Origin of the sequence: Methylobacterium fujisawaense (genome assembly GCF_014138435.1) — a bacterium.
Classification (GTDB): domain Bacteria; phylum Pseudomonadota; class Alphaproteobacteria; order Rhizobiales; family Beijerinckiaceae; genus Methylobacterium; species Methylobacterium fujisawaense.
The window spans coordinates 446,553-502,804 of the sequence record NZ_JACJIM010000001.1; the positions used below are offsets into that span (position 1 = coordinate 446,553).

The window sequence follows — 56,252 nt, forward strand, 5'->3', positions numbered from 1 at the left end:
GCTGGCTTGCGTATAGCTACCGGCGAAGGCCGAATATCCGGCATAGATCTGCGCGCCATTGCTGTAGGCACTTTGCAGGTAGAGGGCGTCACCCAGCGCGATGAACGGGGTGTTGATCTTCAGGCCGCCCTGGACCGCCCAGCCATACGCGGTGCTGGTGTGCGGGATGCTGAGGTTGGAGCCGGTGCCGATACCCGCGCCGTTCTGCACGTTGCCGACGTTCAGCTCGTGGACGGCGGCCGAGACCTGAGCCGAGCCCCAGGCCTGGTCGAGGCGCAGGGCGCCGACGATGTCGGGCACGCGCGAGCGCTCAATCGCGTCGACGAAGCTGTACCGCGAGGGTAGACCGTCGGTGTAGCCGATGAACACCGGCGCGGGTGCGCTGGTTTGCGCGAAGTTCGCGAGCGTCGCATTGTTCTGGAGACCCGCCGGATTGTTGGTCGGCGAGAAGATCGGGCTGCGACGGTAGACCGGATCTTCCGCCGAGACCGTGGTGGACAGGCCGTTGCCGAACGTTGCCGTGTAGGCGAGCAGGTTCGTCGAGGCGACGTCGGAGCCAGCGGTGGCACCGTAGATCTCGAAATCGTGGGCGTAGAAGTCGAAGAACGAGGATGCACGCCCGGCGGTCAGCCCTGCGAACTGGATGAACGCCTTGTCGGCATTCACGTGCTGCTGGTCGCGGCCGAACTGGTCGATGCCCAAGCCCGGAAAAGCGTTGCCGATGCGCTGCTGGGTCCCGGACGTGATGTAGCCCGTCCGCGCGATGGCATCGAGGCGCGCGAAGGCGCGGAGCGTGCCGTAGGCGGTCTGGGTGCGGGCATCGAGGTTGATGCGCATCCGGCCCTGGTAGCCCGACGTATCGCCGCCGTTGGCATTCTGCCGTGAGTAGCTGGTCATGTAGCCGCCCTCGAACCGGGCGCGGCCCGAGATACGCAGGCAGGTGTCGGTGCCGGGAATGTAGAAGAAGCCGGCGCCGTACGCGCCGCAGACGCGGACGTACTCGATCGGAACCGCCTTCTTGACCGGGAGGTCGGCGGCATGAGCTGCGCCTACCGCCGCGAACGCAGCAGCAGACCCGAGCAATGAGCTCTTCAAGAGCTTCATAGACATCTCCAAAGCTTCGAGACCCAATGATGCGGACGTGCCCGGTTGTCCGGGTCTAGCCGCACGTTCTGTAGGTTTGGCCCGCGTCTTAGGTGGCAGGCTCCTGCGGGCTCTCGCTTGGCGATGCCCCCGTGCACGATCACCATGTGCGAACGGGTTTCGGCGAGCAACGAGGATTCGTGAGCGCCTTGGCAGTTCCAGAGTGATGTTGCGGCCCCGCAACATTCCCCGGGTGATTTAGTCGGCAACGGGTCGCGCAATGTGCACGAATGCTGTCCTGACAGGCCGATGTGCCGCATCGACAGGCAGGACGCCGCCCGGCTCGGATCCCGGGCCGGGCGGCGCGTCAGCGTCTCGCGATTCGCCGGCGACGGGGCGCCGGCGGATTTCCCTCACATGGGCGGCGTCAGGCCGTCCTTGCCGACGGCGACCCGCCGGGCGGTGACGCGGCCGTCATCCCCGCGCGCAACGATCACGAAGACCTTGGCGCCGGGTGCGACGGCCGACGCGTTGGCAGGCTCGAAGCTGACGACCGGCGCCTGCGGTGGCACGAGGATCTGCAGGGACTGGCCCTGGCCGTAATCGACCGTGAGGGTCCGCTCCGCGCTGCCGCTGCTCGCCTTGACCGTCCCGTTGGTCATCGCGCTCTTCACGCGGGGCGCGTCCGGCGCGGTCGCATGCACGTCCGCCTTCACGGTGCCGTTCGTCATGGCGCTCTTCACCGGCGCCCCGGCCGCCGTGCGGTCGGGAATCATGTCCCAGTCGTAATGCCCCTCGCCGGTGCCGCGCATCGCCTCGGGGAACAGGACGACCTCGAGGGCCACCGGGGGCTCGCCCTTGGTGGCCGTGCCGATGAAGACGCCGTCCTTGATCGCGTCCAGGCTCGACGGGACGACCCAGGAGACCTTCGCGTCGGGGGCGAGCACCACGGATTCCGACGCGCCGTCCAGGGTCTTCACGGTGAAGCCATCGCCGGAGACCGCTTCGACGGTGCCGCGCAGGCGCTCGATCTTCGGGGCCGCCTGCGCGCCGGTGACGACGGCCAGCAGGCTCGCCAGGACGAGCGTCGGTAACTTTGTCATGTCGGGTCCTTTTCCTGCCGCCGGGATCGATGCGACCGGCGGGACGTGGGGCGGCTTGGGGCGAGGTCAGCCCCGGGGGGCCTGTGACATCGCACCCCGGATATCGCGCCCGGGCCCGGGGCGGTTACGTGTCCCCGACCTGCCCGAGCCGCCCCAGGAACGGGGCGGCCGCCGCCTCCGCGGCCGCCTCCACGGCCCGGTACCGGCGGACCACATCGGTTCCGAAGTCCGAGAGACGGGCGCCGCCTCCGGCCCGCCCGCCGGTCTGCGCCTCGACCACGGGCCGGCCGAAACCGGTGTTCATCGCCTCCACCAGCATCCACGCCCGCCGGTACGACATCCCGAGCGCGCGGCCGGCCGCCGCGATGGAGCCGTGCTCGGCGATCATCTCCAGAAGCCGCACCTTGCCGGGACCGAGGCGGTGCCCCGGCCCGAGATCGATGCGAATGCTCAGGCGCGGCCCTTCGCCTGCGGCGGAGGCTCGCCCCGGGACCCTATCGGCCGCCGCACTCAGGCGGGCAGCACCAGAAGGGCGAGACCGGCCGCGGCGAGGCCGGCGCCGAGGGTCGGCGCTGCCCGCGTCGCCCCGATCCGGGCCGCCGCGACGCCGAGGCCGATCCCGGCCGCGTGCAGGAGCGCGGTGGCCGCCAGGAAGCCGAGTCCGAAGGTCAGGCCTGTGGCGGTCTCCGGCATCTCGGTCCCGTGGGCGTAGCCGTGGAACACCGCGAAGACGCCGACCAAGCCGGCCAGGAGGGCGACCGGCGCGCGCAGGCCGATGATGGCGGCAAGGCCGAACACGACGATGGAGAGCGCGATCCCGACCTCGACATGGGGCAGCGCGAAACCGGCCATGCCCAGGCCGGCCCCCACGCTCATCAGCGCCAGGAAGGACAGGGGCAGCGCCCAGAGTGCGCGTCCGCCGCGCAGGCTGGCGAGGAGTCCGACCGCCACCATCGCGAGCACATGGTCGGCGCCCATCAGCGGGTGGAGGAAGCCTGCCTCCGCGCCCGTCGCGGCTCCGTGGCCCGGATGGGCGAGCGCCGCCTGGGGCAGCAGGATGAGCGCGGCCGGCAGGAGCGCCAGGGACGCGGCGGGTCGGGAGGAGAGCAGACGCTTCATCGGAAATCCTTCGCTGGATCTGCGAAGATGTAGCGCCGTTCCACCGCGGCTGCGAGGGGCCGGCGGCCATCGCCGCGGGGCGCCTCCCCGGATCGGGCCGCCCCGGGTCGGCGCGTCAGAACGACATCGCCTCGTGGACCGCAGCCGGCTCGAACGGCTCCGTGAAGGCGACCCCGACGCCGTGCGCGAAGTGGCGCATCACCGTCGCGGCCTTGTGCCCCACCTGGATGGTCGCGCCGATCTCCAGTTCGTGGTCGACGAGCAGCGCCACCCCGGAGGCTGAAACGTTGAGCACATGCCCCAGGAAGGCCTGGCCGGAGGCCGTCGTGACCTGGACGATCTTCTGCTTCGGCACGATCCGCTTGTGGGCCCGGATCGGCTCCGGCTGCAGGTCCTGGGCGCGCGCCAGCGTCACGAACTGTCGGGCGAGGTCGGCGAGGATCGCGCGGCCACCCCGGACGCAGGCGACGAATTCCTGACCGGCCACTTGGGCGATGCGCGCTTCCAGCGTCCCGACATGGCGGATGCTGCAGGTCAGGTCCTCGCCGATCGCCAACAGCGAGGAGGAGCGGAAGCGGATCCCCTCCGTCGAGACGTCGGCGGTCACGGCGTAGAAGTCGCGACGGCGCTGGTTCCAGCACAACGCAGGCAACATGACGACGTGCCGCCGGACCATCACACCTGCATCATCAATAGGAATACACAGGCTGTCTTTTGCGGCCCAAAATTTTTCCGGGTTGTTCAGGCGATCTATAAAATTGGATCCATCTCGGGCCCTGTACAATCCCTCTCGAGCCGGACCTTCGCATCGCGGACGCGGTCGGCGCCGGGCCTGCGGGGGGCGCCGATCGGATGCGGCGCCGGCTCGATCCGGGAGGCCCGGGCCAGATTGCCACGGAAAACCGAATACAAGATGCAGATTGGCCGCATGGCATGGATGCTGCCTGGGATTGTGCATGCCAGGAGGCTGCGCGACAGTGTCGCCCGTCTCCCGGATCGGCTGCGGCCGATCCGTGCCGCCCTCTCCGCCTGCATCCGGACTGGTCTCATGTTGCGTCTCGCCGCCTGCCTCCTTGCCGGTTTTACCCTCGCCGGGCCCGCCGCCGCGCAGACCCTGCGCTACGGCATGATGGAGGATCCGGACGCTCTCGACCCGACGCTCGCCCGCACCTTTGCGAGCCGGATGGTCTTCGCCGCCCTGTGTGACAAGCTCGTGGATATCGGCCCGGACCTGAAGCCGGTGCCGCAGCTCGCCACTTCCTGGGAGCTGTCGCCGGACGAGAAGGCGCTGACCCTGCACCTGCGTCCGGGCGTGCTGTTCCACGACGGCGAGAAGCTCGACGCGGCCGCGGCCAAGTACTCCATCGAGCGGCATAGGACGATGCCGGGCTCGCAGCGCCGGTCGGAGATCGCGCCGATCGACTCGGTGGACGTGGTCGACGACCTCACCGTCCGCATCAACCTGAAGCAGCCCTTCGCGCCGCTGCTCGCGCAGTTCACCGACCGGGCCGGCATGATGGTCTCGCCGAAGGCCGCCGAGCGGCTGGGTGACAAGTTCGCCTCCGCGCCGGTTTGCGCCGGGCCGTACAAGTTCGTCGAGCGGGTGCCGCAGGACCGGATCGTGGTCGAACGCTTCCCCGACTACTGGAACAAGGACGCGATCCACATCCAGCGGATCGAGTTCCGGCCGATCCCAGACGCCACGGTCCGGCTCACCAACCTGCGGGCCGGGCAACTCGACCTGCTGGAGCGGCTCGCCCCCACCGACGTTGCGCAGGTGAAGCGCGACGCCAAGCTGAAGCTCGAGTCCACCACCGAACTCGGCTTCCAGGAGATCCTGTTCAATCCCAACAAGGCCGGCTCGCCGGTGGCCGACCCGAAGGTTCGCGCCGCCTTCGAGGCCGCCATCGACCGCAACGCCATCAATCAGGTCGTCTACAACGGCGAGTTCCTGGCCGGGAACCAGTGGGTCAACCCGAAGAACCCGAACTACGTCGCCGAATACCCGATCCCGAAGCGGGACGTGGCCAAGGCCAAGGCCCTGCTCGCCGAGGCCGGCAAGCCGAACCCGCAGATCACGCTCACCGTCTACGCCAACAGCGAGTCGCCCCAGGTGGGCCAAGTGATCCAGGCGATGACCAAGGAAGCCGGGTTCGACGTGAAGATCCAGGCCGTGGACTTCACCACGGCGCTCGATGCCGCCGACAAGGGCAATTACGAGGCGCAGCTCTATTCCTGGAGCGGCCGGTCCGACCCGGACGGGAACACCTACAGCTTCCTCGCCTGCAAGGCGGCGCTGAACTATCCCAAATACTGCAGCCCGGAGGCCGACGCGGCCCTCCAGGCCGAACGCGGCACCATCGATCCGGCCAAGCGCAAGGCCGCCTGGAAGGCCCTGGCCGATCAGGTGCTGAAGGACCGGCCCGGCATCTACATCCTGCACCGCAAGCTGCTCTGGGCCTACAGCCAGAAGCTCTCGGGCTTCGTGCCCTATCCGGACGGGCTCGTGCGCTTCACCGGACTGAAGTTCAACTGATGCTGCGGCTCTGATGCTTCGATTTCTGGCCCGACGCCTCGCCCTGGCGATCCCGACCCTGATCCTGGCCTCGATGATCATCTTCGCCCTGCAGCAATTGCTGCCGGGGGACGTCGCCACCGCGCTGACCGGCGAGGAGCGCGACCCGCAGGTGATCGCCTTCATCCGCGAGAAGTACCACCTCGATGAGCCCCTGCCGGTACGCTACGCCTACTGGGCCGGCGGCGTGCTGCGGGGCGATCTCGGCGAGTCGATCCGGCTGCAGAAGCCGGTCTCCGAGCTGATCGTCGAGAAGCTGCCGGTCACCCTCGAACTCGCCTGTCTCGCCATGCTGGTGGCGCTGGCCATCGGCGTACCGATGGGCGTGCTCTCGGCGGTGAAGCGCGGGCAGGCCGCCGACACGATCGCCAACGGGATCGCCCTGTGGGGCCTCTCAGTGCCGAACTTCTGGCTCGGGATCCTGCTGATCCTTCTGTTCTCGGTGGAACTCGGCTGGCTGCCGGCCTCGGGCTACGTTTCGCCGTTCGAGAGCATGTCGGACAACCTCGCCGCCATGGTGATGCCGGCCTTCGTGCTCGGCAACGCCATCGCGGCGGTGATGATGCGCCACACCCGCGCGGCGATGCTGGGCGTGCTCGGCTCCGACTACGTCCGCACGGCCCGGGCCAAGGGCGTCTCGCCGCTTCGCGTCACCCTGCGGCACGCCCTGCCGAACGCCGCGATCCCGATCATCACCCTCGGGGCGCTGGAATTCGGCCAGCTCCTGTCGGGGGCGGTGCTCACCGAGCAGGTCTTCTCCGTGCCGGGCTTCGGGAAGCTGATGGTCGATGCCGTGTTCAACCGGGATTTCGCCACCGTGCAGGGCGTCGTGATCTGCACGGCCGCCACCTACATCGCCCTGAACCTCGCCGCCGACCTGCTCTCGGCCGCCGTGAACCCGAAGCTCAGGCGGGCATGAGCGCAATGATTGCCCGCGCCTCGCTCTCGCAGTCTTCAGAGCTGCGACTTCGGGAGTTACAATTGAGTGCACAGAGTGAAGCGCGGGTCCCCTGTGCCGAGCGGGAGAGGGACAGGGTGAGGGAGGAGAACTCTCCGGAAAGACCTGATCCCTCACCCCAACCCTCTCCCGCACGGGAGAGGGAGCGCGTCGCATCTCGCACTGGCCGGCCTGAAACCATCATGGGCTGCGCTGAAAAGCAGTGTGCGCGGATCGTACGCATCGCTGCCAACCCCGCGAGCCCCCGATGAGCACCGGCACCCCCATCGCCGAAGCCACCGGCCTCGCGGCCCCCGCGGGCACGCCGGCCCTCATCCAGGAACCCGGCACCCTCGCGGCCTTCTGGCGGCGCCTGCGGGCGCGCCCGAGCGCCGTCGCGGGCCTCATCATCGTTGGCCTGCTGATCCTCATGGCGGTCTTCGCCCCCTGGATCGCCCCCTACGATCCCACCGCCACCGACTGGGGCAACGTCCGCGGCGCGCCGAGCCTCGCGCACCCGTTCGGCGGCGACGAGGTCGGCCGCGACGTCCTCTCGCGGATCATCTTCGGCGCCCGCGCCTCCCTCGGCGCCGGCCTCGTGTCGGTGGCGCTGGCGGTGTCCCTCGGCCTGCCGCTGGGACTGCTCGCCGGCTACGCGGGCGGCTGGATCGACGGGGCGATCTCGCGCCTTACCGACGCGCTCCTGGCAATTCCCTTCCTGATCCTGGCGATCGCGCTCGCGGCCTTCCTGGGCCCCAGCCTCGTCAACGCGATGATCGCCATCGGCCTCTCGGCGACCTCGACCTTCATCCGGTTGACCCGGGCGCAGGTGCGCGCCGTGGCGGCGGAGGAGTTCGTGGAGGCGGCCCGGGCCATGGGCAACCCGCCCTGGCGGATCGCCCGGGTCCACATCCTGCCCAACATCGTCCCGGCGATCCTCGTCCAGGCGACCCTCACCATCGCGGCCGCGATCATCGCGGAGGCGAGCCTGTCCTTCCTCGGTCTCGGCCAGCAGCCTCCGGAACCCTCCTGGGGGGCGATGCTCAACACCGCCAAGAACTTCATGGACGAGGCGCCCTGGATGGCGATCTGGCCCGGCCTTTCGATCTTCCTCGCCGTCCTCGCCTTCAACCTGTTCGGCGACGGCCTGCGGGACGCCCTCGACCCGAGGCAGCGCACATGACAGCGCCCATGACCAAGCCTCTCCTCGACGTCCGCGACCTCGCGGTCGCCTTCGACACCGACGGCGGCGCGGTCCACGCCGTCAACGGCGTCTCCTACACCCTGCACGAGGGCGAGACCCTGGGGATCGTCGGCGAGTCGGGTTCCGGCAAGAGCGTGCACGTGCTCGCCATGCTGGGCCTGATCCCGCGCCCGCCCGGCCGCATCACCGGCGGGCAGGTGCTGTTCGAGGGGCGCGATCTCCTCGCCCTGAAGGAGCGGGAACTCCGAAAGGTTCGGGGCGGCGCGATCGGGTTCGTGTTCCAGGACCCGATGAGTTCGCTCAACCCCGGCATGACCGTAGCGGCGCAGATCATCGAGCCCCTGCGCATCCATCTGGGCCTCGACGCCCGCGCCGCCCGCGTCCGGGCGAAGGAACTGCTCGACCTCGTCCGCATCCCGAACGCGGGAGCGCGCCTCGACCAGTACCCGCACGAGTTCTCCGGCGGCCAGCGCCAGCGGGTGATGATCGCCATCGGCCTGAGCTGTCGCCCGAAGCTGCTGATCGCCGACGAGGCGACCACCGCCCTCGACGTGACCGTCCAGGCCGAGATCGTGGGCCTGGTGCAGGAGCTGAAGCGCGAGCTCGGCATGGCGATCATCTGGATCACACACGACCTCGGCGTGGTGGCCGGCATCAGCGACACCGTTCAGGTGATGTATGCCGGCCGGATCCTGGAGCGCGGCCCGGTGGACGACATCTTTTCGGATCCCCGCAACGCCTACACGCTGGGGCTTCTGCGCTCCCTGCCGGACCTCTCCGGCGGCCGGGCTGGGCGCCGTCGCCTGCACCAGATCGAGGGGGCGCCCCCGGACATGCGCCACCTGCCGCCGGGCGATCCCTTCGCGCCGCGCAACGCCTACGCGACGCCCCGGTGCCGGACCGAGATGCCGCCCCTGGCGCAGGCGCCCGGCGCCGCCCCCGGCCACCTCGTCGCCGCCTGGTACGACCTGCCGCAGCTTCTGAGCCGGGAGGCCGCGCGATGAGCCCGCAGGACTATCCGGTCGTCTCGGTGCGGGACCTGTCCAAGCACTATCCCCTGCGCTCGTGGTGGGGCGGCAAGGCCTCGGTGTTCCGCGCCGTCGAGGGGGTGAGCTTCGACATCCGTCCCGGCGAGACCCTGGGGCTCGTCGGCGAATCCGGCTCCGGCAAGTCCACGATCGGCCGGGCCGTGACGATGCTCAACCCGCCGACATCCGGCACGATCGCCTTCGAGGGCACCGACCTCGCCAAGCTCTCGGCGGGGGCGATGCGCAGAATGCGCGCCCGGATGCAGACCGTGTTCCAGGACCCCTACGCGGCCCTCAACCCGCGCATGACCGCCGGAGACTATGTCGCCGAAGCCTTCAAGCTGCACCGGCGGGACATGCGGAGCCCGGAGCGGCGTGAGGCCGTCGCGGCGCTGTTCCAGCGGGTCGGGCTCGATCCGCGGTTCATGGGGCGCTACCCGCACCAGTTCTCGGGCGGCCAGCGCCAGCGCATCTGCATCGCCCGGGCGATCGCCCTGAAGCCCAGCTTCATCGTCGCCGACGAGCCGATCGCGGCGCTCGACGTCTCGATCCAGGCGCAGGTGGTGAACCTGCTCCAGGACCTGCAGGACGAGATGGGGCTGTCCTACCTGTTCATCTCCCACGACCTGCGGATGGTCCGCTACCTCTGCCACCGGGTCGCGGTGCTCTGGCGCGGGCGGATCGTCGAGATGGCCGAGGCCGACGCCCTCTACGAGGATCCGCGCCATCCCTACACACGCCGCCTGCTCGCGGCCGTGCCGGTGCCGCACCCGGCCGAGGAGCGCGCCCGGCTCGCCGCGCGGGACCTGGCCGGCCACGACCAGCCGCCGGACGGGCCGCTCATTGAAGTGGCGCCGGGGCATTGGGTGGCGATGCCCGAGGGTCAGGGCGCGTGACAAGCGCACTTTCTCTTTCCCACCCTCCTCCCTCATCCTGAGGTGCGAGCACAGCGAGCCTCGAAGGAGGGCTCCAGCGAGCCGCACGATCCCTGGAGCCCTCCTTCGAGGCCTCCGCTTCGCTCCGGCAACTCAGGCCGATTTTTGGATCAAGCAGCGTCGTCTCGTCGAGACGATCCATACAGCAGGACATCCCGTGAGAGACTTCTCCGCCCCCGGCCGCTCCCCGGTCTATGCCGCCAACGCCGCCGTCGCGACCTCGCACCCGCTCTCGACTCTCGCCGCCATCGAGGTGCTGCGCGCGGGCGGCAACGCCGTGGATGCCGGCATCGCGGCGGTCGCCGTGCAATGCGTGGTCGACCCGCTGATGACCGGCATCGGCGGCGACTGCTTCGCCCTCTACGCCCCCGCCGGCGCCACCAAGCCCCTCGCCCTGGACGGTTCGGGCCGCGCCCCGGCCGCCGCCACGCCCGACTGGTACGCCGAGCACGGCGTCGCCATCACGCCGACTTCGCCGCACGCCGTCACGGTGCCGGGTGCCGTCGCAGCCTGGGACCTGCTCGTCCGCGAGCACGGCACCCGCTCGCTGGGTGAGCTCCTCCAGCCGGCGATCCGTTACGCGGAGGACGGGTTCGTGATCCAGCAACGGGTCGGCTGGGACTGGCAGCGGGGCGCGGAGCGCGTCGCCGCCGATCCGCACGCCGCCGAGACCTACCTGCCCGGCGGGCAGGTGCCGGCCATCGGCAGCGTCCTGCGCCTGCCGAAGCTCGCGGCGACGCTCCGGCGCATCGCCCAGGAGGGCGCGCGCGGCTTCTACACGGGGCCGGTGGCCGAAGACATGGTGAGCCGGCTCAACGCGCTCGGCGGCCTGCACACCCTGGACGACTTCGCCGCTGCCCGGCCCGACATGGTGACACCCGTCTCAACCCGCTACCGGGGCTACGACGTCTACGAGTGCCCGCCCGCAGGCCAAGGCCTGGCGGCGCTGATGATGCTCAACGTGCTCACGCATTACGACGTCGGCGCCCTCTCGGACCTCGACCGGCTGCATCTCTTCGCCGAGACCTGCAAGCAGGGCTATCATCACCGCGACGTCCTGTTCGGCGACGCCGCCCTCGCCCAGGTGCCGATCGAGCACCTCCTCTCCGACGCCTGGAAGGCCGCCGCCCACGGGGCGATCGACATGGGCCGGGCCCGCGAGCCGGAGATCTATCCCGAGATCAGGCAGGAGATCGCCGAGGGCCGCGCCCACAAGGACACGGTCTATCTTTGCGTGGTCGATCGGGACGGCAACGCCCTGTCGCTGATCAACTCGATCTTCCAGGGCTTCGGCTCCGGCATCCTGGCACCCGAGAGCGGCGTCCTGCTGCACAATCGCGGCCTGTCGTTCCGCACGGAGGGCGGCCACCCGAACAGCGTCGGGCCCGGCAAGCGGCCGATGCACACGATCATCCCCGGCATGCTGATGAAGGACGGGCAGGCGGTCGCGCCGTTCGGCGTCATGGGCGGCCACTATCAGGCCATGGGCCATGTCGAGCTGCTCTCCGGCCTCATCGACCGCGGCCTCGACGTGCAGGAGGCGCTCGATGCCCCGCGCAGCTTCGCCTATGGCGGCAGCCTGGAGGTCGAGGGCGGGATCTCCGACGCGGTGATGGCGGGGCTGATCGAGCGCGGCCACCCGGCGATCCGGGCGCCGCTGCCGCTCGGCGGCGGCCAGATCATCTGGATCGACCGCAAGGCCGGCACGCTGGCGGCCGGCTCGGACCCGCGCAAGGACGGGGCGGCGCTGGGGTATTGAGGGGCTTGGCCGGTGGGATGCTCAAGGCCTTCCCACCCACCGCCCTTATCCTGAGGTGCCCGCGTCAGCGGGCCTCGAAGGAGAGCTCCCGCAATCGCAACGGTATCCGGAGACCTCCTTCGAGGCCTCCGCTACGCTCCGGCACCTCAGGATGAGGTGATCGGATTGGACGCCCCGGGGACCGGAACGACAATCGTTCGGATCCCCGGAGGTTCGGATCAGTCGATATCCTCGACCGCCTCACCACCGCCGTAGACCCGCTGGGCGAGCGAGGCCTCCATGAACGGATCGAGATCGCCGTCGAGCACCTCGTCCGGATCGGTGGACTGGGTGCCGGTGCGCAGGTCCTTCACCAGCTGGTACGGCTGCAGCACGTAGGACCGGATCTGGTGACCCCAGCCGATATCGGTCTTGGACGCGGCCTCGGCGTTGGCCTTTTCTTCGCGCTTCTTCAGCTCCGCCTCGTAGAGGCGGGCGCGCAGCATGTTCCAGGCGGTCGCCCGGTTCTTGTGCTGCGAGCGCTCCTGCTGGCACGCCACCACGATCCCGGTGGGGTTGTGGGTGATGCGCACCGCCGAGTCGGTGGTGTTCACGTGCTGGCCACCGGCGCCCGACGACCGATAGGTGTCGATCCGGCAGTCGGATTCCTTGATCTCGATCTCGATCCGGTCGTCGATCACCGGATAGACCCAGACGCTGGCGAAGCTGGTGTGCCGCCGGGCGCTGGAATCGTAGGGCGAGATCCGCACCAGACGGTGCACGCCGGACTCGGTCTTGAGCCAGCCATAGGCGTTGTGGCCCTTGATCAGGAGCGTGGCGCCCTTGATCCCGGCCTCTTCGCCGTCGGTCATCTCGACGACCTCGACCTTGTACTTCCGACGCTCGGCCCAGCGGGCATACATGCGCTGAAGCATGTTGGCCCAGTCCTGGCTCTCAGTGCCGCCGGCCCCGGCATGGACCTCGAGATAGGTGTCGAATCCGTCGGCCTCGCCGGACAGCAGGGTCTCGACCTGCCGGCTCGCGGCCTCCTTCTCGACGGCCAGGATCGCCGCCTCGCCCTCGCGGATCGAGGATTCGTCACCCTCCATCTCGCCGAGCTCGATCAGCGTGGCGCCGTCCTCGAGGTCGCGCTCCAGCTTCTTGATCGCCGTGACGGCCTCGTCGAGCTGCTGGCGCTCGCGCATGACCTTCTGGGCGGCCTCGGCATCGTTCCAGAGGTCGGGGTTCTCGGAAGCCGCGTTCAGCTCCGCGAGGCGTTTATCGACTGTATCCCAGTCAAAGATGCCTCCTCAGCAGCCCTATAGACTGCTTGGCGGCATCCGAGGCTTGCTCGATCTCGGCGCGCATCTGGTTTTTCGGGAATGGGGTTTGGAGAAAGAATGGAGGCTCGTCGGGTCGGGGTGATAGCCCCCGGGACCCGGCCTGTAAACGCTTCCGCGTCGCGTCGCATGCCGCCCGTGCGGCGCCCGACCGCAGGGAAGGAGGCGAGCCGGCAAGCCTCGGGCGCGTTGTCGGGCACGAACGACAGGGCCCAGGAGGCAAGCGGATGGCGGACGACGATCACGCGGCGACGTGGGCGGACTTCAACGAGGCCGTCAACATGACGCCCGCGGCGCTGAAGAAGCACCTCGACAGCGAGGCCAGCAAGGAGGTCGGCCAGAAGAAGGGCGGCGGCGAGTCCACCGGCCACGCGATGGGCCGGCGCATCCTGGCGATCAAGGATACGAAGAAGGCCGACCTGACGGACGACGATTACGCCGCCATGCGCAAGGTGGTGGGCTACGTCCACCGCCATCTCAAGCAGGGCGGAGAGGCCCGGAAGGACCCCGACTCACCGTGGCGGTTGTCGCTGATGAATTGGGGCCACGATCCGCACAAGGATTGAGGCTCCGGAACGCCCGGCGGCTCAGTAGCGCGGCGGCACGATGTAGGACGGAGCGATCACGTACTCCTTCGGCCGCTTGCGCGCGCCGAACCGGCCCTCGGTGATCTGGTCGTTGTAATAGTCGAAGCCCGTATAGCCGAAACCGCCGCCGTTCATCACCTCGGCGACCGGGACCGCGGGCTGCGCGAGATCGGGACGGCCCGGCGGCACCACCACCTGGCAGCACCCCTCGGTCTCGAGAACGGTGGGCCCGTTCGGCGCGGTGAACACGAAGGCGCGGGGCTGGTACGGCGCGGGCGGGTAGGCGGCGTCGGAGGCCGAGGCGCCCTGCCCCGCCAGGAGGGCGAGCAGTCCGGCGGCGATCAGGGTCTTGGTGCTCACGCGATGCTCCGTCAGGGGGCCGGCCGGGCCGGCATCTGGCCTACAGTCTAGCTGATCGCGGGCGGCTTGTCCGGCCCATCCGAATCGACCGGTTACCGAAATGCCGGCGCAGATCAGCCGCGGGCGCGCAGGACCACCTGCGGGCTTGCCGGCACGGGCCGGCAATCCGTCGTGAAGGCGTTGACCGGCAACGGCTTCGAGTCGCACGCATATACGTCCGCCGGGCCGGGCGCGGGGATCGGATCCCGGGCGATGATCGGGTTCGGCGCACAGGCCGAGGCCGCGGCGGCGAGCAGCAGGGCGGCGATCAGGTTCAGGCGGCGCATGCGACACTCGGGACGCGGGAGGACCCCCGCACCTGACCCTGGCCATCGCGATCCGTCCTGACAAGCGCCGGCGCGGGGCGTCGGCGCCTTTGGCGGAGCCTGTCGCCCCGCGGCAACAATCCGCGCGGGGTCGGCTAGCCGGCCCGGACCATCGGCACGACGTTGTGCAGGGTCTTGTCGGTGCCGTCGAAGAACCGGCGGATGTTGCGCGCGGCCTGCCGGATGCGCTGCTCGTTCTCGACCAGCGCGATGCGGACATACTCGTCGCCGAATTCGCCGAATCCGATGCCGGGCGCCACCGCGACATCCGACTTCTCCAGCAGCAGCTTGGAGAATTCGAGGCTGCCCATCTCCCGGTAGCGCTCCGGGATCGGAACCCACGCGAACATCGAGGAGGCGGGCGACGGGATGGTCCAGCCGGCCTTGCCGAAGGATTCCACCAGCGCGTCGCGGCGCTTCCTGTAGATGCTGCGCATCTCGTGGATGCAGTCGTCCGGCCCGTTGAGGGCGGCGGTCGCGGCGACCTGGATCGGCGTGAAGGCGCCGTAATCGAGGTAGGACTTCACCCGGGTGAGCGCCGCGAGCAGGCGCTCGTTGCCCACCGCGAAGCCCATGCGCCAGCCGGCCATCGAGTAGGTCTTCGACAGCGAGGTGAACTCCACCGTGCAGTCGATGGCGCCGGGCACCTGCAGGACCGAGGGCGGCGGGTTGTCGTCGAAATAGACCTCCGCGTAGGCGAGGTCCGACAGCAGGATCAGCTCGTGCTGCTTCGCGAAGGCCACGAGATCCCGGTAGAAGTCGAGGCTCGCCACGTAGGCGGTCGGGTTCGACGGGTAGCAGACGACCAGGGCGACCGGCTTCGGGATCGAGTGGCGCATGGCCCGCTCGAGGGCCGGGAACATCGCCGGGGTCGGCTCGGCCGGCACGGAGCGGATGACGCCGCCGGCCATCAGGAAGCCGAAGGCGTGGATCGGGTAGCTCGGGTTCGGCACCAGCACGACGTCGCCCGGGGCGGTGATCGCCTGAGCCATGTTGGCGAAGCCCTCCTTGGAGCCCAGCGTCGCCACCACCTGCGTGTCGGGGTTGAGGGTCACGCCAAACCGGCGCTGGTAGTAACCGGCCTGGGCCTTGCGCAGGCCCGCGATGCCCTTCGAGGCCGAGTAGCGGTCGGTGCGGGGCCGCCCGGCCGTCTCGCACAGCTTGGCGATCACGTGCTTGGGGGCGTCGAGGTCGGGATTGCCCATCCCGAGATCGATGATGTCGGCGCCCTGCGCGCGGGCGGCGGCCTTGATCCGGTTGACCTGCTCGAAGACGTAGGGCGGCAGTCGCTTGATGCGGTGGAAGTCGGTCATGGGCGTGTCCATCGGCGCGTCCCGAATCTGGCGTCTTTCGTCTGGGCCGGTCGCGCGAACCCCATGCTCTAGCAGAGTTGCGGGCCGCCGCCGACCCACAAATCGGTGCTCAAATCGGTGCTATTGCGGCGGCGCCGGGGCCGGCTTGATGGTGGCCGCGGCGCCCTGCCCGGCGCTCGCCGCCGCCCGGCCGCGGACCTCGTTGCGGCCGCGGGCGCTCTCCAGCTCCGCCTCCAGGGCCTTCTGGCCGGTGACCGACTTGGCCCGGACCGGGCGCTTCGGCGCGTCGACGCCCACCGGCATGAAGTCGGGCTGCGCCTTGCTGCGGGATTCCGCGACGAAATCCGGCGCGGCGACGGTCCGCGGCCCGTAGCCTGCATCGGAGGCCAGCGAGCGGACGACGTCGCCCGAGCAGGCCCCGAGCAGGCTGACCAGCAGCCCGAGGCCGGCCGTGCGGATCAGCGGCAGGCTGCGGGACATGCGGGCGACAGGGTTCAAAATGGCACGATCCATCGTCACATGGGTTTGAAAAGAACGGCCGGATGTTTCGGCGACGTCCGCAACCGGGGTGGCGAAAGCTCTGGCTCGCTCCTTATTTTGTCGGAAACGAGGCCCGCGCGATCGGGTCGACAGACGAAACACAGGGAGGCACGTTTGACGAGTCCGCAGGCGCCGGATCGGACCGCCCCTCCGAAGTCGGTCTCGAACGGCGCGATGCCGGACGGCATGGCTGCTCCGATGCCGGATTTCGAGGCGCTGTCCCGCAATGCCGGACAGTTCGTCGAGGCGATGGGGCGCAATATCGCCCGCGCCCTCGGGCCCGAGGGACAGGGAGGCGCCCCCGGAAGCGAGATGAACGAGGCCGCCAAGGTCCTCGGGCAGGTGGCCGAGACCTGGCTCGCCGACCCGAAGCGGAGCGCCGAGGCCCAGGCCCGCCTGTCGCAGGCCTTCCTGTCGCTCTGGGGCTCGACCTACATGCGCCTGCAGGGCCAGCCCGCCGACCCGGTGGTTCTTCCGGAGCCCCGGGACGCGCGCTTCGCCCATGCCGAGTGGTCGACCAACCCGTATTTCGACTTCATCAAGCAGGCCTACCTGCTCGCCGCCCGCTGGGCCGAAAGCCTCGTGGACGAGGCCGAGGGGCTCGATGCGCACACGCGCCACAAGGCGCAATTCTACCTGCGCCAGCTCACCAGCATGCTCTCGCCGTCGAACTTCCTGCCGACCAACCCGGAGCTGATCCGCCATACCCTCCAGGAGAACGGCGCCAACCTCGTCCGCGGCCTGAAGATGTACGAGGAGGATCTACAGGCGGGCGGCGGACATCTGCGCGTGCGCCAGACCGACCCGAGCGGGTTCGAGGTCGGGCGCAACATGGCGGTCACCCCCGGCGAGGTGGTGTTCCGCAACGATCTGATCGAGCTGATCCAGTACGCGCCCGCCACCGAGACCGTGCTGCGGCGCCCGTTCCTGATGGTTCCGCCCTGGATCAACAAGTTCTACATCCTCGACCTCAATCCCCAGAAGAGCTTCCTGAAGTGGATGGTCGACCAGGGCCTGACGGTCTTCTGCATCTCGTGGGTGAATCCGGATTCCCGGCATGCCGACAAGGACTTCGAGTCCTACATGCGCGAGGGGATCGAGGCGGCCATCGACGCGATCGGGGTCGCCACCGGGGAGACCGAGGTCACGGCGGCCGGCTACTGCGTCGGCGGGACGCTGCTCGCCGTGACGCTGGCCATGCAGGCCGCCACCGGAAACCGGCGGATCAAGAGCGCGACGCTGCTCACCACGCAGGTCGACTTCACCCATGCCGGCGACCTGAAGGTCTTCGCCGACGAGGAGCAGATCCGGCAGGTCGAGGCCCGGATGGCCGAGCAGGGCTACCTGGAGGGCGCCCGGATGGCGAACGCCTTCAACATGCTCCGGCCGAACGACCTGATCTGGCCCTACATCGTCAACAACTACATCAAGGGCAAATCGCCCTCGGCTTTCGACCTGCTGTACTGGAATTCCGACGCCACGCGGATGCCAGCGGCCAATCATTCCTTCTATCTGCGCAACTGCTACCTCGACAACACGCTGGCGCAGGGACGGATGGTGCTCGGCAACGTCCGCCTCGACCTCAAGAAGGTGCAGGTCCCGATCTTCAACCTCGCAACCCGGGAGGATCACATCGCGCCGGCCCTCTCGGTCTTCGAGGGCTCGAAGGTGTTCGGCGGCAAGGTCGATTTCGTGCTGGCGGGATCGGGCCATATCGCCGGCGTGATCAACCCCCCGTCCAAGCCGAAATACGGCTACTGGACCGGCGGCCCGGTCAAGGGGACGCTGGAGGACTGGATCAGCGCCGCGGTCGAGACCAAGGGTTCGTGGTGGCCGTATTGGTTTCAGTGGATCGAGGCGCAGGCGCCGGAGCGGGTGCCGGCCCGGAAACCCGGCGGGGATGCGCTCCAATCCCTCGGCCCGGCGCCGGGGACCTACGTGCGCATGCGGGCCTGAGGCGCGCCATCCGCGGCGAACCGGAGCGGGGCACCGCCCGTCGCGGATCGCCCGGGGGAGCCGGGCGCCCCGCGCAGGCGCATCACCATTTCCGCACGAGGGGCGCGGGGGCGGGGGCCGGCGGCGCGCCGAACACGTAGCGGAAGCCCACCGAGACGATGTCGGCGCTGGAATCCACCACCCCCGCGAAGGCGATGTTGCCGACGTTGTAGTCGCGGCCGAGGCCCGCCAGGATCCGCGACCGGTCCAGGAAGAAGTGCGAATAGGCGAGGTTCAGCGTCAGCTGCCGGCTCCAGCGGTAGCTGGCGCCCACCGAGGCGATGTATCGGTCCCCGTCCGGCAGCCGCACCGAACGGTTGCGGAAGTCGATCGGCGAGGTCTCGTAGGCGAAGCCCGTGCGCAGCGTCAGGTTCGGCGAGGCGTCGTACTCGGCGCCGATCGCGTAGGTGAACCCGTCCTTGTAGTTGAGCGGCAGGGTGTTCACCGGCAGGCCGAGGGTCTTCGACACGATCCCGATGGTCCCGAGCCTCGACCAGTTGTCCCATTCGAAGCCGAGGTTCACCCGCGCCACCGGCGAGACCGCCTGGGTGAGGCCGACGCTCAGCTTGTCGGGGGTGTTCAGCCTCGCCCGGACCTGGCCGGCGAGCGGAGCCAGGGCGAGCAGCGGCACGCCGATCGAGCCGTCGATGTCGTGGTGCACCGAGGAGCGGTAGCCGATGCCCAGCACGGTCCCGTCGCGGGGCGTCAGCGTGGCGCCCGCGGTGAAGCCCACCCCCCAGGATTCCCCCTTGAGGAAGGAGCTCGGATAGGCGGTCGGCAGGAGGCCCGGGACCGGCAGCGCCTGCCGCAGGGTCAGGCGGAAATACTCGATGTTCGGCCCGGCCGCGATCGACAGCCATTCGTTGACCTTGAAGCCGATCACCGGGTTGATCGCCAGGGAGAAGATCCGCGACGAGCGTCCGTAGACCTCCCCGGCCCAGACCTGGTTGGGCTTGGTCACGAGCCCGAAGGGCGCGCCGGTCGAGAGGCCGAGCCACAGGCGGTCGTTCAGCTGGTACGAGGTCGCGCCCGCCGGCACGAGGGCGCCCTGACCGAGCTCGCCCGAGCCGCCCAGCCGCGCGAAGCCCGGATTGGTGCCCGGCGCCGGGCGGATCTCCGAGGACAGGCCGATATAGGTGAAGTTCTGCTCCGCGACGAAGCCCGGGTTCATCGTGATGGTCGCGGGGTTCCAGAACATCGACGACACGCCGCCCGATCCCGAGGCCGCGCCCGCAAACGCCAGCCCCTGCGCCTGCGTGCTCTGCTCCCGCAGACCGAACGCCCCAGCCTGAACCTGCCCGGCACCGAGGATCATTGCCGTCGCCGCCAGCATTGCAGCGCGCACCGTCCTGCCCATCTCGTCCCCCAAGCGTTGTCGTTCTGGCGGGCGCCGAAGATTGTTAGAGCTTCATCAGGTGGCACCCTTTCGGGCATGGTGCCGGTTGCGGGGACTGAACCGCAATGACCAGGACGGCCTCAGGAGGCGAAAAGAAGATCCGTAGAGACATCGGGATGCATTGTCCCATCGGGGCCGATGCCTGGCGAAGACCTGTTTTCGATAATTACGCACCCAACTTTTCCTCTTGCGCCGCGCCCTGAACAATAGACCCATTATCATCAGACCATGAACTTTTTTGCAGGCCTGTTGCTTGGCTGCGACACCCGGCGGGGCGCTGCGTGCGGACCGCCGGCCTTGCACCCGGGTCGAGGCCCGGCCATGGTCCCGGCGTCCGGCGCAGACCGGCACAGGGAAGGATGAGGAGTGCGGCCATGAAGCTCTTCCGGCACGGCCCGAGCGGCGACGAGAAGCCCGGCCTCGTGGATGCGAAAGGCGGCCTGCGCGACCTGTCGGGCATCGTGCGGGACATTGCCGGGCCGGCGCTGTCGCCCGATTCGCTGGCGCGCCTGCGCGCCCTCGATCCCGAGACCCTGCCGAAGCTGCCGCCGGACGTGCGCCTCGGCCCCTGCGTGGGCGGCACCCGCAACGTCGTGGCCATCGGCCTGAACTTCGCCGACCACGCCGCCGAGACCGGCTCGCCGATCCCGGCCGAGCCGATCATCTTCAACAAGGCGCCGTCCAGCCTGTGCGGGCCGAACGACACGGTGATCATCCCCAAGGGGTCGCACAGCACCGACTGGGAGGTCGAACTCGCCGTGGTGATCGGGCGGCGCGCCAGCTACGTCCACGCCAACGAGGCGCTGAGCTACGTGGCGGGGGCCTGCATCTGCAACGACGTCTCCGAGCGCGAATGGCAGATGAACCGCGGTCCGACCTGGACCAAGGGCAAGAGCGCACCGACCTTCGGGCCGCTGGGCCCCTGGCTGGTGACGCTCGACGAGATTCCCGACCTGAAGAACCTCGCCATGAGCCTCGACGTCAACGGCGAGCGCCGTCAGACCGGCTCCACCGCCACGATGATCTTCGACGTTCCCCAGCTCGTCGCCTACACGTCGCACTTCATGCTGCTGGAGCCGGGCGACGTGATCACCACCGGCACCCCGCCGGGCGTCGGGCTCGGCATGAAGCCGCCGCGCTACCTCAAGGCCGGGGACGAGATGGTCCTGCGGATCGACCGGCTCGGCGAGCAGCGTCAGCAGGTCATCGCCTTCGACGACTGGACCGCCAAGGTCTCCGCCGGCGAGCCGACGGACTGACTGGCCGCGCCGCCGCCCGCATCCGGGCGGCGGTGCCGGTTCCAGGAACAGACACCGGTATCGGTGATCGTCCCGCGCTTCGGCCGGACAAGACTGCGACATCGGATTGTCCGCAGGCCCGCGCGCAGGGTCGGAACCCGAGCCGCCGACGCGCAAGGCGATCGAGATCCGGGCCGACACCGTCAAGCAGGCGGTGCGGGACGAGCCCGACCGGATCCGGTGGATCGCGGCGCAGCCCAATCGCCTCGCGCGCCGGGTCGGGGCCGGCGGCCGGATCCTTGGGGCCTCCGATCAGACTGGATCGCTGACCGGGCGGGCGTCCTGCCGGCCGGACGGTCTCACGAGCGGCGTCGAGCGGGACCGGCACGGGCACGGCCCTCCCCCGGATACCGGGCCGCGCGACGTCGCGCGGCCTCGGTTGGCACGGCCTCATCGTCCAGACCGATCCGTCCGCGGGGAGTTCGGGCGCCCGGCCCGCTTGATTTCTGTCCGCCGATCCGGCTCAAACACCGGATGAGCGCGACTTCCCTTCCCGGTTCCCCGCAGCCCGACCTCGGCGACATCCGCCACGACTGGAGCGTCGCGGAGATCCGCGCGATCCACGACCTGCCGCTGATGGACCTCGTGTTCCGGGCGGCGCAGGTCCACCGCCGGCACAATGACCCGGCCGACATCCAGCGGGCGTCGCTCCTGTCCATCAAGACCGGCGGCTGCCCGGAGGATTGTGCCTATTGCCCGCAATCGGCCCACCACAAAGGCGCAGGCGTCGCCCGCGAGCGGCTGATGCCGGTGGAGACCGTGCTGGCCGAGGCCGCCGCCGCCAAGGCCGCGGGGGCCCAGCGCTTCTGCATGGGCGCCGCGTGGCGCCAGCCCAAGGACGGGCCCGAGTTCGACGCGGTTCTCGCCATGGTGCGCGGCGTGCGCGGCCTCGGCATGGAAGCCTGCGTGACGCTCGGCATGCTCACGCCCTCCCAGGCCGGACGGCTCGCCGAGGCCGGGCTGACCTCCTACAACCACAACCTCGACACCGGCCCGGATTTCTACGAGGACATCATCTCCACCCGGACCTACGACGAGCGCCTGCAGACCCTCGCGAATGTCCGCGAGGCCGGGATCGGCGTGTGCTGCGGCGGCATCGTCGGGATGGGCGAGGGCGTCACCGACCGCGCCGCGATGCTTCAGGTGCTGTCCAACCACGCCCCCCATCCCGAGAGCGTGCCGATCAACGCCCTGGTGGCGGTGCCCGGTACTCCGCTGGAGGACCAGCCGGCGGTCGATCCGTTCGATCTCGTGCGCATGTGCGCCACGGCGCGGATCGTGATGCCGCGATCCCGGGTCCGTCTCAGCGCCGGCCGCAAGAGCCTCACCCGTGAGGCGCAGGTGCTGTGCTTCCTGGCGGGCGCCAACTCGATCTTCTACGGCGAGCGGCTGCTGACCACCGCCAATAACGGGCAGGACGACGACGCGGCCCTGCTGGCCGACCTCGGCATCCGGGTCGGCGAACCGGTCCGGGCCGCGGCGGAATAGGCCCACGGACGCCTTTCCGCTCGCGCCTTGCCGCTTGGACCTTGCCGCTGGGACCTTGCCGCGCGCGCTGATGGGGTGGTGACGGCCGCCGCCCACGGCCGATCGCGTCAGCCCTCCGGCAGGACGATCCGGAAGCGCGCGCCGCTCAGCCCCTCGGCCTCGGAGGCATCGAGGGTGAGCGTGCCGCCGTTGATCCCGATCAGCTCGGCGGCGATCGGCAGGCCGAGCCCCGTGCCGCCGGAGCGCATGGAGCCCTGGAACGGCGCGAACAGGTTCTCCCGGGCGCGCGCCGGCAGGCCGGGGCCGTTGTCGGCGACCAGGATCGTGATCCGGCCCGGCGCCCCGCGGGAGGCCACGACGCGGACCGCAGCCTCCGGCACGGCGGCCCCGTCGAGCGCCTGCACGGCGTTGCGGACGAGGTTGGCCAGCGCCCGCGCCAGTTGCTCCGGGTCGGCCTGAACGCTCAGGTCGGCCGCCGCGACCTCCACGGAGACCGGATGCGCCGCCAGCGCGGCGAGATCCGGAAGCTCCGCGAAGATGGGCGCCAGCGGCGTGCTGGCCAGGAGCGGCGTCCGCTCGGAGACGCGCCCGTAGGCGAGCGTCGCCTCGCAGAAGCGGATCGCCCGGGCCAGCGTCCCCACGAGGCGCGGGGCCACACGCTGAACGGTCGGATCCTCGGTACCCTCCAGGCGATCGCCGAGAAGCTGCGCGCCGGTCAGCAGGTTGCGCAGCTCGTGGCTAATCTTGCTGACGGCGAGCCCGAGTTCGGCGAGCCGCCGCTTCTGGCGGAGCTGGTCGGCGAGGCTGCGCTGCATCCGCCCGAGCGCCCGCTCGGCCTGGCCGATCTCGTCGCTGCGGCGGGACGGGGCGATGATCCGCCCCGCATCCTCCGGATCGTCCGCGAAGACCGTGATGCTCGTGGCGAGCCGCCGGACCGGCCGCACGATGAGCACCTGCAGCACCACGAAGACGAGGCCCGCCGCGGCGGCCGCGATGATCAGCGAGGAGACCAGCAGGCGCAGGGCATAGTCGATCATGGCGGTGCGCAGCGGCGCCTCGTCGAGGAGGATCTCGACCCGGTCGAAGCCGATTCCCCCCTCCCCGATCACGCGGATCGGCTCGCGGACCGGCGCCACAAGGGTGCGCCACGCCCCCCGGATCGCCGACAGCGCTGTGACGTCGCGCAGATCGACGATGTCGGCGACCTGCTCGGGCATGGGCTCGATGGCGAGCAGGCGCTGGGCGCCACCGCCGCGAACCGCGATCGCCCGGGCATTCACCCCGGCCAGGAGCCGGCTCTCCAGCGCCTCGGAGACCGGCTCCCCGGTCCGGCCGTCGAGGACCAGGGCGGCGACCTGCGCGGCCGCCAGGCGGTCCGACATCCACTCGACCCGGTAATTGGCCACCGCCGGCACATAGGTCAGCACCTCGGCCACCACCACGAACGCGACGGTGACGAGGAACAGCCGTCCCGACAGGCCGAGGCGGGCCGTGCGCCGCTCCGGCAGATCGCGGCTCGGGGCGGACGCCGGCATCGCCGGTGCCGCGGCCTCATCGGACTCGACGGACACGCCGGTCACGCTCCGCGCGGGCATCGCGGATTCGGATCGGCGGAGGGCGGATTGAGAAAGCTCGAGCCGGGTCCGGCCTTCGCGGGATACATGTTCGCAAGCCACAGATTCGCAGGCGGCAATACAGGCTCTCGGCAGTGAGCACTATACGATATCCACCCGCAGGCGGTTGCATGTGCCCTCAGACACGGAAAAACACAGCCGGCGGAGGATTGCGTATCCCGGGCGTCGCTCTCAGCCGCGTCTGGCGCGCCGGCTCAGCAGCACGCTGACCAGGGCGAAGACGGCCAGCATCGCGAGGCCCGCCACCATCTTGGGCGTGACGAGGGCCCGCAGGGTCAGGGAGTCGTCGCAGCCGCCCGCCCCCGCCGCCAGGCAGGCCGCCTTGGCGGCTTCGTGGGCGGCGACGACGTCCTCGATGCCCGCTCCCGTGGTGGCGTACACGACGGCGCCGGGCAGCAGCCCCAGGAAGGTCGCGAGGACGAAGACCCGCATCTTCACCCCGAAGGCGGCGGGGGCGAGGTTGGTCACCCAGAACGGGAACAGGGGGAGGAGGCGCAGGACCGCGATATAGCCGAAGGCATCGCGCCGGAAGCCTTCGGCCAGCCCGGCGAGGCGCGTGCCGCCGATCCGCCGGAGCAGGTCGGCCCCCGGCCCCCGGCCGATGGCGAACACGAGGGCGGCCCCCGTGGTGGCCGCGCAGACCGCGGTGAGCGCGCCCGGCACGATGCCGAACAGGAAGCCGCAGACCATCGTCAGGATCAGCGTGGCCGGCACCGACACGACCACGGCCCCGACATAGAGGCAGTAGGCCGCGACCAAGGCGCGGAGATAGCCGGCCTCGACGAAGCCGCGCAGCCAGATCCGCGAGGCGAGGAGTCGGTCGAGGCTCAGGAGCTGGGCGGCGCCGGAGACCACGACGATCGCCGACACCGTCAGGAGCAGCACCAGCGGGAGCCAGCGCCGCAGCCGCCTCCAGCGTCCGTCACGCCGCTCTTCGCCGACGGGCGCGTTCCCGGTCTCGATCACCCGGGCTTGCGCATCCGCAGGATCTTGAAGAACCCGCCCGGGAAGGTCGGCTTCAATCCCAGGACCTCGACGCCGTTGCGCCGGGCCCAGGCCTCGATCCGCGTCGCCTTGAAGTCCGACGACCAGCCGATCTTGGTGCAGAGCGGGGCCACGATCTCCTCGACCCGGGCGACCGGGCCTTCGCTCTGGCCGAAATGGTTGGCGAGCACGATGCCGCCGCCCGGCCGCACCACCCGCAGGAACTCGGACATCGCGGCCTCGGGATCCGGCACCAGGGTGATCAGGAACTGCGCCACCACGGCGTCGAAGCTCGCATCGGCATAGCCCAGGTGGCAGACATCCATCACCTGCAGCCCCTTCACGTGGGACAGGTTCCGGCGCCGGACCTTGGCACGGGCGCGCTTGAGCATGTCCTCGGAGAGATCGACGCCGCAGACGAAGCTCGATGTCGGATAGTAGCCCAGCGCCAGCCCGGTTCCGACGCCGGCCTCCAGGATCTGCGGCCCATGCTCGGCCGCCGCCTCGACGGCGGCGCGGGCCGCGGGCTCGGTGAGCTTGTCGTAGACCACGTCATAGACGGGGGCCCAGCGGGCATAGGCCTTGCGCATCAGGGCCGTGCTCGGCCCGGCCATCTGCGGCTCGCTCAGCATCGTTCGAAGGTTCCAGAGGTTGAGATCAGGCGGCCTCGCGGGGCCGGGCCGACAACGCGTCGACACGCCGGATGGTGCCGCCGCCCAGGACCCGGGCCCGGGGCCCGTCATCCGCGTAGATCGCGCAGGCCTGGCCCGGCGACACGCCGTCCTCGGGCTCGGTGAGAACGATCTCGGCCGTGCCGTCCGGCCCGACCGTGAGTGTCGCCGGGCGCGGCGGCCGGGTCGAGCGCACGCGCACCGCCACCGGCAGGTCGCGCACGGCCTCGGCCGGGCCCTCGCCGAGCCAGTTCAGGTCCGAGAGGCGGATCCGGGTCGTGGCCAGGGCTGTGCGCGGTCCGACCACCACCCGGGCCGCATCCGGCTCCAGGCGCACCACGTAGAGCGGTTCCGGCCCGGACAGGCCGAGGCCCTTCCGCTGCCCCACCGTGTAGTGGACGATGCCGTCGTGCCGGCCGAGGACGTGGCCGGCGAGGTCGACGATCTCGCCGGGCCGCGCCGCATCGGGGCGCAGGCGGGCGATCACGTCGCTGTAGCGGCCCTGCGGCACGAAGCAGATGTCCTGGCTGTCCGGCTTCTCGGCGAGCGACAGGCCGAGATCCTTCGCGAGCGCGCGGGTCTCGGTCTTCTCCATCTCGCCCAGGGGAAAGCGCAGGAATGCCAGCTGCTCCGCCGTGGTGGCGTAGAGGAAGTAGCTCTGGTCCCGGGCCGGATCGAGGGCGCGGTGGAGCGCCCGGCCGCCGCCCGGCAGCGCCCGGCTCGCCACGTAATGGCCGGTGGCCAGCGCGTCGGCGTTCAGGTCCCGGGCGAGGCCCAGCAGATCGCGGAACTTCACCGTGCGGTTGCACTCGACGCAGGGGATCGGCGTCTCGCCCGCGAGGTAGCTCTCGGCGAACTTTTCGATGACCGCGTCGCGGAAGCGGTCCTCGTAGTCGAGGACGTAATGCGGGATGCCGAGATGCTCCGCCGCAGCCCGTGCATCGTTGATGTCCTGGCCGGCGCAGCAGGCGCCCTTGCGGTGGCTCGCCGCGCCGTGGTCGTAGAGTTGGAGCGTCACGCCGACCACGTCGAAGCCCTGCCGCTTCAGCAGGCCAGCGACCACGGAGGAATCGACGCCGCCCGACATGGCGACGACGACGCGCGTCTCGTGGGGGGCTTTGGGAAGATCGAGGGCGTTCATCGCGAGGGTCCGCAGCCGCCGGCCCGGAAGCTTCCTGGCTGCACGGGCCGTCTATAGCGGGACTTCGCCCGGCTTTCCAGGGCGGCCAGCGCCGACACCCGGCAGATCCTGCCGATCGGGCGGCAGGTTCGATCAGGGCCGCGCCGCGCGCCGCGGAAGAGCACTATATTTTTCAGTATCTTAGCGGACCACCCCGGTGGCGCGCGGCTTGCTGCGGGCGGCCCAGAGGAGTCCGGTATGGCGAGCGGTGCGGCGGATCGTTTGGATGTCACCACCTGGATTCCGACCGCGCGGAGTGCGTCTGCCCCGCGGTCGGGCTGGGAGGCGGCGGGCGTGGCCGCCCGGGCCGGGGATTCGACGCAGGATCGCTTCGGCGCCGCCCTGACCGCCGCCCAGGCCCGCGACGACGCGGCGGAGACGCGCGCCCGCACGGCCGACCTGCGCGACCTCGCCGCGTCGGCCCGCACCCGACAGGCCGATCAGCGCGATCAGGCCCAGGCCGCCCGGGCGGCCGGCGACCGTGCGCAGGATTCGGCGCGGCAGGCCGAGACCCGCGCCGCGGACCGGACGGCCGACCGCGCCCGACAGGCGGAGGCGGCGGCTCCGGCGGGGCGTACCGGCAAGGCCGACGCACCGCGCGCCGCCGCAGACGCACGCCCGGAAGCGCGGATGCCGGCCGCGGCGCGCGACGCACAGACGGGCCAGGCGAAACCCGCCGCACGACAGGGCTCCGAGGCTGCCACGACCTCATCGGATCGCGCCTCCGCCACAGGCGACACGGCGGCTCCCGAGGCGGCGCAGGCCGAGACGACGGTGCAGGCTGAGACGACGGCGCCGCAGACGGCCGAGCCCGCCGCCACGCCCGCCGGTTCGGACCCTGCCGCCTCGCTGCTGGCCCTCATCGCCGCGCTGACCGAGGGCGGCGCGGCGACCGGAACGGTCAAGACCGAGGCGCCCGCGGGCACCGGCGCGGCGACCGCGCAGGACGGCGGGACAGCGCTCCTCGGAACGGGCGCGGCCGTGGGCGCTCCCGGCAGCGGCGGGCCGGTCGGCAGCCCCGCGGGTGATGCCGTATCGGGCATCGCCGGCATCCCCTCCGGGGCGAAGGCGGCAGGCGCCGGCAACGAGCCGGGCTCGGTGGGGAAGAGCACCGTCCCGGTGGAGGGCCCGGCGGCCGGCGGCTCCGCGGTCGCGACATCGGACAAGGACGGCCAGGATTTCCTGACTGCCCTGGCCGATATGGGACAGGGCGCAGGTCCGCTCCCAGGCACGCCCCCGGCCCCGCAGGGCGGCCAGACGCCGCCGGTCCCGTCGAGCCCGGCCGTCGGCACGACGAAGGCCGCAGAGGGCACCGCTGCGCCGAACCAGACCGCCGCGCCGGTCCAGACCGATCCGCCCATCCCCATCGGCCAAGTGCCGATGACCATCGGCCTGCGCTCCCTGCGCGGATCGAACGAGTTCCAGATCCGGCTCGATCCGGCCGAACTCGGGCGCATCGACGTCAAGCTGGAGATCGACAAGGCGCATGGCCGGGTCATGACCCACCTCGTAGTCGACCGGCCCGAGACCCTGGCCCTGCTCCAGCGCGACGCCGGCCAGCTGCAACAGGCGCTGTCCCAGGCCGGATTCGACCCCTCGGGCGGCGGAATCAACCTGTCGCTGCGGGGCGACGGAAGCGCCCAGGGCGGCAGCGGCGGCCAGCAGGGGGATTCCCCCCGCAGCAACGGGGCGAACTGGTCCCAGGATCAGGCCGAGGCCTCCCAGGACATCGCCCCGATCCGCCTTCTGCGCGGCTACGGCGGCGTCGACATGAGAATCTAGGCGGCGCGCGCAAGCGCCCGCATCGCGAACCGACACAGACACAGCGCGCATCCAGGCCCGCGCCAGGGCGCAGCACCGGAGAGATCAGCATGACGAGCGGCATATCCAGCCTCACCAGCACGACGGCGACGAAGAGCGCGTCGTCGAGCGGCAGCAGCGGCAACTCCACCGAGATCGCCAGCAACTTCACGCAGTTCCTGACTCTGCTGACCACGCAGCTCAAGAATCAGAACCCCCTCGATCCGATGGACACCAATCAGTTCACCCAGCAGCTGGTCCAGTTCGCCGGCGTCGAGCAGCAGCTCAAATCGAATGACCGCCTCGACAGCATCCTGAGCGCGTCGCAATCGGCGAGTTCGGCCTCGGCCACGAGCTACATCGGCAAGACCGTGACGGCGGATGGAAGCGCGTCGCAGCTGTCCAAGGGCTCGGCCTCCTGGACGCTGACGCCCGCCCGGGCCGCCTCCAAGGCGGTGATCTCGATCCTCGATTCCCAGAACAACGTCGTGGCCACGCAGAGCACGACGCTGACCGCCGGAAGCCAGGCCTACACGTGGAACGGCAAGACCTCCGCGGGCCTGACCGCGCCGGATGGGAACTATTCGATCAAGGTCTCGGCCACCGACGCCACCGGCGCCACCGTGGCGGTCGACACGAGCCTCACCGGCACCGTCGACGAGGTCGATCTCAGCGGGACGACACCGGTGCTGATCATCGGCTCCCAGAAAGTGCCGCTGTCCAGCGTGCAGACCATCGGGTTGTCCACAAGTGGCACTTAACGAATCACATCCGAGTGACTCGCTTCAACATCTCTTAAGCGGGCGCAAGTACCTTCAATGCTCGACAGGTCAGTCGAGTGTAGAGCGTATCATGACCGAACCGAGCCGCCCGAGAGTGAAGTACGTGATCGGGCCCGACGGCAGCCCCCTGACGATCGCGGATCTTCCGCCCCCGAGCACCCGTCGCTGGGTGATCCGGCGCAAGGCCGAGGTCGTGGCCGCGGTGCGCGGCGGCCTTCTCAGCCTGGAGGAGGCGTGCAAGCGCTACACGCTGACCACCGAGGAATTCCTCAGCTGGCAGTTCTCCATCGACCAGCACGGTCTCGCCGGCCTGCGGACGACGCGGATCCAGCATTACCGCCATTGATTATCCGACGCCTCTGTCGGGCGCCATCGTTCCGGGATGCTGCAGACGCCCCCGGAACCCCAACACGACCGAGGGTGCCGAAACCCGGCGCGTCGGCGGCTCTGGATGACGGGCTCCGCTTCGCAATCCTGGACTGACGCGATGGCCTCACTCCCGCAGCGACCACGTCGACGGCGCCGGTGGGGTGGATCGCCCGAATCCGAGAACCCACGAAGCCGCGTCCGGACTCCGGGCGCGGCTTCGTGCTGTTCCGGCGCCCGCCTTTGGGCCTCGGTTGCGCGGCATTAACGCCTCGCTAACCACGACCTGGGCAATTTCTGCCGAGCGGGCCGCCGGGGTCCGCCAGCGTTAGAGTGCAGCGAATCCTCCCGTGAAGCCGGTCCTCGATCTCGTCACGAAGTTCGGACCGGCCCGAATCGCCGCCATGGCGGCGGTGACGCTGACCCTCATCGGCTTCTTCGCGTTCATCATCCTGCGGGTCTCGCGCCCCGATATGGGCGTGCTGTTCTCCGACCTGTCGATGCAGGATTCGGCCTCCGTGGTCCGCGAGCTGGACAGCCGCGGAATCCGCTACGAGACCCGGGGCGATGCCGGGCAGACGATCCTGGCTCCCCGCCCCGACCTCGCCAAGCTGCGCATGGACCTGGCCGGCAAGGGGCTGCCGACCCAGGCCGGGGTCGGCTACGAGATCTTCGACAAGGGCGATGCGTTCTCGTCCACCAACTTCGTGCAGAACGTGAATCACCTGCGCGCCCTGGAGGGCGAGCTGGCCCGCTCGATCCGGGCGATCGGCCGGGTCCAGGCGGCCCGGGTCCACCTCGTCCTGCCGGAGCGCCGCCTGTTCGAGCGCGACCGGGAGAGCCCGAGCGCCGCCATCGTGCTGAAGCTGATGGGCGACCTCGACGCCGGGCAGGTTCGGGCGATCCGCCATCTCGTGGCCTCCGCGGTCGAAGGCCTCAAGCCCGACCGGGTCTCGATCGTCGACGAGCGCGGCCGACTGCTGGCGGACGGCGCCCGGGACGCGGGGACCGACGTCGCCAGCGGCTTCGAGGACCGGCAGGCCGCCCTCGAACGGCGCCTGCGCGGCCAGATCGAGGACGTGGTCGCCGGGATCGTCGGCACCGGCCGGGCCCGCGTCCAGGTCAACGCCGAACTCGACCTCAACCGGATCGAAAGCCGCTCCGAGACCTTCGATCCCGAGAGCCGCGTCGTGCGCTCCGCCCAGACCCGCACCGAATCGGCGGTCACCGGCAATGCCGAGGGGCAGGTCAGCGTCGGCAACGAGCTGCCCGGCGCCAATGGCGGCGACAAGGCGCCCACGCCGAAGGACGCGACGAACAAGAACGAGGAAACCACGAACTACGAGATCTCCCGCGTGACGAAGACCGAGATCGCCGAGGGCGGCCGGATCAAGCGCCTGTCGGTCGCCGTCGTCCTCGACGGGGTGTACGCCACCGCGCCCGACGGAAAGCAGACCTACAGCCCGCGCACGCCCGCCGAGATCGAGCGGATCACCGCCCTGGTCCGCGGCGCGGTCGGCTTCGACAAGGCCCGCGGCGACCAGATCGAGGTGGTGAACCTGCGCTTCGCGGAGGCGCCGAGCGTGCCGCAATTCACCGAGCCCACGCTCATCCAGTCGCTGCTCGCCCCCACCAAGGAGGACGTGCTGCGGATGGCCGAACTCGCCGTCCTGGCGCTGCTCACCCTCATCGTCCTCCTCACGGTGGTCCGCCCCCTGGTGCGCCAGGTGCTCGCGCCGGTGCCTGAGGCGCCGGCTCTGGCCGCGGCCGGCATGGGCTTTCCCGGCGACGCCGTGGTTGCGGGTCCGAGCGGGACCGTGACGGTTATCGACCGCGACAATCCGACCGCGCGGCTGATGGAGTTCGCCAAGATCAACGGCCAGGTCCAGGCCGAGACGGTCCAGCGCGTGGTCGACATGGTCCGGGCGAGCCCGTCCGAGACCGTCGAGGTGCTGCGCACCTGGATCCAGGAAGAGTGAAGCGTAGGGCGTCGAGGGCAATACGATGGCGGCAGGTGCGGGACAGGGTTTGGCGAACACGCTGGCGACGGCGGGCGGCGATTCGTTCGCGGCGATGCCCGGTCCGCAGCGCGCCGCCGCGCTCCTGCTGATGCTCGGTGAGGAGGAAGGCGCGCCGATCTGGCAGGCGCTCGAAGAGGAGGAGATTAAGAAGGTCAGCGCCGCGATGGTCCAGCTCGGCACGCTGGAGGCGACGACCGTCGAGAAGCTGATCATCGAGTTCGTGACGAAGCTCGGCAACAGCGGCGGCATCTCGTCGAATTTCGAGCGGACCGAGGCGCTGCTCCTCAAGATCTTCCCGAGCGACCAGGTCTCGCTGATCATGGCGGAGATCAAGGGCGCGTCGGGCAAGCGCGTCTGGGCCTCGATCGCCCAGGTCGACCCGGAGATCCTCGCCTCGTTCCTGCGCAACGAGTACCCGCAGACCGTGGCGGTGGTGCTGTCGCGGGTGCGGGCCGACTACGCCGCCAAGGTGCTCACCATCCTGCCCGAGGATTTCGCCATCGACTGCCTCAACCGGATGCTGCGCATGGAGACGGTGCAGAAGGAGGCGCTGCGCCACATCGAGGAGACCCTGCGGGTCGAGTTCGTCTCCACCATCGCCCAGACCCAGCGCCGCGACGCCCACGAGATGATGGCCGACGTGTTCAACGCCTTCGACCGGCAGACGGAAGGCCGCTTCCTCGCCGCCCTGGACCAGGCCAACCGCGGCTCGGCCAAGCGCATCCGCGAGCTGATGTTCACCTTCGAGGACCTGCTGAAGCTCGATCCCGGCAGCGTCCAGACGCTGATGCGCTCGGTCGACAACGACACCCTGTGCCGCGCCCTGAAGGGCGGCAACGAGAGGACCCGGGCCTTCTTCATGCAGCAGATGTCGACCCGGGCTGCCAAGAACCTCACCGACGAGATGGCCGCCCTCGGGCCGGTCCGGCTCAAGGAGGTCGACGAGGCCCAGGCGAAGATGACCGAGATCGCCAAGGACCTCGCCGAGAAGGGCGAGATCATGATCGCCAAGAATAGCGCCGAGGAGGAGCTGGTCTATTGAGCGCCCAATCCGCCCGGAGCGCCAAGCCGTTCCTGTTCGAGACCGATTTCCGCAGCGCCCGCCCGAGCGCCGAGGCCCAGCGCGCCGCCGAGGCCGCGCTCCGCGCCGAGGCCGAGGCGCATGCCCGCGGCCTGCAGGAGGGACGCGCCCAGGCCGAGGCGCAGGTCCAGGGGCGGCTCGCCGACGCCATGACCCGCCTGGCGCTCGCCGCCGCGGGCCTGATCGCCCAGGCCGACGCCCGCGACACCGAGCGCGAGGCGCAAGCGGTCGAGGTGGCCATGCTGATCGCCCGCAAGGTGGCGGGCGACGCCCTCGATGCCGCCCCGCTCGCCGGCATCGGCGAGGCGGCCCGGACGGCGCTCCAGCATCTGCGCGGCGTGCCGCACTTGGTGGTGCGGGTGCACGACAGCCTCGTCGAGGAGGTCGAGACCCTGGTGAAGCGCCTCGCCCGCGAGCGCGGCTACGAGGGCCGCCTCGTCGTCCTCGGCGACCCCGACATGGCGGCGGGCGACGCCCGCATCGAGTGGGCGGACGGCGGCATCGTCCGCGAGCGCGCCCGCATCGAGGCGGCGGTGCTGGACGCCCTCGGCCTGCCGACGAGCCTGTGAGGAGATCCTGATGTCCGACGATTTCAGCCTGCCCCAGCTCGGCGAGCACGACACCGACTACGCGGCGGGCTCGATCCGCGACGCGCCCACCACCCCGAAGACCGCCGCCGACCTGGAGCAGCTCTTCGACGTGCCCGTCATGGTCTCGGCGGTTCTGGGCTCGGCCCGGATGCCGATCGGCGACCTGCTGCGGCTGGCGCCCGGGGCGGTGCTCGAACTCGACCGGAAGGTCGGCGAGGCGATCGACGTGTTCGTCAACAACCGGCTGGTCGCCCGCGGCGAGGTCGTCCTCGTGGAGGATCGGCTCGGTGTGACGATGACCGAGATCGTCAAGGGTGAATGACCCGGGCGACCGAGAATGTGGCCCGGGCGCCGGCGACGGCCGCAGGCCAGTTCGGCGCGTAACCCGCGCCAGGATGTTTGAGAGGGACGAACCATGCGGCTCCTGATGATCGGGCGGCTCAATGGCGAGCTGATCACCGCCTCGAAGATTTGCATGCAGCGCGGCGCGTCGGTGACGCAGGCCGATGCCGTGCCGCAGGGCCTCAACGTCCTGCGCGCCCGGGGCGCCGACCTGATCATGATCGATGTCGGGCTGCCGATCCGCGAGCTCGTCACCGCCCTGGAGGCGGAGCGGATCCGCACGCCCGTGGTCGCCTGCGGCGTGTCGGCGGACGCGTCGGCCGCCGTGGCGGCGATCCGGGCCGGCGCCAAGGAGTACATCCCCCTCCCCCCCGACCCGGAGATGATCGCCGCGGTGCTGGAGGCGGTCGCCACGGATCGCGCGGCCTTCGTCTGGCGCGACCCGTCCATGGAGCGGGTGGTCAAGCTCGCCGAGCAGGTCGCGCGCTCCGAAGCCTCGGTGCTGATCACCGGCGAGAGCGGCACCGGCAAGGAGGTGCTGGCCCGCCACGTCCACCAGAAGTCCAACCGGGCGGGCAAGCCCTTCGTGTCGGTGAACTGCGCGGCGATCCCCGAGGCGCTGCTCGAATCCGAGCTGTTCGGCCACGAGAAGGGGGCGTTCACGGGGGCGGTCGCCCGACGGATCGGCCGGTTCGAGGAGGCCAATGGCGGCACGCTGCTCCTCGACGAGATCTCCGAGATGGACGTGCGCCTGCAGGCGAAGCTGCTGCGGGCCCTCCAGGAGCGGGTGATCGACAGGGTCGGCGGCACGGCGCCGGTGCGGGTCGACATCCGCGTGCTCGCCACCTCGAACCGCAACCTCGCCGAGGAAGTCCGGAAGGGCACGTTCCGCGAGGATCTGCTCTACCGGCTCAACGTCGTCGCCCTGCGGCTGCCGCCCCTGCGGGAGCGTCCGGCCGACATCATCGAACTCGCCACCCACTTCGCCCGGAAATACGCCGCGGTGAACGGGATGCCGGTCCGCCCGCTCTCTCCGGAAGCCCGGACCCTGGTGCTGAAGAACCCGTGGCGCGGCAACGTCCGCGAGCTGGAGAATACCCTTCACCGGGCGGTGCTGCTCGCCTCGGGCGACACGATCGGCCCGGAGGCGATTCTCTCGCCCGACGGCGAGACTTTCGCGGCCGAGGGACCGGCCGCGCGCGCCGCGCAGGTCGCCGAGGCCGCCACCCGCGGGCTGGTGGGGCGGACCGTGGCGCAGGTCGAGTGCGACCTGATCCTCGACACCCTGGATCATTGCCTCGGCAACCGGACTCACGCCGCCCGGATCCTCGGCATCTCCATCCGGACCCTGCGCAACAAGCTCAACGAATACGTCTCGGCAGGGCTCGAAGTGGCCGAGCCCGGGAGCGTCCGGACGAGTGTCGCCTGCGGCTGACGCGCCAGGGGTCGCGGGACCGATCCCCGCTCAGGCGCGCTGCCGCTCGGCGGAAATCCGGCCCGGAATCGATGCGGATGGCGGTGTCTCGACGCGGTGGTGAACGGTCCTAGCGCCGCCCGCTCTGCGCCGCCTTGTGGGCCTCGGTCTGGGCCGCGAAGGCCGCGTCGAGCTTGCGCAGCGACTCGTAGCGGGCCACGTCGCCCTCCACGTCGCGGATCGTCTCCTCGACCAGGTGGCGCTGGAGGGCCACCCGCGGATCGTCGGCGGGCAGCGCCTCCCGCTCCTGCAACCGGAGCACGGCCTGCCGCACCACCGTGTAGACCGCCTCGCGCTCCTCACGGGTCATCGACGGCTGGATCGCCTTCGCGACGAGATCGGAGAAATCCGACATGGCGTGTTAGCGTTCGCTCATTCTGGGACGCCCGAAAGGCCGGGCCGCCTCCCTCTACAGACCGCGCCGCCCCGGATCCAGATCCGGGAGCCGCGACCGCGGCTACATCCTCTGGTCGCGGATGCCTGCGAGCAGGAGCGCGGACGAACTCCAGATCACCAGGAAGCAGAAGAACGCCACCAGCAGGGTATGGCCCCGCTCGGGGTAGAGGCTGTCGGTGGGAAGGACCGGGGGCACGAAGGTGGCCAGGAAGATGTGCTGCTTGCTGGCAGAGACGCGGGCCCGGTCGAGGAGGGTGTGGGCTGATTCCTCGAGCTTCTCGGCGATGGTCCGTTCGACCAGCAGGCCCTCGTACTGGAGCAGCGCCTCGGTCAGGTTCTGCCCGCCCGCGCCGGCGGTGGCGCTCGTCATCTCGTCTTGGAGCGTCTTCATCTGCTGGTCGATGGCCGCGATGTTGGCCACCAGCGTCTGGATCGAGCGCGACCGCTCGTCCAGATTGGAGCCGCGCAGGACCTGCAGGTCGTTCTCGGCCTTCAGCTTGTCCTTCCGCAGGGACGTCAGGGCCGTCAGCGTTCCCTCCGCTGACTTGATCGGATCGATCACGCCCCACTGATTGCGGAAGGCCTGCAGCGCGAGATGCGCCTTGCGCAGACGGTCCTGCGCGACCTTGGCGTCCGCCTCGGCCTGGGCGACCATGTCGGACTGCGCCCGCTTCGAGATGTCGTTGATCAGAGCCTCAGAGCGCAACACCACCGCGCGGGCGATGGTCAGGGCGTCCTCGGGCGTGAAGGCGCGCACGGACAGGCGGATCACGCCTGAGATCGAGTCGATATGCGCCTCGACGTGCTTGCGCCAGTATTTGGTGAGATCCTCGATCGGATCGGTCGGATCGAAGCGCGCCCAGAAATCCGCCTCGGACCGCGAAAACATCTTGGAAATGCCGATGCTCTTCTCGAGAGCCTCGACCAGGGTCTGACTGTTGATGTAGTCGCGGACGATGAAGCTGTCCTGGCTGTTATGCTTCTGGATCAGGTTCGTGTACTGGCCGAGCGAGATGTTCTCCATCGGCTCGACATTGCCGCGGACCGCGAACTGGGCCTCCGCGACGTACTGGTTGGACGCGAAGGCGAACAGGTAGAGGCCGACCACCAGGGTGGGCAAAAGCACGAAGAAGCCGATCCGGCGGATGATCCGTGCGCCGTAGCTCGACGTGTCCTCCTGCCGCGGGCGCAGACCGGGCAGACGGGTCCAGTCCAGGCGCTCACGGACCGAGGCGACGAGCGCTCGTGCGGTGCGCTTCTCCGGCACCGGCCGGATCGTCTCCGCGCTCCGCCGCAACTCGGTCATCGTCGGTGCGGCGAACGTCACGATCTCGCCTTCGCGCGTGTCGTCCTTGACGTCGTCGAAGCTCATCCGCTCTTTGTTCCTGGGTCTGCGCCGGTTCCGCTGCCGCGGCGCCGGCCGAGGGGCGGCCCGTGCGCGATAATCGGAATCCCGTTCTTTTAGGCCCTTTTTATGGCACCCGGCTTGGCCGCTCCGCCCGTCGCTGCGCCGCGGCGACAGGCGCCGTAGCCCGCACCGGGTATCGCGTCCTACAGTCTCTGGATGATGACAGAACCCCATGTTCCGGGCGTGGATGGCCGCCCGACCGGCCGTTCGGCCAAGACCAAGCTCACCGAGATCGTCGTCGTCTGTTCCAAATGCGCCAAGCGGCAGGGTCTGCGCGGCCGAGACCTCCGTGCCCTGCTGAAAAAGGCCGGGAAGCAGGCCGCCCAGGACGGGGGAGCCGGCCGCCGGAGGAAGCTCTGTGTCGTGGAATCGAGCTGCCTCGGCCCCTGCCCGAAGCGCGCGGTGGCGGTCGCCACCGGCGCGAGCCTGGCTGCGGGCCGCGTTTTCCTGCTCGATCCCGCCGCCGGCCCGGCCGAAGCGCGTGCCGCCGTACTCGATCCCGTCCTGCCCCGCCGTGCAAACCCCGAATTCGGCCCCAATACCGCTCTAGCGGCGATACCATCCGACGAATCGCCGCCGGTCCGCTGACCGGCACAACCTGGAGCGCGCTCTTGCCCGCCTCTCGACGCGAGGCCCCCGCACCGTGACCGGCAACCACGTTTCCCGGAAGCGGCGGGCAGCCCACGCCGTGCTGCGTCGCCTCCCCTTGATCGGTACCCTGATCGGCCTCGGTCTCGCCGTCTGGCTCGTGGCGACCAACGATCTGGCCGCCGTGGCCACGGCCTTCGGGCGGATCGGCTTCGCGGGCTTCGCCGGCGTCACGCTGGTGCGGATCCTCGTGATCCTCCTCTGTGGCCTCGCCTGGGCGCGCATCCTCGACGGGCTGCCGCCCCCGGCCGGCCCGGCCTGTCTGATCCTGCGCTTCGTCCGCGAAGGCATCAACGTTCTGCTGCCCGTCGCCTCGGTGGGCGGAGACGTCCTCGGGGCACGCCTCCTCACCTTCTGGGGTGTTGCCGGGTCCCTGGCGGCGGCCTCGGTCCTGGCCGACCTGCTTTTCCAGGTCGGAACCCTCGCTTTGTTCGCCAGTCTCGGCGCGGGCCTCCTGAGCCGGGTCCAGGGCGCCGAAGCGGCTGCGCTCGCCAGCTGGACGCTGCGGACGCTGGCGGTGGCCGGTCTGGTGGTCGCGGCGTTCTTCGCCCTCCAGCGGATCGGCATCGTGCGGGTGATCGAGGATCGGCTCACCGCCCTCGTCCGGCGCTTCGTGCGCGAGACCGAAGCGCGCCCCGAGCCGCCCCGGCGGATCCAGGGGGCTCTGGACACGATCTGGGCGCCGAGCCGACGGGGCCACCTGGCCCAATCCTTCGTCCTGCACGCGCTGGCTTGGCTGCTCGGCACGGCAGAGGTCGCCGTCGTCCTCGCCTGCATCGGCGTGGATCATGTCGGCTTGGCCGACATCCTGGTGATCGAGGCGCTCAGCCAGGCGATCAAGGCCGCAGCCTTTCCGGTCCCGAGCGGCCTCGGTGTGCAGGAGGGCGGGCTCGTCCTGGTCTGCGGTCTGTTCGGCATCGATGCCGGCACCGCCCTCGCCCTCTCGCTCGCACGCCGGGTGCCCGACGTGGTGCTCGGCCTGCCGGCGCTCCTCGTCTGGCAGAACCTCGAAGCGCGCCGGGCCGGGGTGCGTCCGGCCACACCCAGCTGCGACAATCCGTGACCCAGAACCGTCCCGTGCCGGCTCGCCCGGCGGCCCTTGTCCCGAAGCCGCGCCTGCGGCTGCTCGCCCTGGCCGGACTGGCCGGCGGTCTGCTCGCCGCCGGCCCCGCCCTCGCGCAGAGCGTCACCCTCGATCTGGGCGCCGGCGGCACCACCGAGCGCGCCCTGCAGCTCGTGGCGCTGATCACCGTCCTGGCGGTGGCCCCGTCGGTGCTGGTCATGGCCACGGCCTTCACCCGCATCGTCGTGGTGCTGTCGATCCTGCGATCGGCGCTGGGCACCCAGACGGCGCCACCGACCGCGGTGCTGGTCAGCCTGGCGCTGTTCCTGACCGCCTTCGTGATGGCCCCCACGGGCCGCGCGGCCTACAGCGCCGGCATCGAGCCGTTGGTCGCCGGCCGGATCACGCAGGCGCAGGCGTTCGAGCGCGCCTCGGCGCCGTTCAAGACCTTCATGCTGCGCAATGTGCGCGAGAAGGACCTGAAGCTGTTCCTCGACCTCGCCAAGGTGCCGGCGCCGAAAGGCCCGGAGGATGTCGGCCTGGAAATCGTGACCCCGGCCTTCATGATCTCGGAACTGCGCCGTGCCTTCGAGATCGGCTTCCTGCTGTTCATCCCGTTCCTGATCATCGACCTCGTGGTCGCGTCGGTTCTGATGGCCGTCGGCATGATGATGGTCCCACCGGCGACGGTCGCCCTGCCGTTCAAGCTGATCTTCTTCGTGCTGGTCGACGGCTGGACCCTGGTCGCCGGCTCGCTGGTCCAGAGCTACGGCGGATGACGGCAGCCGCGACCGGCCGTCGACGATCCGGGCGAATCCGGACGGCCTCCGCGGCGACACCGCAGGATCGCGCGATGGCGGGGATCGGTGCGCGGAGTCGCCTGACGGGCCGCGCGGCATCGGCCTAGACGCGGCCGGCCTGCGGCCCCTGCCGGGCGATCCCGCTCGACGTGCCGGCGCCCTGCAGGCCGCACAGGATCTCGCGCCGCTCGGCCTTCCGTTCGGGCGTGCAGACGCGACCGTCGTCGGTCGTCAGGAAGGCGTCCGGATCGACGGGCCGGCTCACCCGGGCGGCGCGCCGGGCGATCCGGCGCTGCTCTGCTGGCCGCCTGCCCCGCCTGCCTGCGGAGCCTCCTGGGACGCCTCGCCGCTCGCGCCGGGTGCGTCCGGCCCGCCGCGTGCGGGTGTGGCGGCGTCCGGGTAGCGCTTGCGATACTCGGCCAGGAACGCCGACAGGGTCTGGGCCTTCGTGGCGCGCGCGGCGATGTCCCGGAAGCCCGGCGCCCGGGTCGGGTCCATGCCGGTCAGGAGCGCGAAGGTGCGGGCGTCCGGGCTCGCCGCCATGGCCTCCGAGAACTTCGCCTTGAGCCGCTCCAGGCCGATGGCCTCGTGCGCGAGATCGTAGGCGATCGCGGCGCGGATCACGTCGGCGCGCGCCTGATCGTCCAGCGGCTGGCCGGACTGCCACGAATCGCCGAGCAGCGCCTCATGGGCCTCGCCGGCCTCGCGCCAGCGGCGTGCGCCCCAGTAGATGTCGGCGCGCAGCCGGTCGATATCCGGGCCGCTCTCGCCGTCGATCGTCTCCAGGGCGAGGTCGGTCCGGGTCAGGTCCGACAGGGCACGGGCGCGGATCAGGCCGCGGGCGCGCCTGAGCTCGCCCGGGAGCTCGGGCAGCTCGGTGGCGTCGAGGGCCTTGAGCGCCTCCATCGGCTTGTCGTCCATCAGCCGCACCGTCGCGAGCCGCGTCGCCACGGCGGACCGCGCCGGGCCGGTGAGGCGGTTGTCGATCTGGTACTTCAGGAGGTCGGCGGCGGAATCGAGGAGGTCGAGGCCCACGAGGCGGTCGGCCAGCCGGCGCACCACCGCGTCGCCGCGCCGCCCGATCGGGCTCAGCTCCCGGAAGTCGAAGAAGAGCGCCACGGCCTCGATCCCGGAGAGCTTGTCGCCCTTGTCGGTGAGGTACAGGTTCTCGAAGGCCATCTGCGCCTCCCGCGTCAGGGCCTCCGTGGTGGGGGCGTTGGGCGCGGAGGCATTGGCCCGGCGCACCACCGTGAAGGCGTCCCGCCACCGGCCCGCGTCGAGGTAGAGGCGGGCGAGGCCGGCGGTGATGCCGTCCTCGACCGGGCCGCCGTGCCAGGTCAGGGCGAGCCGCTCCAGCCGCTCCGTGGCGGCATCGAGGGCCAGCTTGCCGGAAGCCCGAGCCAGGAGCGCCCCCCTGAGGGCGGCCTCGCCCGAGACCGGCCGCACGGCTGAATCCTCCAGGCGGGCATAGGCGTCGAGGGCCGCCTCGGTCTGGCCGGTCGCCTCGGCCACGCGGGCGCGGACCAGGGCCAACCGGTCCCGGATCCAGGGCGCCAGATGACGCTCTGCCTCGGCCCGGGCGGCGGCGGTCTCGGCATCGCCGTTCTCGATCGCCGATTCGGCCGCGCTCGCCCGGATCAGCTGCGCCACATCCGTGGGATAGCCGCTGGCCAGCGGCAGCACCTTGAGGAAGCCGGCTTCCGCCGCCTTCCAGTCGCCCGCACCCGCTGCCGCCATCGCCCGCCACAGGGCGGCCTCGCGATCATCGGCCAGGGGCGGCACGCTGAGGGCCTTCAGCGCCTCCGCGTTCCGGCCGATCCGCACCAGGGCCATGCCCCGCAGGATGGCCGTTTCGCGCTGCGAGGCCAGGAGGGGATCGTCGGCGGCCGCGATCTCGAGGACCGTGAGGCCCTCGTAGTCGAGGCCGTTGGCCAGATCCGCACGCGCCAAAGCGAGGCGGGCCGGACCGCGCTCGGATGGCGTCGCAGCGACGGCCGCGTCGAAGAGGCCGCGCAGGGTCTCGCGGACGTTGCCCATCCGGGCACGCTCCCAGGGCTCCTTCGCGATCGCAAGCGCACCCGCATCCGCGAGCACCGCTTCCGGCTTGCGGGCCGCCATGGAGGCGGCGAGACCGCCCTCACGGCCGATCGAGACGCTCTCGAGCTCGGGCCGCACGGCGAGATCGTCGGCGCCGGCCAGCACCGCGAGACCGTGCCGGCTCGGCAGGATCTCGAAATCGACGAAGCGGCGGCTCTTCGGGTTGCCGACCGGGCGCTGCGCGGCCGAGGTGACCACCGCGATCCGCTCGTTGTCGAGGGTGAGCCACGTCGCCGAACCGGGATGCGGCAGCGCCAGGGTGACGGCCATGCGGCCGGACGGATCGGGTTTGCGGACGGGATCGATCGTGTCGCTCGGACTCAGCGTCTCGCCCGCCGAGAGTTCCCAGGCGACCCCGCTGGCGGTGGTGACGGCGCTGAGATCGACGAGGCGTCCGGACGGGACGGGAAACCGCATGACCGTGAGCGGGCCGCTCCGGGCGGGCGGCCCCATTGGCGCGAGCCCCTGGCTCGCCGGCGGCAGGGTCACCGGCTCGGCGGTCTCGAAGGCCAGGGTCGCGACGCCGCCGCGCTCGAACAGGACGGCCGGCGGCAGGGTTTGGAACGGGAAGACCAGGCCGCCGCCGGCACGGCGCTTCGGCGGTGCCTCGGGAGGCCGGGGCGGAGCGGCCGGCGCCGCCTGGCGCGGCGGGACCGAGACCGGGACCGGGATCGGCGGCGACGCTGTCGCAGCGGCTGGCCCCGGCACGTCGACGGCGGCCGTCGCCGGCTCCGGCGGCTTGCGCCGGACCACGTCCACGATGATGGCGCCGTCCTCGCGCTCGGTGCCGATCGTGAAGCCGTCCTCGGGGGTGACGAGCAGGCTCGCCGAACTCGCGTCGATCTCCGTGGCCAGCTTGGCGATGCCCGGCCTCGGACGGCCGCGGGTCTCGCCCGTGTCGATGGTCCAGGCCCCCACCACCCGCACCCGCGTCGCCGGCCCCTCGGCGGTCACTGTTGAGACGGCCTCGGCGGGCAGGCGCAGCGACAACCGCGTCAAGGTCGGAAGCCGCGCCAGTTCGAGCGCCAGCGGCCGGCGCACGGGTTCCGGGATGCGCGCCCTGAGCGCCTCCTCGGCGGCCCGAGCCCGGCGGGCGAGTTCGGCGATCACCTCCGGCGGGAGCGGCGGCGGCAGGCCGGACCAGCCCTCCGGCAGCAGGTCCACGAACACCCGCTCGCCGGCCGTCTGGACGTTGACCTGGTAAGGCCGCTGCAGGGCGAGCCGGAGGCCCGTCCCGTCAGGATCGCGGCGGACGCTGGCGACGAAAGCCGGCATGTCGTCGGCGAGGTGCTCGGGCCCGGCCGCGATCCGCTCGCCGTAGCCGACGAGCAGCACGCCGCCGGCGAGCTTGGTCTTGATCGCGACCGGCTTGTCGAAGGTGAACACGATCCGGCCGTAACCGCCGGCACCGTTGCCGCTCTCGCTGCCCTTCGCGCCGATCAGCCGTGCGGCCAGGACCGGGTCGATCGCCGCCAGAAGGGCAAGCAGCGCCAGCGACGCCGTCGTCAGCAGCCGCACGCCACGTCCTCGACCGACCCGGGGTCGCCCGCCCACCGATCCCATCGCCTCGCCGATCCGAACCCGGCGCGCGGCACTGGACGCGCCGCGGCGCGCGGCGCCACATCTCGGCGGGATCCTGCCGCGCTGCGGCTAACGCTGGCTTAACCGTAACCGGAAAAGGCGACGGGCCTCAGCCGCTGAGGGCGACGGCCCGGTCGAAGGCCTGGGGGAAACCCACCAGCGGCACCGAGACGGTGGCCGGTTCGGTGCCCCCCGCCTTCTGACCGGTCACGGTGAGCGCCTTGGCGGTGCGCATGCCGTCGAGGGCCAGCGTCGGGAAGCTGATCGCCACGATGCAGCCCTCGGCGCTGCAGGTCGTGTAGGGCGCGCCCTTGCCCAGGGTCTGCTCGTCGAGCTTGAAGGTCACGCCCGGCTCGATGGCGAGTCCGAAGGGCATCAGCACGATCCCCTCGGAGCGGCCGTTCGCCGGCGTCTGCAGCTCGATGCCGAATTTGCGCCGGCCGGTCTGCGAATCACCCTGCGCCTGGGCCACGATGCAGGTGACCTTCTCGTTCGGACGCGTGCAGGTCATCGTCCAGTCGCCGTAGCTCTCGCTGACGGTGCTGGCTCCGGTGGGCCACGCGGCGTGGGCCGGCGCCGCCGCAGGCGTGGCGGCCGCCTCGGACTTCGCCGCCTCGGCGGGCTTGGCGGCCTCCGCGGGCTTAGCCGCCTTGTGGGGGACGGGCTTCGGCCGGGGCTTGGGACGTGCCTTGGCGGGTGCCTCGGCGGCCGGCGCGGCCTCGGGCTCGGCATCCTGTGCGCGCGCCGCCAGGATCGGGACCGCCGTGAGCAAGGTCGCGATCAGGCTGAGACGCAGATGCGCACGAAATGTCGGCATGGAATCACGATCCCCCGAAGCCATTGGACGGCAGAGCCGCCTAATGCCCTAGCCGGGGCGACGCAATCGTCCGGAGCATCGTCAGTGGGTCGGGGGCCGCCCTCAGAGCGGATTCGGGCCGCCGACGGCGCGGGCCAGGGCGCAGCGGCGCGCGAAGGCGGTCTCCGCTCCGTTGCGCAGGCCACGGGCGACCGCAAAGACGAGGGTGAGGAAGCCGGGATCACGGTCGGCGGTCTCGACGGCCGGGCCGGGGATCCGGGAGGTTATGAGCGCGAGCATGACGGACTCCAAGTGCGAGGGCCCGGGCGTTTCCACGCTCCCCAGTTCCTGCGGTCCTCTCGGTGACCTTGCTGCACTGCAATATGAGCCCTGCACGCGGAGCCTGCCATCCGTTCCAAGGCGGGGGGCGCATGCGTCGAGGTCATGGTTTCGACCGGGCGCGTGCAAGATGCCGTTAACGAAGGCGCGGATCCGCGCGGTTGACCGGCGACGGGCGAGCGGCCATTGAGCGCGCTTCCGGCGACTCGGCCCCTGGACCGCACCGGCACCGCTCCGGCGGCGCGGGCCTGTCGCTGCACTGTCACACGCGCGCCATAACCCGCCCGCGAGCCAGATGAGCGGACGCGCCCGGCATCCGCCAACGAGGATATCCCGCATGACCGATCAGCCGACCCGTCACCCGATCCACGGCCGGATCACCGGCCCCATCGTGATGATCGGCTTCGGCTCGATCGGCCGGGGCACCCTGCCGCTCATCGAGCGCCATTTCGAGTATGACCGGGCCCGCTTCACGGTGATCGACCCGGTCGACACGCATCGCGCCCTCGCCGAGAAGCACGGCCTGCGCTTCGAGAAGGTGGCGCTGACGCCGGAGAACTACCGCGACGTGCTCACCCCGCTCCTCACCGAAGGCGGCGGCCAGGGCTTCTGCGTGAACCTGTCGGTCGACACCTCCTCGCGGGCGATCATGGAGCTGTGCCGCGAACTCGGCGCCCTCTACATCGACACCGTGGCCGAGCCCTGGCCGGGCTTCTACTTCGACAAGACCAAGAGCCAGGGCGACCGCACCAATTACGCCCTGCGCGAGAACATCCTCGATGCCCGCGAGCAGAAGCCGGGCGGCACCACGGCGGTCTCCTGCTGCGGCGCCAATCCCGGCATGGTCTCGTGGTTCGTCAAGCAGGCGCTCCTGAATATCGCCCAGGATACCGGCCTGGAGCGGCCGGAGCCCAAGACCAAGGCCGAGTGGGCCGCCCTGATGAAGGATCTGGGCGTGAAGGGCGTCCACATCGCCGAGCGGGACACGCAGCGCGCCAAGAATCCGAAGCCGCGCGGCGTCTTCGTCAACACGTGGTCGGTCGAGGGCTTCGTCTCCGAGGGCAACCAGCCGGCCGAGCTCGGCTGGGGCACGCACGAGACCTGGAAGCCCGACAACGCCCGCGAGCAGGAGAAGGGCTCGCGCTGCGCGATCTATCTGCTGCAGCCGGGGGCCGACACGCGGGTGCGCACCTGGGTCCCGACGGCCGGCTCGCAGTTCGGCTTCCTCGTGACCCACAACGAGGCAATCTCGATCGCCGACTACTACACGGTGCGCGAGGGCGATCAGCCGGTCTTCCGGCCCACCTGCCACTACGCCTACCACCCGGCCGACGACGCCGTGCTGTCGCTCCACGAGATGTTCGGCAAGGCGGCCAAGGTGCAGGAGCAGCAGCACATCCTCGACGAGACCGAGATCGTCGACGGCATCGACGAGCTCGGCGTGCTCGTCTACGGCCACAAGAAGAACGCCTACTGGTACGGCTCGCAGCTCTCCATCGAGGAGACCCGCCGGGTCGCACCGTATCAGAACGCCACCGGCCTGCAGGTGACCTCGGCGGTGCTTGCCGGCATGGTCTGGGCCCTGGAGAACCCGGAGGCCGGCATCGTCGAGGCCGACGAGATGGATTTCCGCCGCTGCCTAGAGGTCCAGACCCCGTATCTCGGTCCGGTCGTGGGCGTGTACACGGACTGGACGCCGCTCACCGACCGCCCGGGCCTGTTCCCGGAGGACATCGACACCAGCGATCCCTGGCAGTTCCGCAACGTGCTGGTGCACGGCTGAAGGCTCTGCCGCGCCCCGTCAGCCGGGGCGCGGATCCGCCGCCTGAACGGCAGCGCAATCCTGCACGCAAAAGGGGCCTCCGAGATCGTCGATCTCGGAGGCCCCTTTTGTACGGGCGCCCCGTCCGGCCCCGTCGTCGTGCATTCGCCGCGCGGCAGCGGTCCGTGACCCGGATCCGCCGCCTGCGCCCGGGATGGCGCCAGCCCGGACAGCGTCAGCCGGCTTGGCTACTCGGCCTGCCGCCGCGTCACGAGGGTGCGGCCCGGCTCGACCTCGTTCTTGTCCTGGTACAGCGGCACGATCGCCCGCAGCCAGCCGCGGACCTCGCGGCCGCCGTAATTGCGCTCGACCACGTCGTGGGTGAGGTAGGCCTGGAGGTTCACGGGCCCGAAATTGTAGCCGACGAGACCGCCCACCGCGATCTGCCCCTGCGGGCGGTAGCTCGCCACCCCGGTGGGAAGGTCCGTCGACCCGAACGCCACCGCGCCGACCTGCCACGCGCCGAACTTCTTCGTCATGGTCAGGTCGAGGTTCAGGTAGTCCGGGTACAGGGTGCCGCTGGGCGAGCGCGGGTCGAGGAAGACGCCGTAGAGCAGGTTCGCCGTGAGGTTCCAGCCCTGGCCGGTGTAGCTGACCGCGAAGCGGTGGGTCAGCGAGGCGGACTGGGTCAGGAAGCGCGTCTGAATCGGCAGGTAGCCGCCGAACAGGTAGCTGACACCCACATCCCCGCCGAGATCCCAGGCGAGCTGCGCGGCGAGCAATTGCTGGCCGACGCCGCTCTGGTAGGGCGCCCCCTGGCTGCTCGCGGCCGCGATCGGCTGGGTGAAGAAGAATTGTAGGCGCGCGCCCGCGACGTCCCAGGGCGTCGCCCACGCGAAGGTCGGCAGGTTGACGTTGGTCGCGGAATCCCGCGGGCGGGTGCCGCGCACGCCGAAGCTCGACAGGTTCACGAAATACAGGCCGACGGGAAGCTGATCGCCCACCGGCAGACCGACCGTCTGCCCCGGCTGCGCAGCGGAGGCCGCCCGGGCGCCCGTCGCCGTCGACGCGACGGAGATGGGAGCGGTGACGGCAAGAACCACCGCCGCGAACCCGCGTGACGTCAGGCTAAATCCGACCATGAGAACCCCGAACCAGGGCCCCGGGATGCGGGGCCGATCAGGGTTGGACGGGCGTTCGGTCCGACAACATCCCGCCGTTACGGCCAAGCCGTGCGCAACGGCACAGCCTCGACGGTCCGATCTCTTGAGACGGGACTAAATCACCGGTTCTCGACTTCCACGACGAAATCGCAGCGGTAGGTCGCGCCCTCCACCGGGTTCGAGACCCAGCGGCAGCGCCCGACCGCGAGGTCGTGGCCCGCGTGGAAATGCCCGGAGATCCACAGCGCCGGTCGCGCGGGATCGGAAAGGGCGTCGAGGGCCGTGCTGGCATAGAAGGCCGGCACCCACCAGGGAACGCCGGCCACGTCCCGGAACCGGTCCGCGGCCAACGGGCTCGCCGGGTGATGGGTCACCACGACGGTCGGACCGTCGTGCGGGATCCGCAGCGCCGCGTGCAGGGCGGCCCGCTCGATCCGGTGCTCCGCCATCGCGTCCGCGGGCTGCCAGGGACTGCCGTCGGCCTTGCGGATCGCGCCGAGATATTCCCGCGAGCCCGTCACAGGATCGGTCATGCGGGCGGCCGCGTAGGCCACCGGATCGGCGGGCCGGTCCGGGGCATCCGGGGCGAGCCAGCGCCCGGCGAGGTCCCAGTCGCTCCACAGGGTGGTGCCGACGAAGCGGACGCCGTCGATGACGCAGCTCTGCGCGCGCTGGAGCAGATGGATCCGGGCACCCAGCTCGTTGAGCCGCGTGACCTCGTCTTCCAGGGCGGCGAGCAGCTCCGGTGCGGTGCGCCGGTCCCCGGTCGGGGCATAGCGCTCGTGGTTGCCCGGCACCAGCACGATCGGCCGCCCCTGCGCGAGATGCAGCAGGGCCGCGAGCCCCCGTTCGGGATGCCCTTCGTGGAGGTCGCCGGGACAGGCGAGCAGGTCGAACGGCTCTGCGGGCGGCGCGATCAGGTCGAGGCGGCGCCGCTCCAGGTGCAGATCCGAGATGGGGAAGATGCGCATGATGGTCGCTGCTGGGGGCCGCTATCGTGCGGCTCTGCGCTCGGCCGCGGCCGCCTTGAGGATGTCGGCGGCCGAGTCGGCGTTGAGGATCGCGATCCCGGCCGCCACGACGAGGTCGGGCCAGGGGGATGGGTGGAGGGCCGTCACGAGGCCGGCGGCGATGATCGCCAGATTGGCGTAGGCGTCGTTGCGTGCCGAGAGATAGGCCGCCCGGGTCAGGCTGCCCGAGCCGGAGCGATGCCGGGCGAGCATGAGCGCGCAGGTCAGGTTGACGGCCAGTGCCCCGAGCCCCGCGAGGGTCAGGGGCAGAGCGGCGGGGGCGGTGAAATCGGCGATCTTGCCGTAGGCCGCCCAGGCGCCCGCCAGCGCCGGCAGCAGCAGGATGCCCGCCATGGCGGTCCCGAGGCGGGCGCGGTTGCGCGCGCTCCAGCCGAGGCCCGCGAAGATCAGCAGGTTGATCGCGGCGTCCTCGAGGAAATCGAGGCTGTCGGCGATCAGCGCCACCGAACCGATGGCGAGCGCCACCGCGATCTCGATGCCGAAATAGCCGAGGTTGAGCGCCGCCACGCGGGCGACGACCGGGCGCAGGGCGGGCCGCGCGGGCGGGGGCACATCATCGGCGATCACGGGACGCCTCTTCGCCGACGCGCACGGCTCTGTCGAGCGGCTGTTGAGAAAACCCTGTCGGCGGCTCAAGAAAGTTCGAGGCCCTTCAGCCTTTGTCCGGGTGGATTCGGCGCCGGGATCGTGCGACGCCGTTGCCGGAGCCGGCCGCACGAGACGAATGACCGGCCCGAACCGGAGGTCTGCCGCGTCATGCTGCCCGAACTGCGCGTGCTCTATTTCGAGGATCTCGAAGTCGGACTGTCGGAGACTCTGTCGAAAACCATCGCCTCGTCGGATGTGGTGGGTTTCGCCGAGATCACCGGCGACCGCAATCCGATCCACCTGTCCGAGCACTTCGCCGCGCGCACGCCCTTCGGCACCCGCATCGCCCACGGCCTGTACACGGCCGGGCTGATCTCGGCGGTGCTGGGCACGCGCCTGCCCGGACCGGGCGCCGTCTACATCTCCCAGACCCTGAACTTCCGCGCCCCGGTGCGGATCGGCGACGTCGTCGACGTCACCGTGACGGTGGCCGAACTCATGCCCGAGCGGCGGCGGGCGCGCCTCGCCTGCCGGTGCTCCGTCGGGGGCGAGACCGTCCTCGACGGCGAGGCGCTGGTGAAGGTGCCGACCAAGGCCGAGGCCGACCCGCTGGCGAACCGCACCGAGCGCGCCCAGGGCTGAGGTGACCCCGGACCCGGAAGACCTCGGCGACCCGGACGATCCCCGCCTGGAGCCCTATACCCGGATGCGCGAGCGCGACCTCGTCGGCCGCGCCGGGCGCTTCATCGTCGAGGGCGAGGTGACGCTGCGGCTGCTCCTCGGCCGCCGCAGCCGGTTCCGCGCGGAATCGATCCTGATCGCCCCGGAGCGCTGGCCAAGGCTCGTCGCCGACGTCGCCGCCTGCCCGGAGCCGCCTCCGGTCTATTGCGCCAGCAAGGCGGTGATGAGCGCGGTCACCGGCTTCCCGATCCACCGGGGGGTCCTGGCCATCGGCCTGCGCGGCGCGGAACCCGCGGCGACCGCCCTCGTGCCGCAGCCGCCCGCACCCGCGCTGGTGGTCGGCCTTGCCGGCCTGACCAATCACGACAATGTCGGCGCCGCCTTCCGCAACGCGGCCGCCTTCGGGGCCGACGCGGTGATCCTCGACGGGGAGAGCTGCGATCCGCTCTATCGCAAGAGCATCCGGGTTTCGGCCGGGGCCGCGCTGATCCAGCCCTTCGCGCGGCTCCCGGCGGAGCAGGACTGGCTGCGGCTGGCCGACGCCCTCGACCTCCAGCCGTTGGCCTTCAGCCCTGGGGCGACCGAGCCCCTGGATGCCCTCACCGTGCCGGCGCGGGCGCTCCTGATCCTCGGCACCGAGGGGCCGGGCCTCGACGCGGCGACGCTGGCCCAGGCGCGGCCGCTCCGCATCCCCATGGCCGCCGGATTCGATTCGCTCAACGTCGCCACGGCGGCGGGCATCGCCCTGTTCACCATCGCCCGCGGCCAGGGGCGCCTCGGTCCGTCGTGAGCGCGCGGCGCCGGCGGGTCGGGGCCCGGAATCCGATCTCGGCATCGCCGCCCTGGCCGGGCGCCCGATGCAGGGGGCGGTCGGCAGCGGGACCTTCGGGCGGAGGCCGGCCCCGGCATGGATGGTATCGACGCCTGGGCCGGTGCTGAGGCGCAGGATGTCCGCCGACCGGCGGCTCCCGGATGATGGCCGCGTCTCGGCCCGCGCAGGTCCGCGGCCTGCGGGCCGGCCCGCCCTCGGGCGCCTCGGTGGCCGGGACAACGGCGGCCTTGCGCAAATCTTGCGAATGGGTGTCCCTGGTATGATCGTATACAGCGTTCTGCGCGCGACAAACGGCTGCAATTGCCGCGCGATGATGCCAAGCTAGCTTGGCCACATGGGTGTCGGGATTCTGTGAGGAGTCGGGGACGTTGCTTCAGTCTGGGGATGGGTTGCGAGCGCTGACCGGGCGCCGGGTGGCCGTGGTCGGGGCCGGGCCAGGTGGGCTTGCCTCTGCCCTGCTCCTGGCGCGGGCCGGGATCCATGTCACCATCTTCGAGAAGGATTCCCAAGTCGGCGGCCGGACGAAAACCGTTGAGGCGCCCGGCGGATACCGCTTCGATATCGGACCGACGTTCTTCCTGTATCCGCAGATTCTGGCGGACATTTTCGCGAGCTGCGGGGAGCGGCTGGAAGACCACGTCAAGCTCGAGCGGCTCGACCCGCAGTACCACCTCGTTTTCGAGGGGCAGGACGGCATTTCGGGGACGATCAGCGCCACGGGCGATGTCGGGCGCCTGGAGCAGGAGATCGCCCGCCTCGCGCCGGACGACGCCAAGAACGTCAAAGCCTTCTTCGCCGAGAACCGCACCAAGCTGAACTATTTCAAGCCGGTCCTCGAACAGGCCTTCCACACGTTGCGCAGCATGGCGAGCCCGGCGATGCTGGCTGCCCTGCCCTACCTGCATCCGGGCCGGAGCGTCGACCGCGACCTCAAGCGCCACTTCGCCGACCCGCGGGTGCGCCTCGCCTTCTCGTTCCAGACCAAATACCTCGGGATGTCGCCATTCCGGTGCCCGAGCCTGTTCACCATCCTGTCGTTCCTCGAATACGAGCACGGGGTCTACCACCCCGTGGGCGGTTGCGGGGCCGTCTCGGAGGCCATGGCGGGCTTGGCCGGCCGCATGGGCGTCGATCTCCGGCTGAACAGCACGGTCGAGCGGGTGCTGTTCGACGGCAAGCGCGCCTGCGGCCTGGTGGCGGACGGCGAAACCTTCAACGCCGACGCGGTGATGATCAACGGCGACTTCGCCAAGGTCGTCCGCGCCCTCGTCCCGGAGCGGCACCGGCCGCGCTGGCGCGACGCCAAGATCCAGAAGGCCCGGCTCTCCTGCTCGACCTTCATGCTGTATCTCGGCCTCGAGGGGAAAATGCCCGACAGCCTCGGGCATCACACGATCCTCCTGGCCGACGGCTACGAGAAGAACATCCGCGAGATCACCGAGGGCACGCTGCCGATGCAGCCCTCCCTGTACGTGCAGCACGCGGGCTACACGGACGGCGGCATGGCGCCCCCCGGGCATACGGCCCTCTACGTTCTGGTACCGGTGCCGAACCTCAAGGCGGGGATCGACTGGTCGACGCTGCGGGAGACCTACCGCGCGCTGATCCTGGAGCGTCTGAAGCTCCTCGGAATCGACGATCTCGAATCCCGCATCCGCTACGAGCGGATCATCGATCCGACCCAGTGGGAGGAGGATTTCGCCGTCCATGAGGGCGCCACCTTCAACCTCGCCCACGACCTGATGCAGATGCTGTATTTCCGCCCGCACAACCGCTTCGGACCGGGGCTGTACATCGTCGGCGGCGGCACGCATCCGGGCTCCGGCCTGCCGGTGATCTACGAGGGTGCCCGCATCTCGGCGCGGTTGCTGATCGAGGAACTGGCCGGCGCCCGCGCCGCCGCCACGGCGGGCATTCCCGATACGGCGCCCTTGGCGACCTCCGGCGAGGCCTCGTGAGCGCGGCGACGGATCGGCGGAGACACGGCCGCGGGCCGACAGGCCGCGTGACGATCGCCCTGTCGGCTTGGCTCTGCGCCGCAGCCCTGCCCGTCTCGGCCGCCGCCGTTCAGGTCGAGGTCGACGGGATCGAGCCGGGCGGCGGTCAGGTGCGCGTGGCGCTCTGTCAGGGCGGTCTTTCGGAGACGTCGTGCCTGCGGGGCGACGACTCGCCGGCGACGGCCGACCGGGCGCTGTTCACCTTCCGGGACGTTCCGCCGGGGACCTACGCGGTTGCGGCCTATCAGGACGCCAACGGCAACGGACGCCTCGACCGGACCGGCCTCGGCCTGCCGCTGGAGCCCTACGGCTTCTCGGGCGCCGTCGGGCGCCGGGCGCGGCCCGATTTCGCCGAGGCGGCCTTCGCCCTGCGGGAACCGGGCGCCGCCCTGCGGGTGCGCCTTGGCCGTGCCCTTCCGAGACGGTGAGACGATGGAGGGCCCCCTCGTCAGCCTCGTGGACGTCGGCCTCGACCTCCGCGGGCGACGGGTCCTGGACCGGGTCGATCTTGAGCTCGGGGCCGGCGAGACCCTCGCGCTGCTCGGGCCGAACGGGGCCGGCAAGTCCTCGCTGATGCGCCTCGTCGCGGGGCGGTTGTGTCCGAGCGCGGGGTCGGTGCGCGTGGCCGAGGCAGACCCCTATCGCGCGGGACGCGCACGCCGCGCCATCGGCTGGGTGCCGCAGGAGATCGCCCTCTATCCCCGGCTGACCGTCTCGGAGAATCTCGGCGTCTTCGGGCAGCTCGCGGGGGTTGCCCGACGCGACCGGAAGGCCGCCGTGGAGGCCGCCCTGACCATGGCCGACATCGCCGACGTGGCCCGACGCCCGGCGGGCGTCCTGTCGGGGGGATATCGGCGCCGGGTCAACATCGCGGCGAGCCTGATGAACCGGCCCCGGCTGGTTCTCCTCGACGAGCCGACCAGCGGCGTCGACCTCGCCGCCCGGGCCGCGATCCACGCTGTGCTCGACCGCCTGAAGGCCGCCGGCACCGCGATCCTGATCGCCACGCACGATTTCGCCGAAGCGGAGCGCCTCGCCTCCCGGGTTGCGTTCCTGGCCCAGGGTCGGGTCGTGCGCGCCGGCCGGCTCGCCGATCTGCTCGCGCAATTGCGCACGGGCGCCCCCGAGCGGGAGCTGAGCCTCGCCGTCCCGGCGACGGGACCGGCCGAGGGTGTGCTACGCCGGGCCGGGTTCGCGCCCGCCGAGGCGGGAGGCCTCGTCTGGCGGTCCGTCGAGCGCTCCGGCCTCGACGGCGCGGCCCTGCTCGGCGCGCTGCGCGCCCAGGGCGTTCCCGTGGCCGAGATCCGGGTTCGGGCGCCACGGCTGGAGACGCTCTACCTCGACGCCCTCCGGCCGCGGGAGCTGACGGATCCCGCGGCCACGCCGCTCCGGGTCGGTGCAGCCGGATGATCGCCGCCGCCTTCCGCGTGATGCTCCTGACCCTCCTGCGCGACCGGGCCGCGCTGGTGATGGCCTTCGTGCTGCCGACGGTGATCTTCTCGATCTTCGCGGCTATCTTCTCCGGGGCGATCGGCGACCGGATCCGCATTCATCTCGGACTGGCCGATCTGGCCCACACCGCCGCCACCGAGCGCCTCGCCGACGCCCTCGCGGCCGATCCCTCGCTGCGCGTGACGCGCCTGCCCGCCACCGACATTGCCGCCGTGGCGCAGGCGGTTCGTGCGGGCGAGGTCGACGTGGCGCTGGTCCTGCGCGGCGACCTGATCGCCGCGCCTGCGGAAGCCGCATCCGGGTCTGTCGATCAACCGGTGGTGCTGGTGGAGAACCCCGCCAAGGCGTTGGCGACGCCGATTGCCCTGGGCCAGCTCCAGCGGGTCCTGAACGAGGCGCTGCCCGACGTGGTCCTGTCGCGGATCGTCGCCGACGTCGAGCGCACGGGCAAGATCGGCCCCGACGAGCGCCGCTTCCTCGACGAGGCCTTCGCGGAGCAGCGGGCCAGAAAGGAGCCGTTCAGCTTCGCCGCCCTGGTGGAGCGGCGCAGCACCGCCGCTGGCAGCGCCAATGCGCGGGTGAGCTACTATGCCGGTGCGATCACAGCGGTGTTCCTGCTCTTCGCCGCGATGCAGGGCGCGATGTCCCTGGTCGAGGAGCGCGAGACGGGCCTCGCCGAACGGCTGATGGCCGGTCCGGGCGGCCTGCCGGTGGTCGTGCTCGGCAAGTTCGCCTTCCTGACGCTGCAGGGTCTCGTCCAGGCCGGGCTGATCTTCCTGGCCGCCGCGCTGCTCTACGGAGTTGAGATCGGGCCGCACTGGCCGGCCTTCCTGGCCACCTGCCTGCTGGTCTCGGCGATGGCCGCCGGCCTCGCGCTCGCTGCCTGCGCGCTGGCTGGCTCGCGCCAGCAGGCGCACCTCGCCTCGACCTTCGGAGTGCTGCTGCTCTCGGCGGTGGGAGGCTCCATGGTTCCGCGCTTCCTGATGCCGCCCTGGCTGCAGCAGGCCGGCTGGCTCACCCCCAATGCCTGGGCGATCGAGGCGTATCAGAGCGCGCTCGGCGAAGGGTTCTCCGCCGCAGCGCCGTCGCTCGCGGTGCTGGGCGCGCTGACGCTCTGCGGGCTCGGCCTCGCCCTCACCCTGGCGGCGCGGCGGACCGTGTAGGGCAGCCATCGGGCGCGCGGATCGGACCCGCGTTACTCGACGTAGACGCCCGCACCGATGACCGCGTCCGAACCGGCGACGTGCGTCGCGCAGACGTAGCTCCATTTCACGGTCGGGACGGACTGACCGGGCTTCGGGAACATGTAATCGACCCAGCCGGAGCCGAAGCGGTCCACAACCTCGATGAAGTCCCTGTGGAACTGCTTCCGGTCGGCGTCGCGCTCGTCGAGAAGATCATGCCCCTCGCGGTTCGGATGCGCGGCATTGAACAGCACGATCCCCTTCATGTCGATGACGAACAGATAGACGTCCCCGTAGCGCCAGACGCTACCTTTCCGTCTGAACTCTCCGAACGCCCCGGCGCCGCGGTCTTCCAACGCCTCGGCCGCCCGGTTCACCAGGGCCTCGATCTCGGCCGCCTGATGGACGGGCGGAGTCGAGCGCGTCCGGAATGCGGGAAGCGTCAGGCCGATCACGAGCAACACCGGCCATATCAGCAGGGCTCTCCACATGTGGTCGCCTCACCGATTGAATCTGAGACGTCCCAGGCGATCCCGAGACGATCACGGCGCGCTGCGCCACGGCGATCCGCCCAAGGCGGCAGGCGCGCCGCACTGCAGGTGCGGCCGCAGCACCGTCTCCAGCCCCGCCTGCCCGGAGAGGGGATGGCTGCGGGAGTCCGGCCGAACGGATAGCGGAGGGTCCACGCTCGTCCCGTCAGGATCTTGCCGGGAGCCCTCCGAGGTCATCGGATAATCCCGCCCGGTGCGCGTTGCCGAGGCGCGGACTTCGCCGACATGGCCGTGCCCCCTGAGAGCACAGCCGGGCCGCCTTCCGGAAACCGGCCGGCCCACGGCATCGGGCAGCGTCGCGAAGGCGAGGCAATTGCCGTTCAGCTCGATCATCGGATGACGGTCGTCGATCGCGGCACGCCTCGGCACGACCGTCCTGCGAGACCCCGCGCAGGCGCCCGCCTGCGCCGCGCGACGGACGGCTTCCGTGTCGTGGACGAGGAGACCCCACCCCTCTCGGACACAGAGTTCGATCCCTGTGAAATCCGGCATTTCGCCCTCCAGCATAGCCCGATTTCAGTAGTGATCTGACCCAATATAAATCGTATGCGGGA

54 protein-coding genes (1 of these 54 only partly in view) are annotated in these 56,252 nt (G+C 70.8%); 28 read left to right on the plus strand and 26 right to left on the minus strand.

Going from position 1 to position 56,252, the window contains the following annotated elements; translation table 11 throughout:
* The 5 genes from GGQ91_RS02105 to GGQ91_RS02125 all read right to left on the minus strand — a co-directional run.
* Window positions 1-1,104: the 5' portion of a porin gene (locus GGQ91_RS02105; RefSeq protein ID WP_182591255.1), read on the minus strand. It extends 540 nt beyond the left edge of the window; 1,104 of the gene's 1,644 nt are visible here — the first part of the coding sequence; it begins with the start codon at window positions 1,102-1,104; its stop codon lies off the left edge, out of view.
* A 392-nt stretch (window positions 1,105-1,496) separates the two neighbouring features.
* Window positions 1,497-2,186 (minus strand): metal ABC transporter permease, encoded by a 690-nt coding sequence (locus GGQ91_RS02110; protein ID WP_182591256.1) that lies wholly within the window; start codon window positions 2,184-2,186, stop codon window positions 1,497-1,499.
* 124 nt (window positions 2,187-2,310) lie between these two features.
* Window positions 2,311-2,589, minus strand: a complete 279-nt coding sequence (locus tag GGQ91_RS02115) for a winged helix-turn-helix domain-containing protein (RefSeq protein WP_342142342.1) — start codon at window positions 2,587-2,589, stop codon at window positions 2,311-2,313.
* A 107-nt stretch (window positions 2,590-2,696) separates the two neighbouring features.
* Window positions 2,697-3,305, minus strand: a complete 609-nt coding sequence (locus tag GGQ91_RS02120) for a HupE/UreJ family protein (protein WP_182591257.1) — start codon at window positions 3,303-3,305, stop codon at window positions 2,697-2,699.
* 115 nt (window positions 3,306-3,420) lie between these two features.
* A complete protein-coding gene (locus GGQ91_RS02125) occupies window positions 3,421-3,960 on the minus strand; it encodes a PilZ domain-containing protein (protein ID WP_078947135.1) in 540 nt (179 codons plus the stop codon).
* Window positions 3,961-4,353: 393 nt separating this feature from the next.
* Here GGQ91_RS02125 and GGQ91_RS02130 point away from each other — a divergent pair, with 393 nt between their 5' ends.
* The 6 genes from GGQ91_RS02130 (at window position 4,354) to ggt (ending at window position 11,743) form a co-directional block, all read left to right on the plus strand.
* Window positions 4,354-5,841, plus strand: a complete 1,488-nt coding sequence (locus GGQ91_RS02130) for an ABC transporter substrate-binding protein (protein ID WP_179697647.1) — start codon at window positions 4,354-4,356, stop codon at window positions 5,839-5,841.
* 13 nt (window positions 5,842-5,854) lie between these two features.
* On the plus strand, window positions 5,855-6,799 hold the full coding sequence (locus tag GGQ91_RS02135) for an ABC transporter permease (protein ID WP_182591258.1): 945 nt from the start codon (window positions 5,855-5,857) through the stop codon (window positions 6,797-6,799).
* Between the two features lie 286 nt (window positions 6,800-7,085).
* Window positions 7,086-8,000, plus strand: a complete 915-nt coding sequence (locus GGQ91_RS02140) for an ABC transporter permease (RefSeq protein ID WP_043760181.1) — start codon at window positions 7,086-7,088, stop codon at window positions 7,998-8,000.
* The gene (locus GGQ91_RS02145) at window positions 7,997-9,025 is read left to right on the plus strand and encodes an ABC transporter ATP-binding protein (protein ID WP_043385608.1); all 1,029 of its coding nucleotides are present in this window, start codon (window positions 7,997-7,999) and stop codon (window positions 9,023-9,025) included. Before GGQ91_RS02140 ends, GGQ91_RS02145 begins: the two co-directional genes overlap by 4 nt.
* Window positions 9,022-9,945 (plus strand): ABC transporter ATP-binding protein, encoded by a 924-nt coding sequence (locus GGQ91_RS02150; RefSeq protein WP_053609519.1) that lies wholly within the window; start codon window positions 9,022-9,024, stop codon window positions 9,943-9,945. Before GGQ91_RS02145 ends, GGQ91_RS02150 begins: the two co-directional genes overlap by 4 nt.
* Before the next feature lie 196 nt (window positions 9,946-10,141).
* Window positions 10,142-11,743: a gamma-glutamyltransferase gene (gene ggt / locus GGQ91_RS02155; protein ID WP_043357403.1), complete on the plus strand. Its 1,602-nt coding sequence runs from the start codon at window positions 10,142-10,144 to the stop codon at window positions 11,741-11,743.
* Between the two features lie 218 nt (window positions 11,744-11,961).
* On the opposite strand, the gene prfB is transcribed toward ggt, so the two are convergent.
* A protein-coding gene (gene prfB / locus GGQ91_RS02160) for a peptide chain release factor 2 (RefSeq protein WP_100794053.1) occupies window positions 11,962-13,090 on the minus strand; the annotation gives its coding sequence in 2 pieces (ribosomal slippage) (window positions 11,962-13,020 and window positions 13,022-13,090; 1,128 coding nt in all).
* A gap of 199 nt (window positions 13,091-13,289) precedes the next feature.
* Between prfB and GGQ91_RS02165 the strand changes: the two genes are divergently transcribed.
* Window positions 13,290-13,628 carry a DUF3140 domain-containing protein gene (locus tag GGQ91_RS02165; RefSeq protein ID WP_043385613.1) on the plus strand — a complete coding sequence of 113 codons (339 nt, stop codon included), beginning with the start codon at window positions 13,290-13,292 and terminating at the stop codon, window positions 13,626-13,628.
* 21 nt (window positions 13,629-13,649) lie between these two features.
* On the opposite strand, the gene GGQ91_RS02170 is transcribed toward GGQ91_RS02165, so the two are convergent.
* From GGQ91_RS02170 to GGQ91_RS02185, 4 genes are all read right to left on the minus strand, one after another.
* On the minus strand, window positions 13,650-14,009 hold the full coding sequence (locus GGQ91_RS02170; protein ID WP_043357408.1) for a hypothetical protein: 360 nt from the start codon (window positions 14,007-14,009) through the stop codon (window positions 13,650-13,652).
* Window positions 14,010-14,122: 113 nt separating this feature from the next.
* The gene (locus tag GGQ91_RS02175) at window positions 14,123-14,335 is read right to left on the minus strand and encodes a hypothetical protein (protein ID WP_020090818.1); all 213 of its coding nucleotides are present in this window, start codon (window positions 14,333-14,335) and stop codon (window positions 14,123-14,125) included.
* Between the two features lie 134 nt (window positions 14,336-14,469).
* Complete coding sequence (locus GGQ91_RS02180; protein ID WP_043357422.1) at window positions 14,470-15,687, minus strand: LL-diaminopimelate aminotransferase; 1,218 nt, start codon at window positions 15,685-15,687, stop codon at window positions 14,470-14,472.
* Between the two features lie 120 nt (window positions 15,688-15,807).
* Window positions 15,808-16,167, minus strand: a complete 360-nt coding sequence (locus GGQ91_RS02185; RefSeq protein ID WP_043760179.1) for a hypothetical protein — start codon at window positions 16,165-16,167, stop codon at window positions 15,808-15,810.
* Between the two features lie 234 nt (window positions 16,168-16,401).
* Between GGQ91_RS02185 and GGQ91_RS02190 the strand changes: the two genes are divergently transcribed.
* Complete coding sequence (locus GGQ91_RS02190) at window positions 16,402-18,183, plus strand: PHA/PHB synthase family protein (RefSeq protein WP_043357424.1); 1,782 nt, start codon at window positions 16,402-16,404, stop codon at window positions 18,181-18,183.
* Between the two features lie 82 nt (window positions 18,184-18,265).
* Here the strand turns inward: GGQ91_RS02190 and GGQ91_RS02195 are convergent, their stop codons facing one another.
* A complete protein-coding gene (locus GGQ91_RS02195; protein WP_182591475.1) occupies window positions 18,266-19,579 on the minus strand; it encodes an OmpP1/FadL family transporter in 1,314 nt (437 codons plus the stop codon).
* Window positions 19,580-19,992: 413 nt separating this feature from the next.
* Here GGQ91_RS02195 and GGQ91_RS02200 point away from each other — a divergent pair, with 413 nt between their 5' ends.
* Together GGQ91_RS02200 and bioB are read left to right on the plus strand one after the other, a co-directional pair.
* Window positions 19,993-20,877 carry a fumarylacetoacetate hydrolase family protein gene (locus GGQ91_RS02200; RefSeq protein ID WP_043357420.1) on the plus strand — a complete coding sequence of 295 codons (885 nt, stop codon included), beginning with the start codon at window positions 19,993-19,995 and terminating at the stop codon, window positions 20,875-20,877.
* A 513-nt stretch (window positions 20,878-21,390) separates the two neighbouring features.
* Complete coding sequence (gene bioB / locus GGQ91_RS02205) at window positions 21,391-22,404, plus strand: biotin synthase BioB (protein ID WP_043386070.1); 1,014 nt, start codon at window positions 21,391-21,393, stop codon at window positions 22,402-22,404.
* Between the two features lie 107 nt (window positions 22,405-22,511).
* On the opposite strand, the gene GGQ91_RS02210 is transcribed toward bioB, so the two are convergent.
* The 4 genes from GGQ91_RS02210 to mnmA form a co-directional block, all read right to left on the minus strand.
* Window positions 22,512-23,999: a sensor histidine kinase gene (locus GGQ91_RS02210; RefSeq protein WP_043357428.1), complete on the minus strand. Its 1,488-nt coding sequence runs from the start codon at window positions 23,997-23,999 to the stop codon at window positions 22,512-22,514.
* A gap of 210 nt (window positions 24,000-24,209) precedes the next feature.
* Window positions 24,210-25,004, minus strand: a complete 795-nt coding sequence (locus tag GGQ91_RS02215) for a VTT domain-containing protein (RefSeq protein ID WP_182591259.1) — start codon at window positions 25,002-25,004, stop codon at window positions 24,210-24,212.
* Complete coding sequence (locus tag GGQ91_RS02220) at window positions 25,001-25,654, minus strand: class I SAM-dependent methyltransferase (RefSeq protein ID WP_182591260.1); 654 nt, start codon at window positions 25,652-25,654, stop codon at window positions 25,001-25,003. The genes GGQ91_RS02215 and GGQ91_RS02220 overlap by 4 nt, the downstream gene beginning before the upstream one ends.
* Before the next feature lie 25 nt (window positions 25,655-25,679).
* Window positions 25,680-26,834 carry a tRNA 2-thiouridine(34) synthase MnmA gene (gene mnmA, locus GGQ91_RS02225; protein ID WP_043760175.1) on the minus strand — a complete coding sequence of 385 codons (1,155 nt, stop codon included), beginning with the start codon at window positions 26,832-26,834 and terminating at the stop codon, window positions 25,680-25,682.
* 333 nt (window positions 26,835-27,167) lie between these two features.
* On the opposite strand from mnmA, the gene GGQ91_RS02230 reads away from it, so the two are divergent.
* The 8 genes from GGQ91_RS02230 (at window position 27,168) to flbD (ending at window position 35,290) form a co-directional block, all read left to right on the plus strand.
* Window positions 27,168-28,655 (plus strand): flagellar hook-length control protein FliK, encoded by a 1,488-nt coding sequence (locus GGQ91_RS02230; protein WP_343066744.1) that lies wholly within the window; start codon window positions 27,168-27,170, stop codon window positions 28,653-28,655.
* Window positions 28,656-28,744: 89 nt separating this feature from the next.
* Window positions 28,745-29,434: a flagellar hook assembly protein FlgD gene (locus GGQ91_RS02235; RefSeq protein ID WP_182591262.1), complete on the plus strand. Its 690-nt coding sequence runs from the start codon at window positions 28,745-28,747 to the stop codon at window positions 29,432-29,434.
* A gap of 91 nt (window positions 29,435-29,525) precedes the next feature.
* Window positions 29,526-29,801: a CtrA inhibitor SciP gene (gene sciP, locus GGQ91_RS02240; RefSeq protein ID WP_007569077.1), complete on the plus strand. Its 276-nt coding sequence runs from the start codon at window positions 29,526-29,528 to the stop codon at window positions 29,799-29,801.
* 370 nt (window positions 29,802-30,171) lie between these two features.
* Complete coding sequence (gene fliF / locus GGQ91_RS02245; protein ID WP_043347402.1) at window positions 30,172-31,800, plus strand: flagellar basal-body MS-ring/collar protein FliF; 1,629 nt, start codon at window positions 30,172-30,174, stop codon at window positions 31,798-31,800.
* 25 nt (window positions 31,801-31,825) lie between these two features.
* A complete protein-coding gene (locus GGQ91_RS02250; RefSeq protein ID WP_043347401.1) occupies window positions 31,826-32,884 on the plus strand; it encodes a flagellar motor switch protein FliG in 1,059 nt (352 codons plus the stop codon).
* The gene (locus GGQ91_RS02255; RefSeq protein ID WP_043347399.1) at window positions 32,881-33,492 is read left to right on the plus strand and encodes a FliH/SctL family protein; all 612 of its coding nucleotides are present in this window, start codon (window positions 32,881-32,883) and stop codon (window positions 33,490-33,492) included. The genes GGQ91_RS02250 and GGQ91_RS02255 overlap by 4 nt, the downstream gene beginning before the upstream one ends.
* Window positions 33,493-33,502: 10 nt before the next feature.
* Window positions 33,503-33,835 carry a flagellar motor switch protein FliN gene (gene fliN, locus GGQ91_RS02260; protein ID WP_012321962.1) on the plus strand — a complete coding sequence of 111 codons (333 nt, stop codon included), beginning with the start codon at window positions 33,503-33,505 and terminating at the stop codon, window positions 33,833-33,835.
* 93 nt (window positions 33,836-33,928) lie between these two features.
* Window positions 33,929-35,290, plus strand: a complete 1,362-nt coding sequence (flbD, locus tag GGQ91_RS02265; protein ID WP_043386056.1) for a sigma-54-dependent transcriptional regulator FlbD — start codon at window positions 33,929-33,931, stop codon at window positions 35,288-35,290.
* 109 nt (window positions 35,291-35,399) lie between these two features.
* On the opposite strand, the gene GGQ91_RS02270 is transcribed toward flbD, so the two are convergent.
* Window positions 35,400-35,684 (minus strand): hypothetical protein, encoded by a 285-nt coding sequence (locus GGQ91_RS02270; protein ID WP_043347393.1) that lies wholly within the window; start codon window positions 35,682-35,684, stop codon window positions 35,400-35,402.
* Window positions 35,685-35,786: 102 nt separating this feature from the next.
* Entirely contained in the window at window positions 35,787-37,097 is a 1,311-nt protein-coding gene (locus tag GGQ91_RS02275; protein ID WP_043386053.1) for a KpsE/RkpR family capsule polysaccharide export protein, read from the minus strand.
* Between the two features lie 192 nt (window positions 37,098-37,289).
* Between GGQ91_RS02275 and GGQ91_RS02280 the strand changes: the two genes are divergently transcribed.
* From GGQ91_RS02280 to fliP, 3 genes are read left to right on the plus strand one after another with little or no spacing between them, the layout of a single operon-like run.
* Complete coding sequence (locus tag GGQ91_RS02280) at window positions 37,290-37,721, plus strand: hypothetical protein (RefSeq protein WP_182591263.1); 432 nt, start codon at window positions 37,290-37,292, stop codon at window positions 37,719-37,721.
* A 55-nt stretch (window positions 37,722-37,776) separates the two neighbouring features.
* Entirely contained in the window at window positions 37,777-38,844 is a 1,068-nt protein-coding gene (locus GGQ91_RS02285) for a flippase-like domain-containing protein (protein ID WP_182591264.1), read from the plus strand.
* Window positions 38,841-39,623 carry a flagellar type III secretion system pore protein FliP gene (gene fliP / locus GGQ91_RS02290; RefSeq protein ID WP_403090680.1) on the plus strand — a complete coding sequence of 261 codons (783 nt, stop codon included), beginning with the start codon at window positions 38,841-38,843 and terminating at the stop codon, window positions 39,621-39,623. The genes GGQ91_RS02285 and fliP overlap by 4 nt, the downstream gene beginning before the upstream one ends.
* A gap of 124 nt (window positions 39,624-39,747) precedes the next feature.
* Here the strand turns inward: fliP and GGQ91_RS02295 are convergent, their stop codons facing one another.
* The 4 genes from GGQ91_RS02295 to GGQ91_RS02310 form a co-directional block, all read right to left on the minus strand.
* Complete coding sequence (locus GGQ91_RS02295; protein WP_158498481.1) at window positions 39,748-39,909, minus strand: hypothetical protein; 162 nt, start codon at window positions 39,907-39,909, stop codon at window positions 39,748-39,750.
* Window positions 39,906-43,304, minus strand: coding sequence for a hypothetical protein (locus tag GGQ91_RS02300; RefSeq protein ID WP_182591265.1), 3,399 nt, complete (start codon window positions 43,302-43,304; stop codon window positions 39,906-39,908). Before GGQ91_RS02300 ends, GGQ91_RS02295 begins: the two co-directional genes overlap by 4 nt.
* A gap of 127 nt (window positions 43,305-43,431) precedes the next feature.
* Entirely contained in the window at window positions 43,432-44,139 is a 708-nt protein-coding gene (locus GGQ91_RS02305) for an invasion associated locus B family protein (protein ID WP_043760167.1), read from the minus strand.
* 102 nt (window positions 44,140-44,241) lie between these two features.
* The gene (locus GGQ91_RS02310; RefSeq protein WP_164706345.1) at window positions 44,242-44,418 is read right to left on the minus strand and encodes a hypothetical protein; all 177 of its coding nucleotides are present in this window, start codon (window positions 44,416-44,418) and stop codon (window positions 44,242-44,244) included.
* A 376-nt stretch (window positions 44,419-44,794) separates the two neighbouring features.
* Here GGQ91_RS02310 and GGQ91_RS02315 point away from each other — a divergent pair, with 376 nt between their 5' ends.
* Window positions 44,795-46,240 carry a homospermidine synthase gene (locus GGQ91_RS02315; protein WP_182591266.1) on the plus strand — a complete coding sequence of 482 codons (1,446 nt, stop codon included), beginning with the start codon at window positions 44,795-44,797 and terminating at the stop codon, window positions 46,238-46,240.
* Window positions 46,241-46,467: 227 nt separating this feature from the next.
* Here GGQ91_RS02315 and GGQ91_RS02320 read toward each other — a convergent pair whose 3' ends face one another.
* The 3 genes from GGQ91_RS02320 to GGQ91_RS02330 form a co-directional block, all read right to left on the minus strand.
* Window positions 46,468-47,361: a transporter gene (locus GGQ91_RS02320; protein ID WP_043350152.1), complete on the minus strand. Its 894-nt coding sequence runs from the start codon at window positions 47,359-47,361 to the stop codon at window positions 46,468-46,470.
* A 140-nt stretch (window positions 47,362-47,501) separates the two neighbouring features.
* The gene (locus GGQ91_RS02325) at window positions 47,502-48,353 is read right to left on the minus strand and encodes a metallophosphoesterase (protein WP_182591267.1); all 852 of its coding nucleotides are present in this window, start codon (window positions 48,351-48,353) and stop codon (window positions 47,502-47,504) included.
* Window positions 48,354-48,374: 21 nt separating this feature from the next.
* Window positions 48,375-48,980 carry a cation efflux transmembrane domain-containing protein gene (locus tag GGQ91_RS02330; protein ID WP_182591268.1) on the minus strand — a complete coding sequence of 202 codons (606 nt, stop codon included), beginning with the start codon at window positions 48,978-48,980 and terminating at the stop codon, window positions 48,375-48,377.
* Between the two features lie 189 nt (window positions 48,981-49,169).
* On the opposite strand from GGQ91_RS02330, the gene croR reads away from it, so the two are divergent.
* From croR to GGQ91_RS02360, 6 genes are all read left to right on the plus strand, one after another.
* Entirely contained in the window at window positions 49,170-49,643 is a 474-nt protein-coding gene (gene croR / locus GGQ91_RS02335; protein ID WP_043386041.1) for a 3-hydroxybutyryl-CoA dehydratase, read from the plus strand.
* A gap of 1 nt (window position 49,644) precedes the next feature.
* The gene (locus GGQ91_RS02340) at window positions 49,645-50,472 is read left to right on the plus strand and encodes a TrmH family RNA methyltransferase (RefSeq protein ID WP_043386039.1); all 828 of its coding nucleotides are present in this window, start codon (window positions 49,645-49,647) and stop codon (window positions 50,470-50,472) included.
* A 410-nt stretch (window positions 50,473-50,882) separates the two neighbouring features.
* Window positions 50,883-52,472: a phytoene desaturase family protein gene (gene crtI / locus GGQ91_RS02345; RefSeq protein ID WP_043350165.1), complete on the plus strand. Its 1,590-nt coding sequence runs from the start codon at window positions 50,883-50,885 to the stop codon at window positions 52,470-52,472.
* A 47-nt stretch (window positions 52,473-52,519) separates the two neighbouring features.
* Window positions 52,520-52,939 carry a DUF2141 domain-containing protein gene (locus GGQ91_RS02350; protein WP_043350167.1) on the plus strand — a complete coding sequence of 140 codons (420 nt, stop codon included), beginning with the start codon at window positions 52,520-52,522 and terminating at the stop codon, window positions 52,937-52,939.
* Window positions 52,940-52,943: 4 nt separating this feature from the next.
* On the plus strand, window positions 52,944-53,921 hold the full coding sequence (locus GGQ91_RS02355; RefSeq protein ID WP_182591269.1) for an ABC transporter ATP-binding protein: 978 nt from the start codon (window positions 52,944-52,946) through the stop codon (window positions 53,919-53,921).
* Entirely contained in the window at window positions 53,918-55,126 is a 1,209-nt protein-coding gene (locus GGQ91_RS02360) for an ABC transporter permease (protein ID WP_043350171.1), read from the plus strand. The genes GGQ91_RS02355 and GGQ91_RS02360 overlap by 4 nt, the downstream gene beginning before the upstream one ends.
* Window positions 55,127-55,158: 32 nt before the next feature.
* On the opposite strand, the gene GGQ91_RS02365 is transcribed toward GGQ91_RS02360, so the two are convergent.
* The gene (locus GGQ91_RS02365; RefSeq protein WP_236952780.1) at window positions 55,159-55,611 is read right to left on the minus strand and encodes a cache domain-containing protein; all 453 of its coding nucleotides are present in this window, start codon (window positions 55,609-55,611) and stop codon (window positions 55,159-55,161) included.
* Between the two features lie 78 nt (window positions 55,612-55,689).
* Window positions 55,690-56,031 (minus strand): hypothetical protein, encoded by a 342-nt coding sequence (locus GGQ91_RS02370; protein ID WP_182591270.1) that lies wholly within the window; start codon window positions 56,029-56,031, stop codon window positions 55,690-55,692.
* Window positions 56,032-56,252: the final 221 nt, after the last annotated feature.

Bases quoted from the DNA above. Each gene is read 5' to 3' on its own strand.
- GGQ91_RS02110 (WP_182591256.1), bottom strand. From the start codon at position 2,186: ATGACAAAGTTACCGACGCTCGTCCTGGCGAGCCTGCTGGCCGTCGTC.
- GGQ91_RS02120 (WP_182591257.1), bottom strand. From the start codon at position 3,305: ATGAAGCGTCTGCTCTCCTCCCGACCCGCCGCGTCCCTGGCGCTCCTG.
- GGQ91_RS02125 (WP_078947135.1), bottom strand. From the start codon at position 3,960: ATGTTGCCTGCGTTGTGCTGGAACCAGCGCCGTCGCGACTTCTACGCC.
- GGQ91_RS02130 (WP_179697647.1), top strand. From the start codon at position 4,354: ATGTTGCGTCTCGCCGCCTGCCTCCTTGCCGGTTTTACCCTCGCCGGG.
- GGQ91_RS02135 (WP_182591258.1), top strand. From the start codon at position 5,855: ATGCTTCGATTTCTGGCCCGACGCCTCGCCCTGGCGATCCCGACCCTG.
- GGQ91_RS02140 (WP_043760181.1), top strand. From the start codon at position 7,086: ATGAGCACCGGCACCCCCATCGCCGAAGCCACCGGCCTCGCGGCCCCC.
- GGQ91_RS02145 (WP_043385608.1), top strand. From the start codon at position 7,997: ATGACAGCGCCCATGACCAAGCCTCTCCTCGACGTCCGCGACCTCGCG.
- GGQ91_RS02150 (WP_053609519.1), top strand. From the start codon at position 9,022: ATGAGCCCGCAGGACTATCCGGTCGTCTCGGTGCGGGACCTGTCCAAG.
- GGQ91_RS02165 (WP_043385613.1), top strand. From the start codon at position 13,290: ATGGCGGACGACGATCACGCGGCGACGTGGGCGGACTTCAACGAGGCC.
- GGQ91_RS02175 (WP_020090818.1), bottom strand. From the start codon at position 14,335: ATGCGCCGCCTGAACCTGATCGCCGCCCTGCTGCTCGCCGCCGCGGCC.
- GGQ91_RS02180 (WP_043357422.1), bottom strand. From the start codon at position 15,687: ATGACCGACTTCCACCGCATCAAGCGACTGCCGCCCTACGTCTTCGAG.
- GGQ91_RS02185 (WP_043760179.1), bottom strand. From the start codon at position 16,167: ATGTCCCGCAGCCTGCCGCTGATCCGCACGGCCGGCCTCGGGCTGCTG.
- GGQ91_RS02190 (WP_043357424.1), top strand. From the start codon at position 16,402: ATGCCGGACGGCATGGCTGCTCCGATGCCGGATTTCGAGGCGCTGTCC.
- GGQ91_RS02195 (WP_182591475.1), bottom strand. From the start codon at position 19,579: ATGGGCAGGACGGTGCGCGCTGCAATGCTGGCGGCGACGGCAATGATC.
- GGQ91_RS02200 (WP_043357420.1), top strand. From the start codon at position 19,993: ATGAAGCTCTTCCGGCACGGCCCGAGCGGCGACGAGAAGCCCGGCCTC.
- bioB (WP_043386070.1), top strand. From the start codon at position 21,391: ATGAGCGCGACTTCCCTTCCCGGTTCCCCGCAGCCCGACCTCGGCGAC.
- GGQ91_RS02210 (WP_043357428.1), bottom strand. From the start codon at position 23,999: ATGCCCGCGCGGAGCGTGACCGGCGTGTCCGTCGAGTCCGATGAGGCC.
- GGQ91_RS02220 (WP_182591260.1), bottom strand. From the start codon at position 25,654: ATGCTGAGCGAGCCGCAGATGGCCGGGCCGAGCACGGCCCTGATGCGC.
- mnmA (WP_043760175.1), bottom strand. From the start codon at position 26,834: ATGAACGCCCTCGATCTTCCCAAAGCCCCCCACGAGACGCGCGTCGTC.
- GGQ91_RS02235 (WP_182591262.1), top strand. From the start codon at position 28,745: ATGACGAGCGGCATATCCAGCCTCACCAGCACGACGGCGACGAAGAGC.
- sciP (WP_007569077.1), top strand. From the start codon at position 29,526: ATGACCGAACCGAGCCGCCCGAGAGTGAAGTACGTGATCGGGCCCGAC.
- GGQ91_RS02250 (WP_043347401.1), top strand. From the start codon at position 31,826: ATGGCGGCAGGTGCGGGACAGGGTTTGGCGAACACGCTGGCGACGGCG.
- fliN (WP_012321962.1), top strand. From the start codon at position 33,503: ATGTCCGACGATTTCAGCCTGCCCCAGCTCGGCGAGCACGACACCGAC.
- flbD (WP_043386056.1), top strand. From the start codon at position 33,929: ATGCGGCTCCTGATGATCGGGCGGCTCAATGGCGAGCTGATCACCGCC.
- GGQ91_RS02270 (WP_043347393.1), bottom strand. From the start codon at position 35,684: ATGTCGGATTTCTCCGATCTCGTCGCGAAGGCGATCCAGCCGTCGATG.
- GGQ91_RS02275 (WP_043386053.1), bottom strand. From the start codon at position 37,097: ATGAGCTTCGACGACGTCAAGGACGACACGCGCGAAGGCGAGATCGTG.
- GGQ91_RS02280 (WP_182591263.1), top strand. From the start codon at position 37,290: ATGATGACAGAACCCCATGTTCCGGGCGTGGATGGCCGCCCGACCGGC.
- GGQ91_RS02300 (WP_182591265.1), bottom strand. From the start codon at position 43,304: ATGGGATCGGTGGGCGGGCGACCCCGGGTCGGTCGAGGACGTGGCGTG.
- GGQ91_RS02305 (WP_043760167.1), bottom strand. From the start codon at position 44,139: ATGCCGACATTTCGTGCGCATCTGCGTCTCAGCCTGATCGCGACCTTG.
- GGQ91_RS02310 (WP_164706345.1), bottom strand. From the start codon at position 44,418: ATGCTCGCGCTCATAACCTCCCGGATCCCCGGCCCGGCCGTCGAGACC.
- GGQ91_RS02315 (WP_182591266.1), top strand. From the start codon at position 44,795: ATGACCGATCAGCCGACCCGTCACCCGATCCACGGCCGGATCACCGGC.
- GGQ91_RS02320 (WP_043350152.1), bottom strand. From the start codon at position 47,361: ATGGTCGGATTTAGCCTGACGTCACGCGGGTTCGCGGCGGTGGTTCTT.
- GGQ91_RS02325 (WP_182591267.1), bottom strand. From the start codon at position 48,353: ATGCGCATCTTCCCCATCTCGGATCTGCACCTGGAGCGGCGCCGCCTC.
- croR (WP_043386041.1), top strand. From the start codon at position 49,170: ATGCTGCCCGAACTGCGCGTGCTCTATTTCGAGGATCTCGAAGTCGGA.
- GGQ91_RS02355 (WP_182591269.1), top strand. From the start codon at position 52,944: ATGGAGGGCCCCCTCGTCAGCCTCGTGGACGTCGGCCTCGACCTCCGC.
- GGQ91_RS02360 (WP_043350171.1), top strand. From the start codon at position 53,918: ATGATCGCCGCCGCCTTCCGCGTGATGCTCCTGACCCTCCTGCGCGAC.
- GGQ91_RS02370 (WP_182591270.1), bottom strand. From the start codon at position 56,031: ATGATCGAGCTGAACGGCAATTGCCTCGCCTTCGCGACGCTGCCCGAT.